The 57,671-nt window shown below is 37.2% G+C and carries 63 protein-coding genes and 1 pseudogene (2 of these 64 running past the window's edge); 41 read left to right on the top strand and 23 right to left on the bottom strand.

The genetic code is table 11. From position 1 onward, the window contains the following. On the bottom strand, window positions 1-308 hold the 5' portion of the coding sequence (yyaC, locus tag AC59HZ_RS09280; RefSeq protein WP_496545522.1) for a spore protease YyaC. It extends 277 nt beyond the left edge of the window; the window shows 308 of its 585 coding nt (coding positions 1-308); it begins with the start codon at window positions 306-308; the stop codon falls past the left edge of the window. A gap of 192 nt (window positions 309-500) precedes the next feature. Here yyaC and AC59HZ_RS09275 point away from each other — a divergent pair, with 192 nt between their 5' ends. Next, window positions 501-2,411: a YhgE/Pip family protein gene (locus AC59HZ_RS09275; protein ID WP_496546024.1), complete on the top strand. Its 1,911-nt coding sequence runs from the start codon at window positions 501-503 to the stop codon at window positions 2,409-2,411. Between the two features lie 283 nt (window positions 2,412-2,694). Here AC59HZ_RS09275 and AC59HZ_RS09270 read toward each other — a convergent pair whose 3' ends face one another. Continuing rightward, window positions 2,695-3,711, bottom strand: a complete 1,017-nt coding sequence (locus tag AC59HZ_RS09270) for a C40 family peptidase (RefSeq protein ID WP_496545521.1) — start codon at window positions 3,709-3,711, stop codon at window positions 2,695-2,697. Window positions 3,712-3,906: 195 nt separating this feature from the next. On the opposite strand from AC59HZ_RS09270, the gene AC59HZ_RS09265 reads away from it, so the two are divergent. Continuing rightward, entirely contained in the window at window positions 3,907-4,434 is a 528-nt protein-coding gene (locus tag AC59HZ_RS09265; RefSeq protein WP_496545520.1) for a hypothetical protein, read from the top strand. Window positions 4,435-4,665: 231 nt separating this feature from the next. On the opposite strand, the gene crcB (AC59HZ_RS09260) is transcribed toward AC59HZ_RS09265, so the two are convergent. Beyond that, window positions 4,666-5,019, bottom strand: a complete 354-nt coding sequence (gene crcB / locus AC59HZ_RS09260) for a fluoride efflux transporter CrcB (protein WP_496546023.1) — start codon at window positions 5,017-5,019, stop codon at window positions 4,666-4,668. Window positions 5,020-5,024: 5 nt separating this feature from the next. Next, a complete protein-coding gene (crcB, locus tag AC59HZ_RS09255) occupies window positions 5,025-5,432 on the bottom strand; it encodes a fluoride efflux transporter CrcB (protein ID WP_496545519.1) in 408 nt (135 codons plus the stop codon). A gap of 93 nt (window positions 5,433-5,525) precedes the next feature. Here crcB (AC59HZ_RS09255) and AC59HZ_RS09250 point away from each other — a divergent pair, with 93 nt between their 5' ends. The 5 genes from AC59HZ_RS09250 (at window position 5,526) to AC59HZ_RS09230 (ending at window position 7,601) form a co-directional block, all read left to right on the top strand. Further along, entirely contained in the window at window positions 5,526-5,993 is a 468-nt protein-coding gene (locus tag AC59HZ_RS09250) for an SRPBCC domain-containing protein (protein WP_496545518.1), read from the top strand. A 123-nt stretch (window positions 5,994-6,116) separates the two neighbouring features. Beyond that, window positions 6,117-6,341 carry a hypothetical protein gene (locus AC59HZ_RS09245; protein ID WP_496545517.1) on the top strand — a complete coding sequence of 75 codons (225 nt, stop codon included), beginning with the start codon at window positions 6,117-6,119 and terminating at the stop codon, window positions 6,339-6,341. A 40-nt stretch (window positions 6,342-6,381) separates the two neighbouring features. Beyond that, a complete protein-coding gene (locus tag AC59HZ_RS09240; protein WP_496545516.1) occupies window positions 6,382-6,555 on the top strand; it encodes a hypothetical protein in 174 nt (57 codons plus the stop codon). Window positions 6,556-6,577: 22 nt separating this feature from the next. Then, window positions 6,578-6,718, top strand: coding sequence for a hypothetical protein (locus AC59HZ_RS09235; RefSeq protein ID WP_496545515.1), 141 nt, complete (start codon window positions 6,578-6,580; stop codon window positions 6,716-6,718). A 139-nt stretch (window positions 6,719-6,857) separates the two neighbouring features. Further along, window positions 6,858-7,601: a rhamnogalacturonan acetylesterase gene (locus AC59HZ_RS09230; RefSeq protein ID WP_496546022.1), complete on the top strand. Its 744-nt coding sequence runs from the start codon at window positions 6,858-6,860 to the stop codon at window positions 7,599-7,601. Window positions 7,602-7,620: 19 nt separating this feature from the next. Here the strand turns inward: AC59HZ_RS09230 and AC59HZ_RS09225 are convergent, their stop codons facing one another. Then, a complete protein-coding gene (locus AC59HZ_RS09225) occupies window positions 7,621-8,532 on the bottom strand; it encodes an MBL fold metallo-hydrolase (RefSeq protein WP_496545514.1) in 912 nt (303 codons plus the stop codon). Between the two features lie 286 nt (window positions 8,533-8,818). Between AC59HZ_RS09225 and AC59HZ_RS09220 the strand changes: the two genes are divergently transcribed. From AC59HZ_RS09220 to AC59HZ_RS09205, 4 genes are all read left to right on the top strand, one after another. After that, window positions 8,819-9,025 (top strand): Fur-regulated basic protein FbpA, encoded by a 207-nt coding sequence (locus AC59HZ_RS09220; RefSeq protein ID WP_496545513.1) that lies wholly within the window; start codon window positions 8,819-8,821, stop codon window positions 9,023-9,025. A gap of 88 nt (window positions 9,026-9,113) precedes the next feature. Further along, window positions 9,114-9,446, top strand: coding sequence for a nuclear transport factor 2 family protein (locus tag AC59HZ_RS09215; protein ID WP_496545512.1), 333 nt, complete (start codon window positions 9,114-9,116; stop codon window positions 9,444-9,446). A gap of 37 nt (window positions 9,447-9,483) precedes the next feature. After that, on the top strand, window positions 9,484-10,515 hold the full coding sequence (locus AC59HZ_RS09210; RefSeq protein ID WP_496545511.1) for a threonine aldolase family protein: 1,032 nt from the start codon (window positions 9,484-9,486) through the stop codon (window positions 10,513-10,515). A gap of 466 nt (window positions 10,516-10,981) precedes the next feature. Beyond that, window positions 10,982-11,449, top strand: a complete 468-nt coding sequence (locus AC59HZ_RS09205; protein WP_496545510.1) for a PAS domain S-box protein — start codon at window positions 10,982-10,984, stop codon at window positions 11,447-11,449. 202 nt (window positions 11,450-11,651) lie between these two features. Here AC59HZ_RS09205 and AC59HZ_RS09200 read toward each other — a convergent pair whose 3' ends face one another. From AC59HZ_RS09200 to katG, 3 genes are all read right to left on the bottom strand, one after another. After that, a complete protein-coding gene (locus AC59HZ_RS09200; protein WP_496545509.1) occupies window positions 11,652-12,386 on the bottom strand; it encodes an SH3 domain-containing protein in 735 nt (244 codons plus the stop codon). Window positions 12,387-12,391: 5 nt separating this feature from the next. After that, on the bottom strand, window positions 12,392-13,312 hold the full coding sequence (locus AC59HZ_RS09195) for a hypothetical protein (protein WP_496545508.1): 921 nt from the start codon (window positions 13,310-13,312) through the stop codon (window positions 12,392-12,394). A gap of 627 nt (window positions 13,313-13,939) precedes the next feature. Next, on the bottom strand, window positions 13,940-16,156 hold the full coding sequence (gene katG, locus AC59HZ_RS09190) for a catalase/peroxidase HPI (protein WP_496545507.1): 2,217 nt from the start codon (window positions 16,154-16,156) through the stop codon (window positions 13,940-13,942). 930 nt (window positions 16,157-17,086) lie between these two features. Between katG and AC59HZ_RS09185 the strand changes: the two genes are divergently transcribed. Together AC59HZ_RS09185 and AC59HZ_RS09180 are read left to right on the top strand one after the other, a co-directional pair. Next, complete coding sequence (locus AC59HZ_RS09185) at window positions 17,087-17,293, top strand: Fur-regulated basic protein FbpA (RefSeq protein ID WP_496545506.1); 207 nt, start codon at window positions 17,087-17,089, stop codon at window positions 17,291-17,293. Window positions 17,294-17,482: 189 nt separating this feature from the next. Next, entirely contained in the window at window positions 17,483-17,857 is a 375-nt protein-coding gene (locus tag AC59HZ_RS09180; protein WP_496545505.1) for a nuclear transport factor 2 family protein, read from the top strand. Between the two features lie 114 nt (window positions 17,858-17,971). Here AC59HZ_RS09180 and AC59HZ_RS09175 read toward each other — a convergent pair whose 3' ends face one another. Together AC59HZ_RS09175 and AC59HZ_RS09170 are read right to left on the bottom strand one after the other, a co-directional pair. Next, window positions 17,972-19,798: an APC family permease gene (locus AC59HZ_RS09175; RefSeq protein ID WP_496545504.1), complete on the bottom strand. Its 1,827-nt coding sequence runs from the start codon at window positions 19,796-19,798 to the stop codon at window positions 17,972-17,974. Window positions 19,799-20,062: 264 nt separating this feature from the next. Next, complete coding sequence (locus AC59HZ_RS09170; protein WP_496545503.1) at window positions 20,063-21,007, bottom strand: EamA family transporter; 945 nt, start codon at window positions 21,005-21,007, stop codon at window positions 20,063-20,065. Between the two features lie 119 nt (window positions 21,008-21,126). Here AC59HZ_RS09170 and AC59HZ_RS09165 point away from each other — a divergent pair, with 119 nt between their 5' ends. Beyond that, window positions 21,127-22,026 carry an AraC family transcriptional regulator gene (locus AC59HZ_RS09165; RefSeq protein WP_496545502.1) on the top strand — a complete coding sequence of 300 codons (900 nt, stop codon included), beginning with the start codon at window positions 21,127-21,129 and terminating at the stop codon, window positions 22,024-22,026. Window positions 22,027-22,107: 81 nt separating this feature from the next. After that, entirely contained in the window at window positions 22,108-22,911 is an 804-nt protein-coding gene (locus AC59HZ_RS09160) for a metallophosphoesterase (protein WP_496545501.1), read from the top strand. 41 nt (window positions 22,912-22,952) lie between these two features. Here the strand turns inward: AC59HZ_RS09160 and AC59HZ_RS09155 are convergent, their stop codons facing one another. After that, entirely contained in the window at window positions 22,953-23,450 is a 498-nt protein-coding gene (locus AC59HZ_RS09155) for a hypothetical protein (RefSeq protein WP_496546021.1), read from the bottom strand. 296 nt (window positions 23,451-23,746) lie between these two features. Between AC59HZ_RS09155 and AC59HZ_RS09150 the strand changes: the two genes are divergently transcribed. From AC59HZ_RS09150 to AC59HZ_RS09130, 5 genes and pseudogenes are all read left to right on the top strand, one after another. Next, complete coding sequence (locus AC59HZ_RS09150; RefSeq protein WP_496545500.1) at window positions 23,747-24,496, top strand: diguanylate cyclase domain-containing protein; 750 nt, start codon at window positions 23,747-23,749, stop codon at window positions 24,494-24,496. A gap of 171 nt (window positions 24,497-24,667) precedes the next feature. Continuing rightward, on the top strand, window positions 24,668-24,865 hold the full coding sequence (locus AC59HZ_RS09145; RefSeq protein ID WP_496545499.1) for a hypothetical protein: 198 nt from the start codon (window positions 24,668-24,670) through the stop codon (window positions 24,863-24,865). 506 nt (window positions 24,866-25,371) lie between these two features. Beyond that, the gene (locus AC59HZ_RS09140) at window positions 25,372-26,196 is read left to right on the top strand and encodes a sugar nucleotide-binding protein (RefSeq protein WP_496545498.1); all 825 of its coding nucleotides are present in this window, start codon (window positions 25,372-25,374) and stop codon (window positions 26,194-26,196) included. A 217-nt stretch (window positions 26,197-26,413) separates the two neighbouring features. Beyond that, complete coding sequence (locus AC59HZ_RS09135) at window positions 26,414-26,611, top strand: aspartyl-phosphate phosphatase Spo0E family protein (RefSeq protein ID WP_496545497.1); 198 nt, start codon at window positions 26,414-26,416, stop codon at window positions 26,609-26,611. A 163-nt stretch (window positions 26,612-26,774) separates the two neighbouring features. Further along, a pseudogene (locus AC59HZ_RS09130) lies at window positions 26,775-27,509 on the top strand (AraC family transcriptional regulator); the annotation flags it as partial. Window positions 27,510-27,609: 100 nt separating this feature from the next. Here the strand turns inward: AC59HZ_RS09130 and AC59HZ_RS09125 are convergent. Beyond that, the gene (locus AC59HZ_RS09125) at window positions 27,610-27,894 is read right to left on the bottom strand and encodes a hypothetical protein (protein ID WP_496545496.1); all 285 of its coding nucleotides are present in this window, start codon (window positions 27,892-27,894) and stop codon (window positions 27,610-27,612) included. Between the two features lie 519 nt (window positions 27,895-28,413). Between AC59HZ_RS09125 and AC59HZ_RS09120 the strand changes: the two genes are divergently transcribed. Next, window positions 28,414-28,617, top strand: a complete 204-nt coding sequence (locus AC59HZ_RS09120; protein ID WP_496545495.1) for a hypothetical protein — start codon at window positions 28,414-28,416, stop codon at window positions 28,615-28,617. A gap of 375 nt (window positions 28,618-28,992) precedes the next feature. Here AC59HZ_RS09120 and AC59HZ_RS09115 read toward each other — a convergent pair whose 3' ends face one another. Together AC59HZ_RS09115 and AC59HZ_RS09110 are read right to left on the bottom strand one after the other, a co-directional pair. Further along, window positions 28,993-29,427, bottom strand: coding sequence for a S1 domain-containing RNA-binding protein (locus tag AC59HZ_RS09115; protein ID WP_496545494.1), 435 nt, complete (start codon window positions 29,425-29,427; stop codon window positions 28,993-28,995). Between the two features lie 223 nt (window positions 29,428-29,650). Beyond that, entirely contained in the window at window positions 29,651-30,115 is a 465-nt protein-coding gene (locus AC59HZ_RS09110; RefSeq protein WP_496545493.1) for a low molecular weight protein-tyrosine-phosphatase, read from the bottom strand. A gap of 734 nt (window positions 30,116-30,849) precedes the next feature. Between AC59HZ_RS09110 and AC59HZ_RS09105 the strand changes: the two genes are divergently transcribed. Continuing rightward, window positions 30,850-31,386 (top strand): RDD family protein, encoded by a 537-nt coding sequence (locus tag AC59HZ_RS09105; RefSeq protein WP_496545492.1) that lies wholly within the window; start codon window positions 30,850-30,852, stop codon window positions 31,384-31,386. A 68-nt stretch (window positions 31,387-31,454) separates the two neighbouring features. On the opposite strand, the gene AC59HZ_RS09100 is transcribed toward AC59HZ_RS09105, so the two are convergent. From AC59HZ_RS09100 to AC59HZ_RS09085, 4 genes are all read right to left on the bottom strand, one after another. Next, window positions 31,455-31,952, bottom strand: a complete 498-nt coding sequence (locus AC59HZ_RS09100; RefSeq protein ID WP_496545491.1) for a phosphatase PAP2 family protein — start codon at window positions 31,950-31,952, stop codon at window positions 31,455-31,457. Window positions 31,953-31,954: 2 nt separating this feature from the next. Then, the gene (locus tag AC59HZ_RS09095) at window positions 31,955-32,743 is read right to left on the bottom strand and encodes an alpha/beta fold hydrolase (protein WP_496545490.1); all 789 of its coding nucleotides are present in this window, start codon (window positions 32,741-32,743) and stop codon (window positions 31,955-31,957) included. Between the two features lie 301 nt (window positions 32,744-33,044). Next, window positions 33,045-33,938, bottom strand: a complete 894-nt coding sequence (locus AC59HZ_RS09090; protein ID WP_496545489.1) for a DMT family transporter — start codon at window positions 33,936-33,938, stop codon at window positions 33,045-33,047. Window positions 33,939-34,224: 286 nt separating this feature from the next. After that, the gene (locus AC59HZ_RS09085; RefSeq protein WP_496545488.1) at window positions 34,225-35,637 is read right to left on the bottom strand and encodes an aminotransferase-like domain-containing protein; all 1,413 of its coding nucleotides are present in this window, start codon (window positions 35,635-35,637) and stop codon (window positions 34,225-34,227) included. Window positions 35,638-35,894: 257 nt separating this feature from the next. Here AC59HZ_RS09085 and azlC point away from each other — a divergent pair, with 257 nt between their 5' ends. Genes azlC through AC59HZ_RS09070 form a run of 3 tightly spaced genes read left to right on the top strand, consistent with a single transcriptional unit; the run spans window position 35,895 to window position 37,425 of the window. After that, window positions 35,895-36,608 (top strand): azaleucine resistance protein AzlC, encoded by a 714-nt coding sequence (gene azlC, locus AC59HZ_RS09080; RefSeq protein ID WP_496545487.1) that lies wholly within the window; start codon window positions 35,895-35,897, stop codon window positions 36,606-36,608. Continuing rightward, a complete protein-coding gene (locus AC59HZ_RS09075) occupies window positions 36,605-36,937 on the top strand; it encodes a branched-chain amino acid transporter permease (protein WP_496545486.1) in 333 nt (110 codons plus the stop codon). Before azlC ends, AC59HZ_RS09075 begins: the two co-directional genes overlap by 4 nt. After that, window positions 36,862-37,425: a PaaI family thioesterase gene (locus AC59HZ_RS09070; RefSeq protein WP_496545485.1), complete on the top strand. Its 564-nt coding sequence runs from the start codon at window positions 36,862-36,864 to the stop codon at window positions 37,423-37,425. The genes AC59HZ_RS09075 and AC59HZ_RS09070 overlap by 76 nt, the downstream gene beginning before the upstream one ends. 22 nt (window positions 37,426-37,447) lie before the next feature. Here the strand turns inward: AC59HZ_RS09070 and AC59HZ_RS09065 are convergent, their stop codons facing one another. After that, on the bottom strand, window positions 37,448-37,828 hold the full coding sequence (locus AC59HZ_RS09065; protein WP_496546020.1) for a CBO0543 family protein: 381 nt from the start codon (window positions 37,826-37,828) through the stop codon (window positions 37,448-37,450). A 288-nt stretch (window positions 37,829-38,116) separates the two neighbouring features. Here AC59HZ_RS09065 and AC59HZ_RS09060 point away from each other — a divergent pair, with 288 nt between their 5' ends. The 5 genes from AC59HZ_RS09060 (at window position 38,117) to AC59HZ_RS09040 (ending at window position 40,168) form a co-directional block, all read left to right on the top strand. Next, entirely contained in the window at window positions 38,117-38,644 is a 528-nt protein-coding gene (locus tag AC59HZ_RS09060) for a dihydrofolate reductase family protein (protein WP_496545484.1), read from the top strand. Window positions 38,645-38,809: 165 nt separating this feature from the next. Continuing rightward, window positions 38,810-38,935, top strand: a complete 126-nt coding sequence (locus AC59HZ_RS09055) for a hypothetical protein (protein WP_496545483.1) — start codon at window positions 38,810-38,812, stop codon at window positions 38,933-38,935. Between the two features lie 122 nt (window positions 38,936-39,057). Continuing rightward, window positions 39,058-39,543 carry a GNAT family N-acetyltransferase gene (locus tag AC59HZ_RS09050; RefSeq protein WP_496545482.1) on the top strand — a complete coding sequence of 162 codons (486 nt, stop codon included), beginning with the start codon at window positions 39,058-39,060 and terminating at the stop codon, window positions 39,541-39,543. A gap of 15 nt (window positions 39,544-39,558) precedes the next feature. Next, complete coding sequence (locus AC59HZ_RS09045) at window positions 39,559-39,960, top strand: gamma-glutamylcyclotransferase family protein (RefSeq protein WP_496545481.1); 402 nt, start codon at window positions 39,559-39,561, stop codon at window positions 39,958-39,960. 82 nt (window positions 39,961-40,042) lie between these two features. Then, window positions 40,043-40,168, top strand: coding sequence for a hypothetical protein (locus tag AC59HZ_RS09040; protein ID WP_496545480.1), 126 nt, complete (start codon window positions 40,043-40,045; stop codon window positions 40,166-40,168). A gap of 12 nt (window positions 40,169-40,180) precedes the next feature. Here AC59HZ_RS09040 and AC59HZ_RS09035 read toward each other — a convergent pair whose 3' ends face one another. After that, window positions 40,181-40,765 (bottom strand): YhcN/YlaJ family sporulation lipoprotein, encoded by a 585-nt coding sequence (locus AC59HZ_RS09035; protein WP_496545479.1) that lies wholly within the window; start codon window positions 40,763-40,765, stop codon window positions 40,181-40,183. 78 nt (window positions 40,766-40,843) lie between these two features. Beyond that, window positions 40,844-42,271, bottom strand: a complete 1,428-nt coding sequence (locus AC59HZ_RS09030) for a Na+/H+ antiporter NhaC family protein (RefSeq protein ID WP_496545478.1) — start codon at window positions 42,269-42,271, stop codon at window positions 40,844-40,846. 278 nt (window positions 42,272-42,549) lie between these two features. Here AC59HZ_RS09030 and AC59HZ_RS09025 point away from each other — a divergent pair, with 278 nt between their 5' ends. The 9 genes from AC59HZ_RS09025 to AC59HZ_RS08985 all read left to right on the top strand — a co-directional run bounded on the left by AC59HZ_RS09025 (window position 42,550) and on the right by AC59HZ_RS08985 (window position 55,734). Next, the gene (locus AC59HZ_RS09025) at window positions 42,550-43,521 is read left to right on the top strand and encodes an ABC transporter substrate-binding protein (protein WP_496546019.1); all 972 of its coding nucleotides are present in this window, start codon (window positions 42,550-42,552) and stop codon (window positions 43,519-43,521) included. Window positions 43,522-43,688: 167 nt separating this feature from the next. Next, window positions 43,689-44,123: a MarR family winged helix-turn-helix transcriptional regulator gene (locus AC59HZ_RS09020; protein ID WP_496545477.1), complete on the top strand. Its 435-nt coding sequence runs from the start codon at window positions 43,689-43,691 to the stop codon at window positions 44,121-44,123. A 19-nt stretch (window positions 44,124-44,142) separates the two neighbouring features. After that, window positions 44,143-44,952, top strand: a complete 810-nt coding sequence (locus tag AC59HZ_RS09015) for an MBL fold metallo-hydrolase (protein ID WP_496545476.1) — start codon at window positions 44,143-44,145, stop codon at window positions 44,950-44,952. 43 nt (window positions 44,953-44,995) lie between these two features. Next, the gene (locus AC59HZ_RS09010) at window positions 44,996-46,387 is read left to right on the top strand and encodes an MFS transporter (protein WP_496545475.1); all 1,392 of its coding nucleotides are present in this window, start codon (window positions 44,996-44,998) and stop codon (window positions 46,385-46,387) included. A gap of 28 nt (window positions 46,388-46,415) precedes the next feature. Further along, window positions 46,416-46,874 (top strand): MarR family winged helix-turn-helix transcriptional regulator, encoded by a 459-nt coding sequence (locus tag AC59HZ_RS09005; RefSeq protein ID WP_496545474.1) that lies wholly within the window; start codon window positions 46,416-46,418, stop codon window positions 46,872-46,874. A gap of 212 nt (window positions 46,875-47,086) precedes the next feature. Further along, window positions 47,087-48,445, top strand: coding sequence for a DHA2 family efflux MFS transporter permease subunit (locus AC59HZ_RS09000; protein WP_496546018.1), 1,359 nt, complete (start codon window positions 47,087-47,089; stop codon window positions 48,443-48,445). A 70-nt stretch (window positions 48,446-48,515) separates the two neighbouring features. Beyond that, on the top strand, window positions 48,516-49,679 hold the full coding sequence (locus AC59HZ_RS08995; protein WP_496546017.1) for a DUF4317 domain-containing protein: 1,164 nt from the start codon (window positions 48,516-48,518) through the stop codon (window positions 49,677-49,679). A 620-nt stretch (window positions 49,680-50,299) separates the two neighbouring features. Beyond that, the gene (locus AC59HZ_RS08990) at window positions 50,300-50,725 is read left to right on the top strand and encodes a hypothetical protein (protein WP_496545473.1); all 426 of its coding nucleotides are present in this window, start codon (window positions 50,300-50,302) and stop codon (window positions 50,723-50,725) included. A gap of 92 nt (window positions 50,726-50,817) precedes the next feature. After that, window positions 50,818-55,734, top strand: coding sequence for a DUF4132 domain-containing protein (locus tag AC59HZ_RS08985; RefSeq protein WP_496545472.1), 4,917 nt, complete (start codon window positions 50,818-50,820; stop codon window positions 55,732-55,734). Window positions 55,735-55,834: 100 nt separating this feature from the next. Here the strand turns inward: AC59HZ_RS08985 and AC59HZ_RS08980 are convergent, their stop codons facing one another. After that, entirely contained in the window at window positions 55,835-56,491 is a 657-nt protein-coding gene (locus AC59HZ_RS08980) for a YczE/YyaS/YitT family protein (protein ID WP_496545471.1), read from the bottom strand. A gap of 1 nt (window position 56,492) precedes the next feature. Beyond that, complete coding sequence (locus AC59HZ_RS08975) at window positions 56,493-56,936, bottom strand: GNAT family N-acetyltransferase (RefSeq protein ID WP_496545470.1); 444 nt, start codon at window positions 56,934-56,936, stop codon at window positions 56,493-56,495. Between the two features lie 115 nt (window positions 56,937-57,051). On the opposite strand from AC59HZ_RS08975, the gene AC59HZ_RS08970 reads away from it, so the two are divergent. Beyond that, window positions 57,052-57,504, top strand: a complete 453-nt coding sequence (locus AC59HZ_RS08970) for a MarR family winged helix-turn-helix transcriptional regulator (protein WP_496545469.1) — start codon at window positions 57,052-57,054, stop codon at window positions 57,502-57,504. Between the two features lie 24 nt (window positions 57,505-57,528). Then, window positions 57,529-57,671, top strand: the beginning of a protein-coding gene (paiA, locus tag AC59HZ_RS08965; RefSeq protein ID WP_496545468.1) for a spermidine/spermine N(1)-acetyltransferase. The gene runs 373 nt beyond the window's last position; only the first 143 of its 516 coding nucleotides appear in the window; it begins with the start codon at window positions 57,529-57,531; its stop codon lies beyond the right edge, outside the window.

The raw sequence follows: 57,671 nt of genomic DNA, 5'->3' as shown, positions 1-57,671 counted from the left end.
TCAATCGCAACAACAAAACTTTTTTCCGGAAGGCTAAGCTTGGTAAATGCCGGAATTAGGGTTTTGGCATCCATAGGAGATTGAAGATTTCCTAATACAGTTAAGTGGCTAGGAAACAAGTTAGAAAGCAAGGTCCCGACAAACGGACCAAGGCTGTCACCGCTGATCCTATTTGAACCAATTCCAACGACATAAATATGCTTTGTTCCTTCTGGAATTAGGGAATGCAAGGTGTTGCGAATAAAGAGGGGAGCCAGCTTATGATTATAAGGGATAATTCTATTATTCTGTGAGTTTAGCAAATCCATCTATTACACACCACCTAGTTTTCTTCCTATTTCGCTTATCGAAAGGAATAGATATTTTAATATTCTGTTTTTATCTGAAATAATCCTTCACATTATTTTAATTGTCATAATTTTCTAATGCACATAAATCTACCAATTCAGACAAATAATGAAAAGTATGATATGACAGTAGAGGGTGTATAATCGTTGACTATGTTTTCTTGGATTAGACATGAATGGGGACAAATTATTAAAAATCCAAAGCTGATGATAGCGTTATTTGTGATTTTATTTGTTCCAATCCTATATAGTGGAACTTATTTATGGGCGAACTGGGATCCATACGCTCATTTAGAAAGACTGCCGGTAGCGGTTGTTAATGATGACGAAAAAGTCGAAAATAAAGGCAGCTCGTATGCGATCGGTGATGAACTAGTTAAAGAATTGAAGAAGGACAAAAGTTTTAAATGGGATTTTGTCAGTAAAGAAATGGCTGATAACGGGATAAAAAATAATCAATATTATTTTGAAATTTATATTCCCCGTGATTTTTCCAAAAGGGCAACGACGCTATCCGCGCAAAAACCGACCCCGCTTAATCTCTATTATAAGGTGAATGCGGGAAGCAATTTCATTGCCTCGCAAATTGGAAGAAATGCAGTCGATAAAATTAGGACAAAGTTAGCCCAGCAAATCAGCAAAAATTATGCTGAAGTCGTTTTTGCCAATATTAAATCGGTCGGGGAGGGATTGAATGAAGCAAGTCAAGGTTCAGGTCAAATTACTGCAGGCTTGAACAATTTAACGTCAGGGACCGAGGAAATTATCAGCGGCATGCAAAAGCAAGTCGATCCATTAAGTCAGCTGTCAAGCGGAGCACAAAAATTAAGCAATGCTGCCAAACAATTATCCGATGGTGCGGCACAATTACAATCGGGGATGGGGCAGATTAATAGTGGTTTTGGCACATTGGAGAGTGGATTAAAACAGTTAAATAGCAGTTCTGCGCAACTGGCTTCTGGAATGGGTCCGCTTGTGAATGGCTCAAAGCAATTAAGTCAAGCGCTGGAAGGGTATGCCACTGACCACCCTGCATCTGCCAATGACACTGCCTATCAGCAAATGGCCCAAATCAGTAATAGTCTCATTAGTGGTCTAGATAAATTCAATTCGAATTTTATCACTTTTAATCAAGGTTTGAATAAAGCTGCACAAAGTACAGGTACACTTAGTTCGGGATCAGCCACGATTACTGCTAAATTGAAGGACCTATCAAGTGGTGCCAAGCAATTAGCTGCGTCACAAGCAAAGATTTCCACTGGGGCAACAAATGTCTATAATGGGTGGAATAGTGTGATTGGTCATTTGCAATCCTTGAAAGATGGTGAATTGAAGCTTGCTTCTGGAAGCAAGGAATTAACGAATAAATTGACGGATGGGGCAAAACAAATTCAAGCTATACATTCAGGCCAGCCTATATATGAGATGATGTCTAATCCGGTCAGGCTTAAAGAGCAATTGGTGCATAGTGTTCCAAACTATGGAACGGGGTTAGCTCCCTATTTCCTTTCCTTAAGTTTGTTTGTCGGGTCCCTTTTGCTTTCCACGATCCTCCCGTTTCGGTTAACAAGCACTCAGCCGCCGTCGGCGGTGGCCTGGTTTTTATCCAAATGGGTAATACTTGCTTTTATTTCTATTTTTCATAGCGTCATTACCAATTTTTTTTTAATACACTTAATTGGCTTGGACCCTGTGAACCAGGGATATCTTTACCTATTTACCTTTCTGGCTAGCTTAATGTTTATGTCGATTATATTGCTGCTTGTAATTGCTTTGGATAATGCGGGGAGATTTTTAGCGATTGTGTTGCTGGTTTTGCAGTTAACCTCTAGTGCAGGAACTTTTCCAATCGAGCTCACGCCAAAGTTTTTACAAACGGTTCATTCGCTGCTGCCAATGTCCTATACAGTCCAAGGATTCCGAGCGATTATTTCAACTGGGGATTATCACATACTCCGTAATGATGTGACAGCGTTGGTGATTTATTTGGTCGCTGCGGTTATTTTGACGTTGTTGGTGATAAGATTGCTTTTGAAAAAACAGGCTAATTTGAAGGAAGCTTAATGAAAAAGGGGCATTGCTTGTTTTATTGTTTTTGAATGAGTGGAATACGTAACCGTTTTCTTACTAACTGGAATTTTCGGTTACGTAGGAGCCGTCTATGTGACCTAAATGATTAGAATAAAGCTTTTACGGTCACGTAGGAGCTGTCTACGTGACCTAAATGATTAAAATAAAGTCTTTACGGTCAAGTAGGAGCTGTCTACGTGACACAAATCTTTAGAATACAGCCTTTACGGTTATGTAGCCAGTCCTTTCGCGGCGAACCATTTCGCTAAAGAAGAAGTTAAATCCGAACCACTCTGCCATTAAACTTCACTTTCCAATACCCCGTTGACATATCGGCTATCGCGACTCCGGTAGAGCTTTGCGATCCGATGAATTTGCCGTTACCTATGTAAATGCCTACATGGCCATTTGTTTTATAGGTATCAAAAAATACAAGGTCTCCGGGCTGCATTTCGTTCACCGAAACTTGTACACCCGAATTTTTTATAGAATCTGTACTCGAACCTATTTCAAACCCTGCCTGGGCAAAAGCCCAATGAACAAATCCGGAACAATCAAATCTTCCGTTAGCGACATCGTAATCATTTCTTCCGCCGCCAAAAACATAGACAGAGTTTCCGATGTATTTATAGCCTGCGGAGATAATTTTCTTCAGGTATCCATCCTCCATAACTGGAGGCTCTACGTATTCCGTTTCTTTAACTGTTTCATTCTGTTTTTTTAAGCCTTCATATTTTTCTTGTTGTTCAGAAAGCATCGAACGCATTCCCTCAAGGTCTGTTTTCATGCTAAGAAGTCTAGTAAGCTTTTTTTCTAAAGCAGCCTTTTTACGGACATATTCGTTCTTTTCAGATTTCTGCTGTTCTAAAAGGTTCATGTCTGCCTCCACAATCGATGCTACTGCTCCAACTCGGTCAACAAAATCACTCAAGCTAGTCGAGCCTAACAACACTTCAAGATAGCTTAATTGTCTGTTGCTATGCTGATAGGAAAGGGCACGTTCTTTTAATACGTTATTTCGTTTTTGCATACTGTTTTTTAAAATACTAATATCCTTCTCAAGCTTTTGTACTTCAGATGTGGCTGCCTTTACATCTAAATCTGCCTGGTCAATTGCCTTTCGATTATCTTGAATAGCTGTATTGATTTTCTGCAATTTTTCATTGATACCATCATTTGATCCTGCTTGGGACAAAGAATTTTGATTCGCTAAGTTAGCTTCTGCAAATGCCTTCGGGGCCAAAAGAAATATCAAAAAAAATAATATGATTAACATGGGCATCTTTAGTTTCATTGGTTACACCTCTTTCGGAAATTTCATAAAATTCAAACCATTAACAAGTCCACATTATAACAAAGCAATTTATCAGATTTGTAATAGGGCCTTTACAATTTAATATCAACTCTAGTTTATCCGCCTAATTTTAGAGGAAAATAAGCTCTCAATTTTATAAAAATCATAGTATGTATAGTGAAAGTAGGTGAAAATATGACATCAGGAATGGGTATGAGTGGCTTCCCAGGTATGGGCATGAGCGGAATGCCAGGAATGGGCATGAGCGGAATGCCAGGAATGGGCATGAGCGGAATGCCAGGTACGGGCATGAGCGGAATGCCAGGCATGGGAATGGGCGGCTTTCCAGGTATGGGCATGAGCGGAATGCCAGGCATGGGAATGGGCGGCTTTCCAGGAATGGGCATGAGCGGAACGCCAGGAATGGGCATGAGCGGAATGCCAGGCATGGGAATGAGCGGAATGCCAGGAATGGGCATGAGCGGAATGCCAGGAATGGGCATGAGCGGAACGCCAGGCATGGGCATGAGCGGAATGCCCGGCATGGGAATGAGTGGAATGCCAGGCATGGGAATGAGTGGAATGCCAGGAATGGGCATGAGCGGCTTCCCAGGCATGGGAATGAGTGGAATGCCAGGCATGGGAATGAGCTCTTCTCCAGGCATGGGGATGAGCGGAATGCCAGGTATGGGAATGAGTGGAATGCCAGGCTTTGGAATGTAAAGTCTTGTTGTTGATTGAAGCTTAAACCTGATTTCCAAAAAAGTAGGTAATTTTAAATAACTAAACATGCATATAAAAACCTTCCTAAATCCATTTTGGGAAGGTTGTTTTAATTTGCTTATTCTAGGGTAGCTGTACCTTTCAAATCCATACAAAAATAGAGTTAATGACATCCAAGAGGAAGGGGAAAATAATTTATATCATATCATTGATGATGAACCGGACATTAAATCACCATAAAAAACTACCAACCAGATATCCAAAATAAGCCAGTGAAATGCCTGCGCCATAGGTAATAATGGTATAAAGGATAAAGTCCTTATTATTTTTTTTAAAGAATAGATTAATCATTTCTAACTTCAGCGTCGAGAAGGTTGTATAAGCCCCCATAAATCCAGTTCCAAATAACAATACAATGATGATATCAGCTTTCGCGCCAGTGATCACTCCTAAAAGAAAAGCGCCAGATAAATTGACCGTTAAAGTTCCCATTGGTAAACCAGATTTGTGATTTAAGCGTTTACTAATGGAATAACGAGCAATCGCCCCGAAAAAACCACCAATTCCTACAATTATCAAATGCATGATTGTCAAGATTTATCCACCTCGTTATTGACCTTAAATCCTAATCGGCCCATGAATAATCCGCCAATAATGCTGATAAAAACATAAAGGACACCCAGTAACATTTTTCCGGATTGAAACAATTTAACGGTTTCCACACTCAAGGTTGAAAAAGTGGTAAAAGAACCGATAAAGCCAGTTCCGATCACAGTCGACATCTGAGCTGATAAAGAGAACTTCCTGAAAATATTGGTTGTCAGCCAGGCCAATAAAAAACTTCCCAATAAATTAATCAGTAAAGTTGTGAATGGAAAAGTGCTATTTGTAAAAAAGGTCATTCCAATTAGATATCTCAATATCGCTCCCAAAGAACCAGCTAAACCTACAAAAAGATAAATCAAGGCGATTTTTACCTCCTCTATAAAAGACTGCATCAACTAATTTTAAACTCATTTTGTCTCTATTAACAACACAAACTGCATTTGAATATAAATAAATGATTAAAGACCATTGGAGGAGGAGTACGCTTGAAAATCAAATACGATCATTCCTTTGAATTACCCAGAACTATTGTATGGAAATATATTAAGGATGAAAATGTACTTAGAAACTCTCTCCCTGGATGCAGTTTTTTTGAAGAAAGATCGGCTGGTAATTACCTGGCAGAAATTGAAATTCATTGGGGACCGATTAAAGATGTGTTTAAGCTGGAAATTTACACAATAGAAGAGATTTCAGCTTCATCCTACCGGGTCCATGTAAAAGGAAAAGGTAACCTTGGAGAGATAAAGGGCAATGGAGTTTTGTATATAAAAGAAAATCTGGGAGGTACCCACCTTACCTTCTTGGCTGATGGAGAGATCACTGGAGCACTCGCCTTGGCAAGCAAGCATTTATTAGACGGTAACACCGATAAGAGTTTGGTAAACTTTTTTCAAAATATGGAAAAAGAAATCAAAAAGAAAATTTATCTTTTGAAAAAAAGAAGCAGATGAAGGACCCTAGGGCATCTGCTTCTTTTTATTTTGCTGTATATTAAAAAAACGTTTGTAATTCTAAAAACAAAGGGGATTCTAGAAATAAACGCAAGTAAACTCTGCTTCGATAGGAGGGGGACTTTGACAAATAGGGCAAGTATATTCATATATATCTTATTTATTGCCGCTGCGGCCTTTGCAATCGGGTCAAATCGTGTTCCACTCCAAAACACGCTATTCATCAAAGATGTAACCGAAAATATATCCATGGAGAAGGGGTATATTTATGCGGACCAATTATTGCTTCAATCCAAACAGGGCGGAAGAAATCAATTATCAGCAAAAAATGAGCTCATACATATATAAAAATCGAAAAACAAACACTACCATTCAGGAGGTGGTGTAAATGCCAAAAGAAAATGATCCTCAAGAATTTCAAAATAAAGGAAACATAAATGAAAAAATGAATAAAGACGTTGAAGTGAACTTAGATAATAATGATATCCAGGCAGAAAGTGCTATCATCATTGGCGGCGGAGATCCTAATCTTTTTCCTGATGGAGGAAAACCATTAGCTTAGTTTTTTAAAAGGAGAATCAATCATGGACAAAGAAAATCAATATATTACAGCTTCCCTTTCACCTCAATTAATTAATGAAATTCAATCCCTTGAAGAAAAATTAAGTGAGCAGGCCCATAAAAAAGTAGTCGTAATTGCTTATGAAAATGAGGCTACGACGTGAGATAATTTTTGATTAGATAGTAAATTGGTAAAACCTTCATCTATTTGAAGGTTTTTATCATGGACTTAGGCATCAGGAGGAGAAGCATAAAAAAATGAAAGGGTTTTTCTATTGTATATTGATATTAACTGTTAGCTTGATGTTATTTAGCGGGTTAAATATCTACAGAACGACAGCCAACCAAACCAATGAGAACATAACAGTGTATCTCGCTGGAGATTCCACTGTAGCAAATTATGCCAGTAATCGGGCACCGAGGGCTGGGTGGGGGCAAATGCTTCCTCAAATGTTTGATGAACAAATAATCGTGAAAAATGAAGCCGTCCCGGGGAGAAGCACGAAAAGTTTTATCAACGAAGGGCGGTTAAGAAGGATTTTAAATCAAATTCAAAAGGGAGATTACTTGTTCATTCAATTCGGCCATAATGATGAAAAAAGCTACGACCCATCCCGTTACACAGAACCTGCTACTACCTATCAACGTTATTTAAAGGAATATATTGACGGTGCCCGAAAGAAAGGGGCCATCCCAATTCTTGTTACACCAGTTGAAAGAATGAATTTCTCCGCTTACGAAAAGGCCTTGGCCACCCACGGACAGTATCCTGATGCTATGAAGGAGCTTGGCATGAAGGAGAATGTCCCTGTCATTGATCTCACGGCAAAAAGTAGGGCACTTTATCAACAACTGGGCCCAGAAAAAACAAAGAAGCTTTTTTTGTTTCTGGATGCTGGTGAACATCCAAATTACCCTGGTGGTGTACAGGATCCTATTCATTTTCAAGAAAAGGGTGCAAGAGAGATCGCCAAACTGATTAAGGACGGAATTGTTAAGCTAAACCTGCCCCTTCAAAAACATTTACTAAAAAACGGAGGCGAATAGCGGCCTCCGTTGCAGTAAATTAGGTAACAGTTTCTCCAATTAATAATACCTTTAATTGCTCTTTTGGTAATTGCCTTTTTTCCCATTCACGATATAACCGCTCTAACGCTTCAGGGCCGGTATCGTCGGCTAAGCGGTAGGCCCCATAATGCATCGGTACAAACCATTTTGCCTTTAATTCCAAAAAAGCTTTAACACTATCTTCAGGAGAGATATGGGATGACGCCATAAACCACTCTGGCTCATAGGCCCCAATCGGCATAAACACCGTATCGATGGATAGTCGGTTTCCAATTTCCGTAAAGCCCGTAAAATAGCCAGTATCTCCGACAAAATATAACGTTTCTACTTGATTCTGGATGACCCAGCCCCCCCAATGGGACGTGTTCATATCTGTTGCCGTTCTTCGCGTCCAATGCTGTGCAGGCACAAAGTGTAGAGTAAGTCCTCCATGTTCAACCGTTTCCCACCAATTCAATTCAATGACCCGTCGATAACCTTTTTTGAGAAATAGCGATTTTAATCCGGTTGGTACAAAAAATTGAGGACTCCCTTTTAACTGCTTGATCGTCGGAAAGTCCAAGTGGTCGTAATGGCCATGAGATATGAGCACAATATCTATTTCTGGCATGTCCGCTAAAGGGATTCCAGGCGGGGTTAATCTTTTCTGAAACCCCATCCTCTCGGCCCATACAGGATCCGTTAAAATATTAATTCCATTTAGTTGAATCAGAAAAGTCGAATGTCCGATCCATGTATAAGTAGTTTTATTTCGATTTTCCTGGAGTTCTTTAACCATTTTACTTTCACACTGCTCGATATTTACCGATAAATCCTTTACCTTGCTTTTTCGTTCTATTTGCCATTTCACCATGTCTTTAAACGTCTTGTTCGTACTGACATTATCTAAATTAGCATATTTTTTTCTCATTTAATCACCTATTTTATGTTCGCAAAATGAATCTGGCTTGATTATAACAAGAAATGAGGGGGCCATCAAAAATATTTCTTATATTAAGAGTAGATAACATTTCGTTTAAGAATCGATAAATATGTGTCAAATCGACAAATTTTTCTAATTTCAGGAATTACAATGGCATTTGTGGGAAGGAGTTGAAACAATACTTTTTGAAAAATTAATGCATTTTAGTTCTTCGTCGTTCTATTCTTAGCAATTTTCACGGTAAATCCCAAAGCAAACTAGGAGGTTTTTCGTTATGAAAAATAATCTTCGAAATGCTGTCCAGCAAAAAAGGCAACATCTAATCGATGAGCTCCTTAAATTAGGAGTTTTTAAGAAAAACAATAAGCATCTATATGAATGGACATTGCAAGACCTTGAAGAAGAATATGTTCAATTGAAACAGGTGATTTGGATTCATGCAAATCCAAGTGCCTCAAAAACATCGCAATTTTTTAAATGAAGCAAAAAAGCCGGTTTAAAAACCGGCTTTTGTTTTGTTCTATGTTATGATGTTACTATCATTCACGAAATAGGATGGGGTGAAATCTATGTCAATTGTAAAAGTGGTACAAGAACAAATTGAATTTTATAATAACCAGGATTTAGAAGGGTTTGCGAGCACCTATTCAGAGGATATTACAGTGTTGACCTTCCCGGATAATACAGTTACATTAAGCGGTAAGCAGGCACTAATTGAAAGATATACAGAAACCTTCAAAAAGAAAATGTTCGCTGAAATCAAAAACCGTTCAATTGTTGGAAACAAGGTAATCGACTGGGAAATCGCAACGAACGGATTAACGGGTGAAAGCACAAGCTTAATGGCTATTTATGAAGTGAAGGATGACTTAATTTCAAAAGTTTGGTTTATTAGGGAATAAATACGGGAAAATACATTTCTTAATGGGAGGGCATTAAATGTACAGTTTTAAGAACGATTACAGTGAAGGGGCACATCCTAGAATATTGAATGCTTTAATCGAATCCAATTTTGAGCAGGAGGATGGCTACGGGGGAGATCGCTACACTCAACAAGCAGTCGAACTTTTAAAGGATAGAATCGGACGAGCAGATATTGACATCCACCTTATCGCTGGCGGGACACAAACAAATCTAATCGCGATCTCATCCTTTCTAAGACCACACGAGGCTGCCATTGCGGCACACACCGGTCATATTTTTACACATGAGACAGGGGCGATTGAAGCAACTGGGCATAAAATTCTATCAGTGGAAGTCGATGATGGGAAACTAACCCCTTTACATATAAAGCAAGTACTTGAATATCATACAGACGAACATATGGTGAAACCGAAGCTTGTATACATATCCAATTCCACAGAAATTGGCACCATATATAAGAAAAATGAACTGGAGCAACTAAGTGAATTTTGCCGTAATAATAATTTGATTTTGTATATGGATGGCGCCAGAATAGGATCTGCACTTTGTTCTACAGAAAATGACCTTACGTTGAATGATATTGCAGCACTCGTGGATGCCTTCTATATTGGCGGAACGAAGAATGGAGCCCTTATCGGAGAAGCATTAGTCATTTGCCGCGAATCATTGAAAGAGGATTTTCGCTTCCATATGAAGCAAAAAGGGGCGCTCCTTGCTAAAGGTAGACTTTTAGGGATCCAATTTCATGAACTTTTCAAAGACAATCTATTTTTCGACCTAGCCGTGAATGCGAACAAGATGGCTGATTTGATCAAACAGGAACTAGTTAATGCAAATTTCAAGTTTTTAACACATTCACCATCAAATCAAATTTTTCCGATCTTGCCTAATTCCTTAATTACTGAACTTCAAAGTAAGTATTCTTTCCACATTTGGGAAAAGGTCGATGCTGATCACTCTGCGATTCGGTTAGTTACTTCCTGGGCAACAAAGGAGGAAGTGGTTTTCTCTTTTATTAATGACATGAGGACAATTCAAAAAGAATAAACACAATATTGGCGCAATAGTTATTATTACACTCTGATACTCCAACATTAACCAGTTGGTAAACGTTTTCATTGGTGTTATAATTGGTGATGGCTGCAAAAGCCACCTGAAAAATTACTACCCGGCTTAGATGATTGGCGCCATCGTTTACGCTGTGTGACTTTTTGGAATCTATATTTTGCACTTTAACTATAGGGTGCAAGTGTGAGAAAAGCAACGTAATGAAACTACGTTGCTTTTTTATATCTATAATTACTTCCTATGCAGTCCCTGTATTTTTTAGTTCCAGTGTTTACCTATAAATCAGCAGCAAGGGAGCTTATTAAATAAATTGCACTTATGTTTAATATATTACAATTGAATTAAAATTCAATAAAAATTAATGGCATTGTCCAATCGGTATTTATAATAATAGAAAAAAGCTTTTGAAATAACAAGTGCAACTAATTTTTATTTTTCGTAAATAATGATAGAATACTTGTTTTTTCAATCTACTTATTTACAAAGCATAAAAGGACTGACTATAGTAATGGACTTAAACAAAGAGCAGACAAGAAAAATGAAGAGAAAATTGCTAGAGAGTTTTATTAAGGATATTAAGAAAAATAATAATGTACATAACCCGCATTCCTTTTTTGCTATAGATTTTAACGGATATCTTATTTTCTTAAATGATGCTTGTACAAGCCTGACGGGATATAATGCAGAGGAAGCCAAATCATTAAGTTTCCTTAAGTTAATTTCAATAAATGACATAGATAAAGTCTATAATCATTATTTCATAACAGTTGAAGGTATTACTCAAGGATTTGACTGTGAAATAATACATAAAAATGGGGAAAGTGTCGATATCCACATAGAGATTTTCCCAATTATTGTTGATGAGGAATTTGTAGGTGTTTATGGAATTGCTAACCATCTACCGAACTTATAGGTCTTCTTTTGTGCTTACGCTGTTAAATTTAGGACGAATATTAAAATAGCAGTACTTTTTTTGCTTTTTCGTTTATATGTATTTACCTATCTATCATGTTATTAATTTAGTGTTTCACAGATGGTATGTTGATGGCGGTCAATTAGTTTCTAGCAGGAGAAATGATCATGTGCCCATTTCTCCTGCGAAACCTGTCAATTTATTATTTTTCCCTGACAATCAAGGCTGATATCCAGCCTTCGATGCCGTTTGCTGTTTGAACTTTTAGCCACTTAATGCCTTTGGAATCTACTTGTTCTTCATTCAAATAATGCATGATTTCGCCATTTGTAATCGTGTATAGACGTTGCGCGGTTAGTGTGGGAGATTCACGAATATTTCCGCCTTCTTCATATTTCTTATTTAAAATAAGTTCTTTTTGATCAGGGGAAGCCCCGGATGCTTGTATGTGAACATGTTCTTGGTTTAACCATACCTCAGCTTTCTTCCATTTTTGCGTATACCACTTATTTGGATTGTTCATGATGGCTGCAGTGAGCAAAATTACTAAAGTTGTAGCAGAATAGAAGGTCCATCTTTTAATCCTTGTTTTATTCCTTCTCCGTTTCTTGAAAAGCTGAATCATTTTGTTGAAAAATCGTTCGAACAAGGCAAACATTTCTTCAATGAAATCAATCCAAACAGGTATATCGGCTTTTCCTGCTTCTCTCCGGCTTCTTTGCATCGTGCAAAGAAGTGCCATGATGGGGTAAGAAATGAGATAATGCATTTTTTTCAACAAACTGCACAACAAGTTGAAGAAGGGAGGAACAATGTACAACAAAATCAGTCTTGCGAGCTGCAGGAGGACAAAGAGAGCCAAAGAAAGACGCAACCATTCCGGCAGGACAGATATAAGTGACCAGATCCAAAACAGCTGATTTAAAATGGATTCCACAATCGCTAATCTCCTTTATTGAAATAGGATAGGAGTTCTCTCTTTTGACCATTAATCTGTTTCTTTTCATTGGTGTTTTCCTGATTGACGGGGAGATAGGGGAATAGTTTTTTTAGTTTGGCCAATCTTTGTTCCGCCTCATGCTGGTCAATAGAGTGATCATTGATCAAATTGAAAAGTTGTTTGTTTACCTCATTTTTGAAGGCTTGATTTTGGATAAACTCTGATTCCACTAACCGCTTTGCCATATCATTTTTTTCCCCAAGCTTCCCTGCAGTGATAAAATCACCTGATTGAAGGGCTTCTTTAATCGAGGCCGAAATCCGGCGCGCTTCTTCCAAATCCAGAGCCTCTTGATAGGCAGATAGTTCAGCGTTCCGGTCTAAATCGGCGATTGCCTCATCATGGCATTGGTCCCGAATACTTTGCCTGATCAAAACACGAATATTTCGAACAACAACTCCGGCCTCTCTTAACACCTTAACTAGTGGCGAGGTTTGAAAAAATTCTTCAATATGCCGGGCAAAACTAAAGTCCTCTTCAATAGGATAAAATCTTGCTTCCGACTCCACCCAGAAAGGCAGATTATTGTTAATAATGTGGCCAAATTCTCCTGCATTTTGTTGAACTAACTTATCGGGGTGCTCTACGGCAATATCGATAAACAGATTGACAGAAAACCTTCTTCCTCTAGTTGCAGAAGGGACTTCCTCCTTGTAGGAGATGGTATGCTGCTGCATATTGACTGTATATACCCTTTTATATTTTCCAATCCGCAATTCACTACGTGACAAACGCTCTCCATTTTTAACGGCATAGTATTCGTTGTGATTATTAACATAAACAAAGGCATAAGTCATAGACGACGCAGGCGGTTTTTCCAAAAAGCTAAATTTCACGTCTTTAACTTCTTCAATAAATTGCATAAAGTCATTCCCTCCAGTTTAACTTTTTTCATTGAGAGACCACTTACCCTTGTCCACATTCTATGCGGACAATCGGAAGAAAAGCCCCATAGCTTTGCAAAAATTGCGGATTGAGGGAGTTGAAGTTTGTAATTTGAGGATATTCCGCGCTTCGTTTGTCGCTAAGAAACAAAGTCATTATTTACAAAGCATCATCACCATGGGATGGCCTTGTTATATGGGTGCAATTTATGTAATTTAAATAACATGTGTTTGTTCTTTTTTTCAGAATATTTCGTGTTATATTTAAATGGTTAGGGTTGATGTTAAAAAAAACGTGAAAAGGGAGGAGTGCTAATGGAAATTTGCATTTCATGCGGAGAGGAATTAGCTTATATGGAGAGGAATCGAGCGGAATGCTGGGAGTGCAGAGACTCTTCAACTGTAGCTCATTCAGAAGCGGAATAATCTACTCGCCTTTGAAACGTTCTTTAACAAACAACAAAAAGGAAGGTGCTACCGATTAGGTAACACCTTCCTTTACTTTATTTTGAACTTAAAGTTCTAGATCGCTTTGTAGGAGGGGGGGGCAGTGTCTCTTCCACAAGAAAAACCACCGTCGGGTTTGACGGCTGTTATTTCTTATATTTACTTACCTGTTAGTTGAGCTTTCTTAAAATCAACCGACTTAAGATCGAAGCGATCTGCATTCATTACCTTGACCCAGGCAGCAATAAAATCATTCACAAACTTCTCTTTATTATCATCTTGAGCATAAACTTCTGCAAGGGAACGGAGAACGGAGTTTGAACCAAACACAAGATCTACTCTAGTTGCTGTACGCACTACTTCACCTGTTTTGCGATCACGTCCTACATAGATGTTTCCATCTAGAGGCTTCCATTCCACTCCCATGTCAAGCAAGTTAACAAAGAAGTCATTCGTGAGTTTGCCTACATCATCAGTGAATACGCCGTGCCCAGTGCCACCATAGTTTGTACCTAAAACACGCATACCGCCAATAAGAACAGTCATTTCTGGTGCAGTAAGGTTTAAGAGCTGGGCCTTATCTACTAGGAGTTCTTCGGGACTTACACTATACTGCTTCGTTTGATAGTTTCGGAAACCATCAGCGATAGGTTCTAGCACTTCCAAGTTTTCTATATCCGTTTGCTCTTGTGTTGCATCGCCACGTCCTGGAGCAAAAGGAACCGTTACATCAAAGCCTGCATCTCGTGCAGCTTTTTCTATTGCGGCACAACCACCTAGTACAATCAAATCGGACATGCTTACTTTCTTATCTAGTTCTTTTTGAATGCCTTCTAGTACTTGAAGCACTTGTGCGAGTTGTTCCGGCTGATTCACTTCCCAAGCCTTCTGTGGAGCAAGACGGATTCTGGCACCATTAGCACCGCCACGATGATCTGAGCCACGGTAGGTACCAGCAGAAGCCCAAGCTGTTGTTACTAGCTTGCTTACCGTTAGTCCTGAATCTAAGATTTTTGCTTTAATCTCAGCAACTTCAGCATCTGTTAATTCATAATTACCAGCTGGTACAGGATCTTGCCAGATGAAATCTTCTTCTGGAACTTCTGGACCTAGATATCTAGTTTTAGGCCCCATGTCTCGGTGTAATAGTTTGAACCATGCTCGAGCAAAGACATCTGCAAACTCATCTGGATTTTCATGGAAACGCCGAGAAATCTTCCCGTATACTGGATCATGACGAAGTGCCATATCAGCGGTGGTCATCATCGTTGGAACTTTTATGGTTGGATCTTCTGCATCTGGTGCAAGATCCTTCTCATCAGGATTTACAGCAAGCCACTGATAGGCCCCTGCAGGACTCTTTGTAAGCCACCATTCATATCCAAACAATAGATCAAAATAACCATTATCCCACTGTGTCGGATTAGCAGTCCATGCACCTTCAATACCACTGGTGATGGTGTCACGACCTTTACCGGAGCCGAATGTGCTTTGCCAGCCTAAGCCTTGCGCTTCAATAGGAGCGGCCTCTGGCTCTGGGCCAACAAGAGAAGCATCTCCTGCCCCATGTGCCTTACCGAAAGTATGGCCGCCGGCTATAAGTGCAACTGTTTCTTCATCGTTCATTCCCATACGTGCAAAGGTTTCACGAATGTCCTTTGCACTTGCAAGGGGATCAGGTTTACCGTTTGGACCCTCTGGGTTAACATAGATAAGTCCCATCTGAACAGCAGCAAGTGGATTTTCAAGCTCACGATCGCCTGTGTAACGATTATCACCTAGCCAATCTGTTTCAGTACCCCAATAGATGTCTTCTTCTGGATGCCAAATGTCTGGGCGTCCTGCTCCAAAACCTATTGTCTTACCGCCCATGGATTCAATCGCAACATTACCTGTTAGAACTAGTAAGTCGGCCCAAGAAATCTTGTTACCATACTTTTGCTTAATCGGCCATAGGAGTCTTCGGGCTTTATCAAGGCTAGTGTTGTCAGGCCAGCTGTTAAGTGGGGCAAAACGCTGGTTACCCGTTCCACCACCACCTCGGCCATCACCTGTACGGTATGTACCTGCTGCATGCCAAGACATTCTGATAAAGAATGGACCATAATGTCCATAGTCAGCAGGCCACCAATCTTGACTTACTGTCATTAATTCCTGAAGATCTTGCTTAAGTGCACCGTAGTCTAACTTTTTAAATTCTTCTACATAATCAAAGTCTTCTCCCATAGGGTTAGATTTTCTGTCATGTTGATGGAGAATATTCAAGTTTAACGCGTTTGGCCACCAGTCCCGATTTGATGTACCACTTGATTTGTTACTGGTAGCACCCCCGTGAAACGGGCATCCACCGATGTTACCATTGTCTTTAGGATCCATATTCTTAATCTCTCCTTCTGTTTAAATATATAATTATGCATCTAGTTTTAAGAATCTTAGAAACTAGAATTATAATAATTATTATTATGAAATTGCTATTATAAATTATGAATTAAATTGAAAGAAATATAGACCAGAGAAAGAGAATAAATATATTAAAGCAACAAGAAGACCAATCATGATCTTGAAAAGGAGTACTAAATTATGAAGTTTCTTAGGGAAAGTAGTTAATATCTTTTATTTTGCGATATTCTGCTACTCATCGCAAATCGCAAGATTGTATGACATGTAATACATTTTGCTTCTTTTGGAATTCATGACTAAGAGGAAAATTACAGAAACATCTTTTGAGAAATTCTAAAATCATTAACCAAGGCACCTGGATGATTAGCTGATTATGATATACACTTTTATTAAAATAAAAGAAGTATAAACGTATGGGAGAGGAAAAATAATTATTGATATTGTGAGAATGTAATGTAACTTTTTGAAGAATTATTTCTGTGATAATTGTTTTAAATATCAGGTTTTTAAGAAAATTGCAACATTATCTTATATTACCATTATAATGAAAAGGAGTGATATTAGGCAAGTCATAAGGATTTCCCTTCTTGTTTGCAGGGTCTTAACAGGTATGTCCGTTTTTCCTGCGTCTCTCCGGCTACTTTGCATCATTTATATTTGCTCATCCGCAATTAAGTCATTCCCTCGAGTTTAACTATTTTCATTGAGAGATCACTTACCCTTGTCCACATTCTATGCGGACAATCGGAAGAAAAGCCCCATATCTTTGCGGAAAGTGGGGATGGAGGAAAGTGAATTTTTAATTCATACTTTACAGATAGGAATTGTAAGTTTATAATAAAATTAATCAAATTAGAAATTTATTCAGAGCGAATTTAAAGTTGTTATATTCAAGGGAAGGTTTTAGTGAAAACTGAAGGAGTGTTTATGATGAGAAATAACGATGAAAAAAAACGGCAAAAACTTATCAATAAACTAATATTTCTAAACGTATATAACAAAGAAGATCAAAAGCTTTATACTCTGCCACTATCAAAATTAGAATATGAGTATAGGAGATTTAAATTACAAAACCATCCGCATGGTGAGTTTGGCTCTATTCAATGGGTATAGGGGTTTGGGCCGTAGGCCCTTTTTTCTTTTGTCATTTATGTACTGAACAAGTTGGTGTAATTTCAACAAATTGAATATATAATGTAACTAACAATTAGGTTTACTTAAAAAAGAGAGTTTAAAACTTAAAATGCTCATTAGATTAATTACATAACTAGGAAAACTATAATTAAGAAAGGATGATTTGCAATGAAGAATTCTTTAAGAGAGAAGGCTGTGTCGTTTTTACAACTGGTTGCAGCGGGGGATGTGCGTGAAGCATACAGTAAGTATATTGGTCCGGATTTCCGCCATCATAATGCCTTTTTCCGTGGAGATGCTGATTCTCTCATGCTCGCAATGGAAGAAAACGCCGTCAAGAATCCTCACAAAAGCCTTGAGGTAAAACGTGTTATCGAAGAGGGTGATACTGTTGCGGCTCACTCCCATGTTAAGCAAACGCAAGAGGACCTTGGGGCAGCTGTGGTTCATATCTTTCGCTTCCATAACGACCTTATCGTCGAGTTATGGGATGTAGGTCAGGCCATACCTGTGAACTCTCCCAATGAGAATGGTGTGTTCTGATGCATGAGATATTGTTGATACTGGTTAAATATTTTTAATTAACCTGAAAAAGGGATGCCAAAAATAACTTTTGGAATCCCTTGTTTTTTTTAACCAATTACAAAAAAATGCAGTTTATTTTTTGAATCGAAATGGTACGGTTGAAACAATCACATTTTTTTGATAAATGAGGTAGAGTCGTAATAATAAGCTTGATTGGTTATGCAATATATCGTGCCATCTTTTCTTTGTAATAAATTGAGGAATCAATACGGTAAGTGTGTACTTTTGTTCATTCGCCTTTTCCTCAACTATTTCGATAAAGCGGGCAATCGGTCGTAATAAACTTCTGTAGGATGTATACAAAGTCACAAGACGAATATCTGGCTGCCATTCCTTCCATTTATCCTCCATTTGTTTTTCACTTTCACGGTCAAAAGCTACATAAACGGCAATAACGGAGTCACCAATTAACTTCGCATAATTTAACGAGTTTTCTACCACCTTCGTAACCCCAGCAACCGGGACAATAACAATGTTGCCCTCTAACGGAAGAGCCTCATCACCTGTTGAAATCCTAAGTTGTTCACCAACTGCATCATAATGCTTTTTAATCCGATGGCACACAAAGACTATAATAGGTAAGAAGATGAGAACATACCAGACTTGAGAAAATTTTGTGATAAAGAAAATGATCACAACCGTTAAAGTAATCAGCGCGCCAATTAGATTAATGGTCATTTTCAATAGCCAACCAGAAGGTTTCTCTTTTATCCATTTCACAATCATACCTGTTTGCGACAGTGTGAAAGGGATGAATACACCTACCGCGTAAAGGGGAATAAGTTGTTCGGTTTCTCCTCTAAAGATGACAATCAATATAATGGATGCCACACTAAGAGTAAGGATTCCATTTGAATAGCCAAGTCGATCTCCGCGATTTAGGAACATTCTCGGTATATACTTATCAGTGGCGAAGTTAACCGCTAACAGAGGGAATGCAGAGAATCCTGTGTTCGCAGCTAGTACCAGAATAAGAGCCGTAGTTCCCTGGATAAAATAATAAAGGAAGTTTCTCCCAAAAACCTTAGATGCCATTTGGGAAACTACCGTTTCCTCTGCTTTAGGAGAGATCCCCAGCCAATAGGCTAAAAACATCGTTCCCGTGAAAAGAACCGCTAGAATGAAACCCATCAACATTAGAGTATGGACTGCATTTTTAGCTTCAGGATCCTTGAAATTCGGAACAGCATTTGAAACAGCTTCCACTCCTGTAAGAGCCGAGCAGCCTGATGAAAAGGCGCGCAGTAGTAAAAATAGACTTATACCAGGAACAGCTGTCCCAATTGGTGTATGTAAATGGGAAGGAATCTGTCCACTTACAATTTGCCACATTCCCACTACGATCAGAAGTACTAATGCAACGACAAAAATATAGACGGGATAGGCGAGGACAGAAGCTGATTCCGTAATACCTCTTAGATTCAAAATCGTGATCAAAATCACTAAGACAGTAGCGATAGGCACATTAAAGGGATGTAATAGAGGAAATGCCGATGTAATCGCATCCGTTCCAGCTGAAACACTGACGGCCACTGTTAAGATATAATCGACCAATAACGAACCGCCTGCTACTAATCCAGCATTTTTCCCCAAGTTACTTTTCGAGACAACATAGGCACCCCCGCCATGAGGATAAGCGTAGATAATTTGACGATAGGACAAAATTAGTGCAGCTAAAAGGATAAGAACACCTACGCCAATCGGAATCGAATACCAGAGAGCAATAATACCCAATGTAGATAACACAATGATAATTTGTTCCGGGCCGTATGCCACAGAAGAAAGGGCATCGGATGACAGAATGGCAAGTGCTTTTAATTTACCTAATCTTTGTTCGCCTAATTTACTTGTTTTCAGCGGTTTCCCAATTAAGGCTCGTTTAAACATGGAATAACGCATAAAGTACCTCCGTAGGATTTAAGCAATTGAACTGCTAGCTACTAACCATAGGATTATATTACCCGCTAAAATCTTTTATATATCATCATACGCAAACGCAAAAAAGAACACTAAGATTTTACTTACTGTTCCTTAAATTACAACAAAGAGAAAATAAAGCTCTTCCTAACATATGTAATTTATTTACCAATATAACTGAGAAAGCACGATTTAAAGAAAAAGACTTTTGTTAGCCAACGTGGGAGTTTTATAAAGCCCCTCTAATCAACTAACTCTGAGAGGCTCTTCATTTTTAGGAGGCTTGCTAGCTTTTGAAGAGGACTCCTTATTCAAAGCCAACAAAAATATCATACCAATAATACAAGCTGTACCAACCCATTGGAAAGAACCAAAGGGTTCTTTTAACCAAAAGACCGTTGTTAAAACGGCAGCTAGTGGCTCTATACTGCCTAGAAGACTTGATTCTTTCGGCGGCAGACTTTGTAAGCTTTCTATAAAGAACCAAAATGCAATCATAGTACCAAATACAATAATAAAGGTTAAATACCAATAAGCTTTTAGCGTTAAACTTGAAAAGTCCATTTGCCAAGGGGGATGGATAAAACTTAATGCTAAACCACCGATAATCATAGCCCATCCGACAATGACAAGTGAATCGTATTGCTTCAATAATGGAACAGCATATAGAGTATAGAATGCTAAAGCTATTCCAGATAAAACACCCCAAACGATGGCAAGTGTTGGCACAGATAACTGAGAGATGGAGCCGTTTGTTAATAAGAAAAAACAACCAATTAAAGCCAGCGATACAGTCAGCAAATCTCTTCGTGTTAGAACCGCTTGTTTCCGGAAAATTAAGTATACAATAATCATAACAGGTGCTAAATACTGTAATAGCGTTGCAACTGCAGCATTCCCATTTTTAATGGAAGCCATATATGTGTATTGAACCGCAAGCATACCCAGTAACCCGAATATAATCAATTGAATAGCTATCCTTCGAGTTTTCCAAACATCAAGTATCTGGGAACGGTCTTTTCCGAAATATTGAACCGTTAAGAGTAAAAAACCAGCTATGAGCAATCGGATCGTAACCAGCCAATCCACATCGATTTGATACTGTTGAAAAAGCTTTTTGGCAACTGTGCCACCGATTCCCCAAAATACTGCTCCCGTTATGACAAGAAATATTCCCTTACGTCTATTCATGATTGATTCTCCACCTTTAAATATAAAAATAGTGTTATAATATTTTCAATAATAAGTGGAAAACCTCTGAAATAATACTCAAATCGAATGAAAAAATATAAGTATATTGAGGCGGTAAAATGCAAATTAAAGATTTTATGGTTGACCAAAGTTTAAAAGAATTAACTGAACATCGTACAGTTGTGCTGCCGATTGCCTGTTATGAAACAACGATTAACCAAAATGTAAATGGATATATACCGCTTCATTGGCATGATGAATTTCAGTTTGTTCTCGTTGTAAAAGGAGAAGCCATTTTTCAAATCAATGAAGAAAAAATTACAGTTCGGGAAGGAAAGGGTCTTTTTATTAATAGCGGCTGCCTGCACATGGCAAAAGATAAGAATGATTCGGGCTGTGTCTATATTTGTTTAAATGTTTCTCCAAATTTCGTTTTATCACAAGACCTTTTTACAACCTATGTAAACCCTTATATCCAGGCGACTAATATACCTTATATACTCTTAGCTCCAAAGGAGCTTTGGGCGACTAATATTTTGGATTCTATTTTGAAAATCAATCAGTTGATAAAACAAATTCCACCGTACTATGAAATCGATATCAGTTTACAATTGACATTAATTTGGAAGAACCTAATAATTAATGGAATTCAATTACAGTACGAACAGACGGAAGTGGTAAAGAGTCATCGAATGAAGCAAATGTTAAATTGGATACACCTGAATTTCGCTGAGAAAATCCTTTTAGACGATATTGCACGAGCTGGACAATTAAGCCGGTCAGAGTCCTGTCGATACTTCAAACGAATTTTAAAGACAACACCTCTGAATTACGTAACCGATTATCGAATTCAAAAAAGCTTAATTTTATTGCAACAACCAGAATCCAATGTCACTGATGTTGCCTATCAAGTAGGATTTAACAGCACTAGCTATTTCATTGATAAATTCCGAAAGTCGATGAACATGACACCATTAGCATATAAAAAACATAAAAATTCCAGTTCACTTGTGAAGTAGTGCAAAGGTAACAATAGTGGTAAAAAATTGGGTGTCATGAGTCTTGAGAGGGGAAAAAAGATTTGAGTAGGAGGGGATTGAATGAGAATTGCGATTTTGTCCGATATTCATGAAGGTTTAAATCGTAGAAATACAAAGTCTGATATTATTGCAACGTTAAAAAAATGGATCGCAGTCCATTCACCGGAAGTGTTTATTATTAGCGGCGATATGACTGCTGGACCTGAAAAAAGTCTTGCCATACTAAATCAACTACAAAGTGAATACCCACAAACAAAGATTTTATTTGTGCATGGAAACCACGATATATATCATAAAGATTCTGAATTAGTATACCAAACACTACTTGAGTTTCAAGGTAACCTTGGAAATGGTCCAGTCGAATTAGATGAAAAATGGGTTATTATAGGTGATGGTGGCTGGTATGATTATACCTTTGGAATAGAAGGATATACCAATGAACAATTCCAAACTGGTACTTTTAATGACTTTACGTGGCCAGATAAAACAAATGCTCATTGGACTGGGAATGATTATGAAGTGACTGAACGATATATTACAAGAATAGATAACTGGTTAAGTGAATATCGCGGAAGAAATATCATTATGGTCACACATTTCGTTCCCTGCTCAAAGTTTATATTATGTAAGAACGATTCGAGTTGGGACTTTTTCAATGCGATGATGGGCAGTTCACGGATGGGTGAATTGGCTATGAAATATGGAGTTAAAAAATATATTTTTGGTCATATTCATACCAGATACCATGATAAATATAAAGGAATTGAAATGATATGCAACCCATTAGGCTACTATCCACAGGAATGGACCTTCAAATCTGTGGAGGAGGAAATATTCTCGTGCATCAAAGTAATTACAATTTGAAAGGTTCTTTTATACAAATTATGATCCCAAACATGAATTTTCTATAATAACCTCAAACACAAAACTATAATTCTATATGGTGTGGTTTGGGCGGGGATACTTTTTGTGGATGGTCCATAGATAACAATGAGATCTCGATTCGCAGGGTTACTTGTAAAGGATTGCCCATTTGTTAAAACCATTTGAGTGTATGGAGATATATTTAATCGTAATCGCCCATCACTACTCTCCAACTGACTATTAAAAAAATCTACTTTTACATTCTGATATGGACTATCTTTTACCATGACAAGTGTTTGATACTGTGGAGGGTAAATAAGAGGAGCAGGTGCATTTCCGTCATAATAGCCAGTCACACGATCTCCTGCTTTCACCATTACATGGTCTACAAAGTAAGTGCTCGGTGACACCACGAAATTTACTATTGCTCCCATTCCGTTTGTGACAGATATTAATTTATTGCAGCCTCCTTCACCATTTTGCCCCATAAGATCAGTAATCATGGTGACGGTCCCTTGAAAAGAATAAAATTTTGTCATCATTAAACCTCCTATGCTTATTCATAAATTTGAATGTTCCAAATGTCCCCCTCCAAAGCACATGAACATACTTTGTGTAACATATGTAGGTTAATACCTAGTTGACTGTGTGTATGCCTATAAAAGATAAGAAAATGTTCTGTTGATAGTTTTAGATCAGAAGCTTTAAGTAAGGCGGCTTTTTTTATCTCACTTAAGAGAGCCAATATGTGAGCTATTACCAGTAAACTATAATTGAAGTAGTAAGTGAGATTTAGTAATCTGTTAAAAGGATTATAAAATTGGGGATGTCTTATTTGGAAACAGGAAGAAATAAATATATAAAATGGTCATATAAAATAATTTTTATCTTGATTGGCTTATTGTTAATAAAGATTGCTGAATATAACATATTATATCTAGTTATTCATTGGTTATGGAAAATACCCATGGGTGGAATGGAAGCGCTCATCGGCACCATTATTACTACCATTCTTTTTATGCCATTTCTCTTTATTGTTATGAAACAAAGAATCAGATTAGAGAAAGCGGAAGAAAAGTATAAAGCTTTATCCTATTTTGACCCATTGACTGGATTGTCAAATCGGAGATATTTTGAAGAAATATTAAGAGATTCATTGATTGATCTAAAAAGGGAAAGACAAACTGGCGTAGTCATTTTTCTTGATTTTGATGGATTTAAACATGTAAATGACAATTATGGGCATGAGATTGGTGATCTTTTATTAATGGAAATGGGGAAACGACAATTAAATTGCTTACGTAAAGAGGATACAGTTTCACGCTTTGCGGGAGATGAATTCCTGGTTTTTTTACCAAAAATTGATAAACCTTCAGCTATAAAGATTGTTAACAGGATCATTGAAGAGGTTAACAAACCTGCTAACATTAATAATATTCAGATTTACACTACAACAAGTATTGGTTTGGCTTTTTTCCCGGAACATGGAACAGATGCGATAACTTTAATTAGAAATGCAGATAAAGCCATGTATAAAGCTAAATTGCAAGGAAAAAACACTTATGAAATGTTTGAGTGGGAATGAGTAGGGAAACCATTTTCACTTGAAACTAACGTAATGTCAGCTGTTCACTACCGCCTTCGGGCGGTTTTTTCCATTCTTTGAATAAAGGTTTACAATTTCCACAGCTATTATTAATGGTATAATTCCATTTATAAAAAATAACACAAACAAAATTCATATTCGAGGTTATCAATGAAGGTATATACACTTAAAAGACAATTCAATGGATATAAAAAAGGAACACAATTTTACCTGATTACTGAATCAGAATTTATTGGGGTAAAAGAGTTTGTATTGAGAACGAAAGATTTATCAAATAGTATCTCGATCAATGAAAGTGAACTTCTTAAGAATTTTATTTTCATAAAGGAGATCTTCTATATCGAATGATTGGCACCAAATACAAAGTAAGTAGGAGGAATATAATGAATGGGTGTTCCTTTAAAATTTAACCAATATTTTGCAATTTAGTGTAATGCCTCTGACGGGATTCGAACCCGCACTCCTTTCGTAAGCATAGGCTCAGGGCAACACGCTTCCCTACGGAATTTCACCAGCAGGAATTTCACCTGCTTCAGCTTATTTGCTTTTCGGTGCTTCTGAAACCTGTGCCTTGCGACCCGGTGGCTACAATTGTTTTCCGGCGCTCTTCCCTTCTAGAGCTACAGAGGCATTTTATAAAATTATATGCTGTAGGATTATGATGAATCAATATTTTTTAGCTTGCATTATGGCGGCCTTTTCTTTTTCGACTAAACGAATGCAGGTTAGCATAAGAAGGAGATTATCAAACCATTGTGGAATAATACTTCTGAATATTATTAAAATTCATCTTAATGAAACGGGTGCCAGAGTTAAATATGCCGATTAAAAAGTTTGTTGAAGGGAGAATTAGGATGCAAAAGATACTTATTCTTGGTGCAAGCGGGCTTGTAGGAAGAGCTTTAATTGATGAATTGAAAGATGATTTTGACCTGTTTGGAACATATTCTTCTAAGTTAACAAGTCTTCCTAATGATAAGCAGTTCCAATTAGATGTTCAGCAGCGCGATAAACTAAAAGAAATTACATATTCAATTAAACCCGATATAGTGATTTCTTGCCTTAGAGGTGAGTTTGATCGGCAACTTGAGTTTCATAGAGAATTGGCTCAGGATTTGCAAAATACAAGTATCCGTGTTTATTACCTTTCTACCACAAATGTATTTGATGGTGACTTTTCAAGGTCCCATACAGAAATAGATAAACCTATTGCTGAGTCAGATTATGGGAACTTCAAAATTAAATGTGAAAATATACTAAAAGAAACATTGGATGAGCGAGTTAAAATCATTCGAATTCCAGCGATATGGGGTAAGGATTCACCAAGATGGAACTTAATTAAAGAAAGCCTTAAAAATGATAAAGAGATAGATGTGTATAGCAATCTGGTTTGTAACAATCTTTTGGATGTTTTGTTAGCCAAACAACTACGATTTATTATTGAAAAAAATTTAAAAGGGATTTTTCACTTAGGATCAACAGATTTGATGACTCATGGGGAATTTTTTGAACAGATTATTAGTAAACTCACAAATAATAAAAACATATTACGATATAGCTTATATCAGGATACAGTAGAAACTCGTTATTTTAGCTTAACATCAGATCGTAATGATATCCCAAGCTCTCTACAATGTACGAATCAAGATATTATTTCTTACCTGCTGGGAAATGGGTAGTAAGATATTAATCTAATTGTTACAAGGATTGAAGATCCAGCTGCCATTTTGAAAACAAGATTTATTTATTTGTGGATAAGAGGGAACTTTTTCTGGTGAAACTTACTACATTATTTTTTAAAAATCCTTCCAAAAATACTATTTATTTGAATATTAATACTTTATAATAAATTTTGTCGGTTTAATTCAAATACTGTGTAGGAGACTTATAAGTAGTATGAATTTAGATGAACCTGATTTTTTACTATTAAATTGTATAGATAGAATGAAGAGAAAAATGATTGAATCAGCAAAATATAATGGTTTAAAAAGTGAAGAGACAATAAAATGTAGTCAGGATCTTGATATATTAATAAATCAACATATGAAGTATTCATCGCATAAAGACATAAATTCCCTTATTAATGCTTCATGACAATTTTAAATATTAGTCAGGGGTTCCTTGACTTTCAAGTATTTGAGTTGAAGATTGAGCTGCGGCAGCAGCTCTTTTTCTTTTTGATTCAATAACGGGAGGTTATTTGAAGAGTGATGTTTAATATTTATTCAATAGATGAATTGGAGCAGTATAATAATTTATTAATAAAGACGAGGAATGGTGTAGAATGAATATTTCTAGAAAAATTGAGGTTGAAAAGTTACAAAGCGAAAAGAGTGAGTTGTTTGACAAATACGTACTCAACATATTGAATGGTCAGGCTATGTATGAAGAGTTTAAAGATAAAAAACTAATGGGAGATTCTGATTACGTTCCATTTAATGAAGCAATGTGTGTAAATGTAACAACTAAACATGTTTTTGATATAGAATTTATAAAAACACGAGCATCGGGACATCATGAGTCAGTAGAAAATTATATCAAAAAGGTTATTGATCCATTAGAAAATCTTTTTAATAAAGAGTATAAATGTATCGTTTTATGGTTTGGTGAAGACATGTTTTGTCAAATGAACCTACTTACGATACTTTCCTATCTTGAACAGTCCGGGTATGATGGCAAAGTGATCTTAAATAGCTTCAGAGAGGATGAATTTAAAGTAAGTCAAACTGAACTTAAATTAGGTAACTATTATTCTGTTTACAAGGAAGTATTGGTAAACCATCGAAAACCATCAAATGAACTACTTCCAGTAATGTATCAGGCAATAGATATATATTTAGAAATGCTGAAAGAAAATAATGCCGTAGTAAAGTATATTTCCAAAAATAAAGATTTGCCAACATCAGAATTAATTAAAAGGTTATTTGATCTTTTCCCAACAATAGGATATGGAGATTCACAATATATAGAGCTTATTAATAAAACTAGATGAAAAGCCAGTCTGCCCCGACTGGTTTTTCATTTAGAATATAGTGCATTTAGGGGGGAAGTAGGAACAAGAATGAGAACAGAATAGAAGCTTACCATACTATTTATGTATCGCTTCTTCCGCTCCTAAATGATAATAAACCTGTTTTTAATGACGCGTAAGAACCTATAGCAGCATATCCATAGAACCACCCCATAAAAATACCTGCTACTAGATGATGTCTATGACTTATAAAAATTGAAATAATTAATCCTAAAATAAGAGCAATAGTTGGTACAAACTTTTTTGGAACCTTCAGAATCACTTTTAGTATTTCAGTAAAAATCATTATTAACGGGACTGCAATTACAGCATCCCAAAAATTAGTATGTATCGTGGGGAAATCCATTTGGAACACACCCTTTTTACATACATTATGTCCTTATTATAAAAAAATAATAATGAGCACAATACTGTTGCTAAAGAAAAGCAAGTAACTTTTATGCAACTTGCCATCGCATGGATTCTTTCTTGCCAGCTACTTTTCTTTACAATGAAAAACTCCTCTAAAAAATATTCGCAATACAAAAGTCATTTTTATTAATATTTTTGTGGTTTAATCAAAAGGTTGTAATTTTTTTATTTACCGAGTAAGAATCTTAATAGAATTAGTTTAAATGTTACCTATTCTTTTAATGAAATCTCAAATCTATATGTTAAGCTAATGCAAAGTCAATTTTCCAGGAGATATTTTTTATTGAAAAGTCAATCATGAAAATATGGTATTTCCTTCCACGGCATCTTTAGCTTTTCTTGCAAACACAAGGAGCTATAAATGCGATAGCTTCCTTGAAATGATAAAAGAAGATACTTTATGGGAGCTTGGTCCACATAATAGGAGCACTATATGTAAAAAGGAGGTCTTTTTTTGAAACTAAAATTACAGGCAATGTTTCTTGTCATAACGATGCTTTTCTCTGTTCCTTCTATCTGTTTTGCAGACGCTTCAGAAGGAGATGTCATTGTTACTTTAGGAGAAAATCTAACAGCACAACAAAAAAATGAAATGTTATCAGAGTTAGAAGTACCGGAAAACGTACCAGTAATTACCGATGATCTTGCTTTTATTTGATGTTCACTATGGAAAAACACTCTCATTTACTAAAAAAGCCTCTAACGTGGTATTTGTATTTTTTACATACAAATTTACTAAAGTTTATAAAAATAAAGAGACCCCAAAAAGTAACAAGAAAATAGCTTGGGCTCTTTATGGTGTCTCTGTAATTGGAATAATAATATTGAATGTAGTATTATCTTGAAATTCTCTTAAGTAGTAACCCCTCTTAGAAGAATTTTCGTTTTTAAGAAAAGTTCTGTTAAACTTTGATGTTGTTTTTTTAATCTTTTAATGACCTAAGGCGATAAAAGATACATTAAAGAAGGCAAGCCAGTTTATTAAAAAGGCTTACCTTTATTTATATTATGAAGTTATAAAAATCGCAGTACGTTATCCACGTCTCCCGCCTCTACCGCCTTGCTTTGCTCCAGTGTTACGTTTGAGAGTAGACAAATTCTCTTCACTAGTCTTTAAAAAACGAGCCATTTTATCTTCAAAATTTTCCTTGGGTTTGAAATTGCCTTTTGAACGACTATCAAATCCTCCCTGGCGTGGAGGGCGTTTTGAAAAAGAAGAGGTTTGTCCTTCGGGTCTATCAATAGCTTTTTTGATGGACAAGGCAATTTTTCCATCTTTCTCACTAATCACTTTTACTTCAATCAGGTCGCCTACTTTGAGATGGTCATTAACGTCTTTTACATAGCTATCTGCAACCTCACTGATATGCACAAGACCTGTTGAGCCTCCCGGTAATTCTACGAAAGCTCCGAAATTAGTGATACCTGTGACTTTACCTTGTACCTTACTTCCTACTTCGACTGACATAAATATTATTTTCCTCCTCAATATTGTTAATAACACTTTATTATAACAAATTATTGAGTGAATTAATATCAACTGGAGTTATTTTCCTACCACAACAATATTCGGCTCGAAGCCAGTGTTGTGTTGGAATTTTTGTTAAGTAACCGGATTTTACAATTTCAAAAATTTAGTTCAGTGAAATAGAAATTTTTTTGTTCGTCGGATAAATTTGGATGCCTTGTTGCTATAAGTTTTTTTCGCTGCGTATTTTATTGAGTAATACTCTGCAGCCAGCTGATATAAGACGATAGGTTTCAGCAAAATCACCTGTAAAAAATGGATCGGGGATATCTTTCCTGTATTTGGTCAGGTCGAGCAGCCTAATGATCTTTGGATGATTAGGCTTTCCGGTTATCCTGTAAATATTTTTTATGTTGCTTTCGTCCATACCGATAATATAGTCGAATCTCCGAAAGTCTTCTTTCTTTAGTCGGCGTCCAACAAGACCGTTAGAAGAGATATTGTATTTCTTCAGAATATCAAGAGTTCCTTCGTGCGGAGGGAAGCCGATTTGCCATGAACTGGTTGCAGCGGAATCAACTGCGATTTTGTTAGTCAAATTTTCTTTTTTGACTAAGTGGCGAAACAGAGCTTCAGCCATCGGTGAACGGCAAATATTCCCAAAGCATACAAATAAAACGTTGATCATGTACTTAACCCCTTTTAATTTATCTTTTTTTCCATTTTAATAGTCTTTTTTGAAATGAATTATGTATTTTCAAAATAGTGGATTGGACAGGTGTGTTGTTTTGCACACCTCCATCCGTTACTGGGGGCTTATAAGATTAAGCTACTCCAGTGATGATAAGAAATAAACATACAATGATTAGAGCAAAATCAGCTCAGTAAGCACCATCTGCCATGTACAGTGTCTTCTTTTCATTCGTATTCACAAAGTATGAACAAAACAGAAATATGGAACGGCGCTAGTGATAATTTTAGAGACTGTTTCCCAAAAAATCCTTGTGATTTGTCTTTATTTATTTAGTGGTAAAATAACTATTTTTTGTGAAACAGATAAATTGTGAAGAAGTTCACTTAAGCTAAAAGGTGCAAGAATTAAAAGAGTTGAAAATCAGGGCTTCATTATGGCAGCCTTTTTTTCTTGTTTTGCTAACGGGGCAGTTGAGTTCAAAAAGGAATTATCAATTTCAACATTGAATATTAAGGGAGGGGGAATGTGTATGGAGAAAGATTTCCCTTAAGGAGTACTTTCACTAACACTAAAATAAGAATTTAGAAATGATCTTTAACAATCAGCCGCCATTCTTTCAAAAAGAAGGGGTTTTTTTATTAGGTCAAATTATTGCATATAATCCTTCATATCCAAATAGTCTTAAATGAAACTACTGCCCAGGAATATGAAGATAGGGGGTGTATTCAATGGAGGAACGACATGAAAAATTAAAAAGCGTATCACTCGGCACGCGAATCATCGCTTTTTTATGGGACTACGTTATAATTTTGGGTTACCTCTTGCTACTTTTTATACTATCTTTTTTTGCAAGACCGTTGCTGATTCCGTTGTTTACAGCAAATTCTTTGTCAGCGGAAATTACCGGATTTCTATTAATTACACTACCTGTTTATCTTTATTTTTCCATAAGTGAAGGCGGGAAATTTCATGCGACATGGGGAAAACGAAAAATGGGGATTTTGGTAATGGACGTCCATGGTCGATCAATCGGTCTGAAGCGCTCGCTTTTCCGTTCTGCACTTAAATTTGCCCCATGGGAGCTGGCGCATTTTACGATTTGGCACATTGTCTTACCTTCTAATTACCCTGATTACTTGATTAATTTATTATTGATAACGGTGTACGGACTTGTATTCATTAATTTGTTAAGCCCCATGTTGAACAAAAATAAACAGACTGTTTATGACACTATCGCAGGAACGGTTGTTAAGTACAAAAACTAATGGATCATAATTTATTGAACCACTGAATTTTGAATAGCATACGATACCCATATAAATTTGATGTCGCTCTATTTTCTTTTTGAAATTTGTAATAATTTATGAATAATCGTACTTGTAAAAGAACCTAAAACTGCACTTCCTGCAATATCAGAGGGATAATGGTGTCCTACCCAAATTCGTGACAATCCCGTTAAAACCGAGAAACCCAACAAAATGGTTCCAACGGTGCGTTGATAAAAGAGGACTACTGTTGAAACGGCAAAAGTTAGTAAAGTATGTTTACTAGGAAAGGAAGAATCGACTCTAGAGGGAGTAAGTATTCGGACTCTCCTGTCTGTAATTGGACGTGGCTTATAATAAAATAACTTAGTTATAAAATGCAAGAATAATGTAATGACGATAGTCACTACTGCTTCATTAAATACATTCCTTTTTCTAAAAAGCAGAGTCACTAAAATAAAAAAGAAAACAAATTTGATCTTGTAGGAAATAAGTATCATTAATTTATCGATAACCAAATAACGTCCGGAAAGTAAATTTATTACACGAAATAGTTTGACATCCAAGCTTATTCACCCCATTTCCTAGAATGTTTCTCAATAAATTGATAAATAACTTTATTCAATTCACCTGCTGCTTTTGTTGGGAGCTGATGTTTAATGCCTTCAACAAATGTTATTTCGTTTTGAGGAAGTTTACTATGTAATTGTTGTGCATAACGAAAAAATGGTTTATCCTTTTCGCCATATATGAGTGAAATAGGATTATTGATTTTTTCAAGTTGATTCGAACTGTTATAGTCTAAACTGTAATCATAGTATTGCAAGATATTCCGTGCATCTCCTTTTTTAGCTTCAAGTAAAATCTTCTCAAATAACTCTTCTGTATCTGAATTGCTTTTTGATATTGACCAAGCCAAAGCAGGCAATGCCCCAATCCTTATAAGTTTTTTTGCAAGAATTATTCTGTTTTTTAGACGCCAGTCACTAACTTCAGACATTCCACTAATAATGATTCCACCTAAAATATGTCCTGTTAATGTTGATAACAAAAATTCCAATAGGATAGATGCCCCTGCTGAATAGCCACATAAAAATGCTTGTTTAATTTCCAGATGGTTCATTAGTTTTTTTATATCCTCTACGATGAGTGGAAAAGTAACGGGTTTGATTGAAAAAGGGCTCCTTCCATGGCCACGTATATCAAAGGTAATAACCTGGAAATAACTAGATAGTTCTTCTATCTGATATATGAAGTTTGTGGAAGTTAGAACAGGAGGATGAATAAAAATGATAGGAATTCCTTTGCCTTTAACAGAGTAATATAGGCTACTCTCATCAACTTCGAGGATTGGCATAATATCACCTCAATTAATAAAAACATGCACTCATTTATTATTTGACATTTTTGTTGAATCATACAAAAATAAACAATTGTATCGGATTGGTAATCGAGAAATAGATGTTTAGGTGGAGGTAACAGCAATTTGTGGCTGTTACCTTTTTTATATAAAGGATTTGATAAGTGTACAATTGACATCTTAAAAAATAAGACTACAGGAGTACGGGGGATTCGATTATAAAATAAAGAAGAAAAAAAATGACAGGAATGAATTTAACGAAATAAATTACACCCTGTCATTTTTTATTACAATTACGTTATTTAGCTGTTTTTTTCATTAATGGTTTTGAAAATTTCATTGATTGATTTTCGCTGACAAATGTGGAACCTAAAAGCAATGCCCCGCCAAACATTTGAATGATAGTCATTTGTTCTTGTAAGATTACCCCTGAAATCAGTATTGCTACAAATGGATCTACATAGCTTAGCATAGCAATACTTTGGCCCTTTAACTTTTGCATACCCGAGAAAAATAACCAAAATCCAAGACCAGTGTTTATAATCCCTAACAGTATGATAAAGGGAATGGATGATCTTGATACTTCTAAGATACCGAATCCCTCCGTAAAAAGCACATATGGCAAGAGAAGTAAAGCCGTTGTTCCAAGTTGGATGATAGTAATCTCTAACTTGGCTATGTTTTGAATAAATTTATTCAATAACATTAATGCAGCGTAAAATGCAGCTGCAACTAACCCAAAAAAGATCCCGAGTAGATCACTTTTTCCAGATGCACTTATGCCATTTCCAACAATCAATAACATACCTAATATCGATACACCAATACAAACAATCTTTTTGATAGGTAATCGTTCATTAAGGATAATTGGTGAGAGAATCATGACAAACACTGGCGCAAAGTAATAGGCTAATGTTGCGTTAGTGACTGTTGTATAATCGTAGGATTGATACAGGAAAATCCAATTCCCTCCTAATGCAATACCAGAAAGAAATAAGACGGAAGCATTAGCTTTCACTAATTTCCACGGAATGGATTTTTTCATCACAAAAAATACGAACATTAAAAATAGGCATCCGATTGAACTACTTAGTAAAGCTGTTTCACTCGAAGATAAATCAATGTATCTTACAACTAAACCAATTGTACCGAAAATAATCATTGATAATATAAACTGAATGTTAGATTTCATCGTCTACTCCTTCGAATCTACGAAACAGCTTATATTTCGCAGATTCTTAATCTGTTTTTAATATAAGCTTATTCAATGCTGATTCAACAGCTGGAGTATACGGTGGTGGCGGTGAAGTTGAAAATGGCTTCCAATTGTATGAATTTGTATTTGCTAATGGCATAATAATCCCCCTATTTCTATTAGCATATTGATATAATCAATTATACTAAATAATTGTTTAGTGAACTAACTTAATGCAAGAGTTTTAGTTCCAGCTGCTATCTTTTGTTCTAAATATATCGGTTCAGCTAGAAACTGAGGATTCATTTTTTGTGAGATACTGTTTTAATATTTTTAATCCCATTTTTAACTCATCTAAAGAGTTTGTAGAAGAAAGGGCAATACGCAAATACTTATCAACGGTGGTCTGTCCGCTCAAAAAACGATCAGAATGAAAAACTCGAATACCATAACTCTTCAATTCCGTTTCCAAATGTAACGTATCGTTATACCCCTGAATTGGAAGCCAACGATAAAAACTAAGTGGATGTCCAACATTCTTTTCTAAAGGAAAATATTCCGAATAAATATCATTCACAGACTGTGCCAGCTGTTTCTTTTCAGCAACAATTTCATGAGCTTTCCCTGTCAAAATGAGTTCTGTGATCACCTCTGCATCTAAAGAAGAAGTTTTCACATTGATGTTAAAGATCGCACGCAAAATTTTCTCACGTAAGGCATCCCCATATACCATATAGGCGACTCTTAATCCTGAACAAATGGACTTAGAGGTACCACAAATATATACCGTCTGTTCTGGAAGTATATTGAACATTGGTTGCTGGTAATCGGAAATAATACCTGCTGTCAGAAACGCATGTATATCATCCTCTATCAAAATTAATCGATGCTTACGGATGACCTCAGCTAGTTCATGCTTTCGAAACTCTGGAATCCTAACGGTGGTAGGATTACTGCAAGAGGGCATTAGGAAAATCCCATGAATATTTATTTGGCAACACTGCTTTTCTAGTTCGCCTGGTAACATCCCAAACTGGTCTCCAAGAATGGGGACTAATTGAATATGATACATTTTTGCCAAATCGATAAAATTCGAAAAAGTGTAAATATCGGTTGCAATTCTATTACCAGGCTCAAACATAGCAGTCAAGGCAATAGCCAATGCATTTTGGGTACCAGAGACAATGGCTGTGTGCTCTTGGTCAGTGTGGATACCAAAAGATTCCATCCAGTTTAGAGCTGCAGTTTTTTGATGTGGAATGCCAGTTGGATCGTTGTAATTCAGAAGCTGTTCCAAATATTTTTTCTCCACAACATTTGGGATAATGTCTTTTACAATAGAATTGGTTTGCTCAAAGGATGCCACGAATCCAAGCTCAATGAGGTTGGCTGTTTTATCCTTGGAAATGGTTATGGGACGGGCGGCATTAGGAGCTACGAAGGTTCCACTTCCCGTAATGGCATAAATTAATCCCTTTACCTCACATATTTTGTAGGCACGGGTAATAGTAGTGAAATTTATGTCAAGAAAATCTGCTAACTCTCGTTGAGGAGGTAACTTTGTCCCGGGTGCTAAATAGCCATTTAATATATCCTGTTCAAGTAATGATGCAATAGATTTATAATAAGGACGTTTTAAGGCTTTCTTATCAGGTTTCCAAGACATTGGATAATTTTCAAATGAATTAACTGGCATACTACACCTCTAATATCATATTCCATACAATCATATCATTTTTTGTATGGAATTCTAATGTTGAAATGATAGGATGGTGTTTTTAAAATGACTTTGCGTTAATTGAAAAGAAAACATCTATCTGTGCCCCCATTTTTATAAAATGAGGGGATTTTTTCTTTATTAAGATAATTGTAATACATACAATTATCTTGTTTTTTGTATGGAATTTGTATGTTAAATTAAAGAAAATTTAGACATCTAGGATGTGAATTAGGATGAAAAAAAGAAATCAATTATGGAGTGCATTCCGTGTAGCTTTTCCGTACACAGTCCCCATTTTAGCAGGATTTGTTTTCTTAGGAATTGCATATGGAATTTATATGAATTCATTAGGTTTCAGTGCAATTTATCCAATTTTAATGAGTTTCACAATATTTGCAGGTTCAATGGAGTTTGTTGCAGCAAATTTTTTAATTGGAGCATTCAATCCGATTAACGCTCTTTTTCTAACTTTGATGGTAAATGCACGACATTTGTTTTATGGCATTTCAATGCTTAACAAGTATGGTGGAGTGGGGAAGAAAAAGTGGTATATGATTTTTGGACTTTGCGACGAATCTTTTGCGATCAATAATACGATTAATGTACCGAAGAATGTCGATAAAGGCTGGGTTATGTTTTTTGTTACCCTGCTTAATCATTTCTATTGGGTATTAGGTGCAACGCTAGGCGGCATTTTTGGTTCTTTTATCAAGTTCAATACAAAAGGGCTCGATTTTGTCATGACTTCTCTTTTTGTGGTTATCTTTATTGAACAATGGACGAAGGAAGAAAAACATATAAGCTCACTTGTAGGTCTGGGAGCTTCAATTGTCTGTCTAATTATTTTTGGAGGAAATTCTTTTCTTATCCCTGCTATGATAGCAATTTTAGGGCTCCTAACCCTGTCTAGAAAGTCATTGGAGAAAGTTGAGGCTAAAGCGGTATGACGATGAATGTAATTCAGCAGATTATTATGGTTGCCATGGTCGTTCTAGGCACAATGCTTACAAGGTTTCTTCCATTCATCGTTTTCCCATCAGGTAAACCCACACCGAATTATATACAGTATCTCGGAAAAGTGCTGCCATCGGCGGTCATCGGGCTTTTGGTCATTTATTGTTCTAAGGATGTAAGTTTACTATCTAGAAGTCATGGTATTCCTGAATTTATAGGAGTAGCGGTAGTTGCACTGCTTCATTTATGGAAGAAACAGATGCTTCTTTCAATAGCAGGGGGAACAATTGTCTACATGATTTTGGTTCAAATGATTTTTTAATCAAATGGAAAACATTCAAGGAGTGGGTAATTGTGAAGAATAAAATTGATGAGTATCAAATTTATGAAAAACACTACGAACAAATTTATAAGCAAGTTAAAAACGATCCGTATGCTGAGTCTTTAGGCATCCAGTTAACAAAATTTGAAGCAGGTTTTTCAGAAGCAATGCTAGATGTTCAAAGCCATATGGTAAATGCATATGGAACGGTTCACGGAGCAGTTATTTATGCTTTAGCCGACCATGCATTTTCGGTAGCCTGTAATGCGTATGGAAAAACCTCGGTAGGACTCTCGACCACCATCCAGTTTATCGAAGCAGCTAAACCTGGAGACAAGATAGTAGCCCGCGCAACGGAAATTAAACGAAACTATCGTACCGGATTCTATCGAATCGATATTTATCATGAAAAAAATCTAATAGCAACCATGGAAGCAGTGTCATATCGTAAGGACCATTATTTTATCAATCTTGATGAGCAAGTTTGAGTATAAATAAAGGGAGCCATTCTTAAAATTTGGATGCACGACGGTGCAGCCATTCAGTCAATTTATAATTTCCAAGCAGCATTAGAAGTAATACCGGATAGCTCAAAGCCGAGTGCCACAGTTTCCATTTTGTATAGTAAAAAAATCCAGATTTTAGTGCAGCAACTTCATATACAAGACAAAATGCCGTCCAGCCAATTATGTACCCACACTTGTAAAATTTTGTTTTTTTGAAAGGATAGTAATTTAAAAAGATAGTATTTACAGGCGGGTATAGGAAAATGGGAAGGAAACCAGTCCATTGATTACCTGGTCCGATATAGCCGAACAGGTTTAATTTCAAATCTAATATCATATTTGAAAAATTCTCAAGCACAAGTGAAAATAACGTAGTGGTCCAGATTTGCAGCCATGGTATACGTTTAGGTATCAGGATTGCAATTGTGTAAAATATTATGAGCGATGAAATTAGGAGAAGTATATTTAATCCTCCTTTCTCATGGTTAGTTGTTCAATACCATTTTCAACAATCTGTACAATTGTGCGTCAGTAACATAACTTATTAATTTACATTCTGATACTTAAAAGTCTTTACAATTTTGCATGTATTCATCCTTTTTATATAATGACAAGTTTTGTCGAATTAAAGGATACTAATTTTATTATTTGAAACAAAGGAATGGAGATTTACATGAAAAAACAGCGTAACATTATTTTGTACATTGGTACTTCAATTGATGGCTATATTGCAAATGAGGATGGAACATTAGAATGGTTAGAAACAACTGAAGTAGAAGGAGATTCTGGCTACAATTCACTCCTTGAAAGAATTGACACTGTTGTTATGGGAAAAGGAACATATGATGTCATTCGTGGATTTGATATGGATTATCCTTATAGCGATTATAAAAATTATGTATTTTCTAAATCTGTTAGTGGATCAGATAAATATACAACCTTTATTGACGAAGATGTAAAAACTTTCATTAATAATATAAAACAAAAGCCTGGTAAAGATATATGGTTAATTGGTGGAGGAAATTTAGCTCGTGAATTTTTTAAAGAGAATTTAATTGATGAAATCCAACTAGCCATTGCACCAATTGTTTTAGGTAAAGGAATATCCCTTTATAACGGAGATGATATTACTCAAAAATACACGTTAACCAAAGTAGAAAAATTAGGTCAGCTTGCTATGCTTCATTATTTAAAAAAATAATTTTCATTAGCTTTCTCTATTTTAATAGGGGGAGATATTTTAATCTTTTCATTTAGATCATGTTTATTTGTATTTAGCATAGCAGTTCAAAAAGAAAGCAAACTAAATTCGTGGATCCCAATATCGGGCATCCAAGGGTAAAACAAAATTAAAGGGGGGTAAAAAATGGCGAAAAATAAGAATAAGCAATTTAAAAATAATAATGCTATGCCAAAAGCGGATGTAGAGTTTGCTGGAGAAAGTGGACTTGCAAAGAAAGCATTAACAGCACAAAAAAGCCAAAATAAGTAACCTATAAAATGGACGCTAATGGGGACAGTCAATCTGTCCCTATTATCCGGATCCATTGTTTTTCCTTGAACGCATTTACAGAATGGAAGAGTTAAAGATTACTAGGGGGGAAATCGTTAATTATGGGTATTGAAATTAGAATAGGAAATGAAGATGAAATTGTTATTGCCCATCAACTGATGAAGGAAGCCTTTGAGGAGTATCGCTATCTTGATGTTCCTTCTAGTGCAGTTAATGAACCGATTGATATTCTTAGAAAGTCATTTCAAAATGGTTCTGAGAGTTTCATTTTATGTTTTTTAGACGAGGTCCCTGTGGGCTCTTTAAGATATATTTTACAAGACGATTCAATATATTTTTCAAGGGTCTCGGTTCAGCCATTTGCGAGAAGGAAGGGCATTGCGAAATTGATGTTAAAGTGGCTTGAAAACTATGCAAAAAAACAAGGAAAAAATAAGGCAGAATGCAAGGTAAGGGCGGGCTTATCCCATAATGTTCGTTTTTATGAATGTATTGGTTATGTTATTACTAAAGAGGAACTAGTTAAAAATCCAAATGGCTTTGAAGTTAAAACAGTTATAATGGAGAAATCAAATCTTTTTTGTTAGAAGAGAGGGCTGAGGTTGGAGAAGCATTTGGTATTTGTTTATGGCACGTTAAGAAGGTATGAATGGAATCACCATCTCCTTAAAAATGCTGAATGTCTGGCAGATAATTGTTGGACACAAGGTACCCTATTTGATTCTGGGACTGGATATCCCTATTTAGTTCAGTCCGGCCACGACAGGGTAAATGGTGAACTTTATCAGGTGAATGACGATGAACTCCAGACCCTCGATCTGCTCGAAGAATACTACGGTCCGGGGAAAGACAATTATTATGAAAGAATTGTTCAATCAGTACATACCGAAATGGGAGACTATCAGGCTTTTGTATACGTTTTTCCTAAAGGTCGACTGCGGCCAAACACTGTGCAAATAGTAGAACGTGACTGGTGCGTTTATCGCCTGAAGAATTTGCGGTGAATTTCCTCTGAAAGGCAGATCTTTTCTAGCAATGGTCTGTGATTCATTGCCCAAGAGGCCAGAAAAAGAGGTTCCATGGTAAATGAAAAGATATTTCATTTCCCGAGAAGCCAGAAAAAGAGATTCAACGGTAAATGAAAAGGTGTTTCATTGCCCGCAAAGCCAAAATGAGAACTTCCATGATAAATCAAGTAAAACTGCCGAATAAAATTCGGCAGCTTTATCGAAAAACTCCATTAATCGTATTCGTAAAATCGTTCCAAACACCGTCTCTGTTTGTTCCGTTTCGTAAATCGTTTGTATAATTTGTCATTTGGCCGAAGAATGCAGTATCGTACGAAATATACACATTGTCTATGGAACGGTCAGCTGCATGTACTTGTCTTTCTATTTTTTTATCAAGTGGAGAAGCCGCTTTTTTATAATTCGTATTATCGCCAGATCCAACCTTCCGACCTCCCAGCTTGGTACGATCGATATTATTTGTTCTGGTATCTCTCGTACCCGCTGTACCATCATTGGTACCGATTGCATCAGTTCCTGTATTACCAGTATTATTTTTTAAACTGACCGCAACATAGGCATCATTATTTCGAAGGATGACATGAGCCTGGTCGACTTCTCTTAGGCCTTCCACATTATTACTAGCGCGTGCTGATACGCGCAAGTTTTGGTTGGAAACATTGTTTGCATTGTTTGTTCCTAGATTGTTTCTGTTGTTATTTAATGTTTTATCATTATTACAGCCGGTTACGCCTAAAAGGGCAGCCGCTAATACGATTGAAACTAAACTAATTTTCTTCAAGTAGCTCACTCCTTAAATTATCCTTTAATAATTAGTGTGAGCTATTCAGGGGGAACAATTCATGCATGGAGTTCATTTTCAAGAAATAAAGAAACCACAAACAAGATACAGGACAATTGCAATAATCCCACCCAAAGCAGATACCTTCAATTTATAACGCGCATAATCGACAAGCGGTAAATCGAGAATTGACGCTGTCGTTATCGTCGTATCGCCTAATGGGGATGCTAAAGCGCCAAATGCTCCACTGGCAAACACTGCACCGACGGTTAACGGAATGGAAGCATCGGTAGCCGAAGCCAAGGATATTCCTAATGGCATAAACAAGCCCCACGTTCCCCATGAGGAACCAATAAAATAACCTGTAATGGAACCAAGCAAAAAAATGGTTGCCGGAGTCAAAAAAGGTGGTAAAAAGGATCCTAATGTTGAACTTATAAAAGTTGAAAAACCAAGCTCATTGGCCGCGAGAGTCAGGGACCAGATCAAAACAAGCAAACTGATGGCCTCCATCATTTGATTGCCGCCATCATAAAAATGGTACAAAAGTTCATTTAAAGGAAGACGTCTTAAGATATAGAAAGCAAAGGATAACACTAGAGTAATAAATACGGCTAGAAGCATGACAAAGGTGGCATCAGCCTTTGAAAAGGCGTCGAAAACGGTTTTTGCCCCTTTGGCAGTGCCGTCTTTCCATAATAGAAACAAGGAAAGTCCTAAAAGTAAAAAGACTGGAAAAATCAAATTCCATGGCTGTGATTGGACTAGAGATAATTCTCTTTTAATGCCCATCCTATGAAATTCATGCTCTTCTTCCAACAGTTCCCGCTCATTATTTAAGCCTGAATCCTGTGATTTTCTAGAAGGTGACCAAAAAGTTTGAATGAGTCCAATGACAAGCAACGTAATCGCAAAAAAATCAAACAAAATACTCAGTAAAAAAATCTGATAAGCTGATTGACTGATGTGAAGTCCTCTTATGCTGCCCTCAACTAACGAAACCATAAATCCTACAAAGGCCGTCGCAACTGGTAAAAGCACGATAACGGATTCTGTGGAAATATCCATGGTCAGCCCTACTTTTTGCTTCGGGATGTTTATTTTTTTAGCAAGAGATTTGACGACTGGACCAATCATCATGATTCGAAACATTGGCATCATAAAGGTAAAAGGGAGGGTAAGCCAGATGAATCCGAGCAGGCCCCGTTCCGTTCTAATCTTTGTTCCCATCCATTCGGAAAAACCTTTAATCCCGCCGGAAATATTCATCATCCCTACGAGGCCGCCAAATAAATAAAGAAACCCGATAATTTTCATGTTCGTCTCATTAGACAAGGTTGTCACGATATAGGTGACGGCCTGATGGGCACCGCCTAAAAAATGGGCAGACACAAGGAAGGAACTAACAAGAAGGCCGACTACCAGACCAGGCAGGATGTTTTTTATCCAAATAGACATGCCAATGACAATCAGAAACGGTATCAAGGAAAACCAAGTATGTTCCAAATCTACTTCCTCCAGCAGTGGATCTTGTTTTACTCTTCTTTTATTATTTTCCGAAATTTAGTATTAAAACCAGAAATTTATGGAATGGAATATAGGTAAAAAGCACTAGAGTAAATCCTCATATAATAGAAAGGCACTATTGCCCGGAAATATTACGCGTGATAAAATCTGAATATTATAAATTTTTAGAATGAGGAGGTTAACCTTTTTTATTAGTAGAATACATAATTTAGGGGGATTTATAGGTGAAAAAGAATCTAGTACTTTTGGTGTGTGGAATGTTAATGTTACTAACCGCATGTGGAGCGGGAAGTAAGGAAACTAGCGGAGAAACAAAGGAGAAAAACGAGAAAGTTGTAAAAATAGGGATTTCACAAATTGTCGAGCATCCGTCCCTTGATGCGGCTCGAGAAGGTTTTATTGCGGCACTGAAGGATGCCGGCTATGTAGAAGGAAAGAACTTGAAACTTGATTACCAAAATGCCCAAGGAGACATGAACAATAATATGTCCATTGCCAAAAATTTGGTTGCCGACAAGGATGATCTAATTTTGGCAATTGCAACACCAAGTGCTCAGGCAGTGGTCAACGCTACGAAAGATATTCCAATATTATTCACTGCCATAACGGATCCTGTCGGAGCCCAGCTTGTGCAAAGCTTGGACAAGCCAGGCGCGAATGTGACCGGCACATCTGACACTCATCCAGAGGCGATAAAGAATACAATTGAGGCCATTAAAAAATTTATTCCTAATGCCAAGAAGGTAGGCATCATTTATAACAACGGTGAACCAAACTCCGTTGTCAATGTTAAAAACGCTAAGATAGCTATTGAGGCAGCTGGGCTAGAGTCCGTTGAAACAACTATTACAGCAAGTTCAGAAGTGAAACAGGCAGCCGAGTCAATGGTAGGCCGAGCGGATGTATTATATATTCCAAAGGACAACACTGTCGTTGCTGCACTGGAATCTGTGATTAAAGTAGCCAATGAAAATAATATCCCGACCTTTGTTGGTGAAGGTGATTCTGTAAAACGTGGAACCTTCGCATCCTATGGATTCGACTACCACGATCTAGGATATACAACCGGAAAAATGGCTGTGGAAATTCTAAAAGGTAAAAAACCAAGCAAAATTCCTGTCGGCTTCCCAGAAAACCTTCAGTTGTATATCAATAAAAAAGCTGCTCAAGAGGAAGGAATCACATTAACAGAAGAGATGCTAAAGAACGCCAAAGTAGTGGGAGAATAATATCAGCAAAAAACCTGCCTTAAACAAGCAGGTTTTTTGCTGTTTTCAATCATAGTGAATTTCGTATACGCAAATCACTTGCATACGAATTACTTGTATACAAATCATTTTGAACATGATATATTCTTATTAATCAGAAAATTTTAATAAATGGTGGTGAGATAATTATGGGAAAATTCGATATCTGTGTTCATTTTTTACTAGCGAAAGCTTTACAAAGAGTAAATCAAGTGAGTAAATCTAAGCTAGCCTCTTATGGTGTAACACCTGTACAATTTGCATTGCTTCGTCGGCTTTGGGAAAAGGATGGTCAATTTGGTTATGCTTTAGCTGAAAAACTTCTTATGGACAGTGCAACCATTACAGGAATAATCGATCGCTTGGAACAAAACGGGTTTATTGAACGGCGAGTGGATCCTAATGACCGCCGAAACAAGCTGGTTTTTCTGACAGAGAAAGGGAGATCTATGGAGGTTTCATTATGTGAAAAAATGGATGAAATGAATAAAGAAGTGATGTCCGATTTTGATGTGGAGGAAATTCAACAATTTAAGAAAATCCTTTTTGAAATTGGAATTAGTAACACGAATAAGGGAGTCTAAGGAAAGGGGGAGTGAAGGGATGATAAATGTGTACGATAGAGAAGACGTTACTTGTATTGAGGGGAGTTTTGAAAGGGCAGGACAAAAAGGAAGATCGGTATATGCATTTTTAGTAGACGGAATGTTAATTGATACCGGGTGCAAACACCTTGAATCTGATCTAATTCCATTTTATGAAAGCCATTCGATTGACCTGGTTACTTTAACTCATAGTCATGAGGATCATACAGGCACAGCTTCATGGTTCCAAGAAAACCGAAATGTTCCCATCTTTATTCATGAAAAAGGAATTAGCACTTGTGCGCAGCTCTGCCCGTATCCCAAATATCGTCAGATGGCTTGGGGGATACGAAAAGAGTTTACGGCCTTGCCGCTAGGAGAAACGATTCAAACTAAGAGTCAAGAGTGGAAAGTGATTTATACACCAGGTCATGCAGATGACCATATCTCGCTTTATCATGAAGACACAGGCAGGTTATTTACAGGTGACTTATATGTTGCACCGAAAACAAAGGTTATTATGAAAAGTGAATCAATCCGTTTAATAATGAATTCCATACGAATGCTGTTATCGTTTAATTTCGAAACGGTATTTTGCTCCCATTCAGGGTACATAAAAGACGGAAAAGAGATGCTGAGGCAAAAATTAAATTATCTTGAAAACCTTTGCGGTGAAGTAAAAGATTTACATGAAAAAGGATACACAATTAATGATATTGATAAAACACTTTTCCCGAAAAAGTATCCCATTGTGGCAGTTTCAGGGGGTGAATGGGACTCGGTGCATATCATTTCTTCCATTGTTTCAGATGCACCATTAGAATACTAGATTGATTATAAATAAAAAAATTATAAAGTAATGGGGGAAACAAATGTCTTCAATTATAATTGATTCTACCCAATCTGAAATGAAGGTGTCCTTTCAAGAGAATAAACTCATTTTCATTTGGAGTTTTACAACCTTGCTAGTTGTAATGAATACGACTATGTTTAATGTTGCATTGCCAGTTGTCATTCAGGAATTTTCCTTAAACTCATCCACTGCATCTTGGCTTGTTTCCGGTTATTCAATCATGTTTGCTATATCAACGTTGACATTTGGCAGGCTATCGGATTTTATTCCTCTCTCAAGACTTCTACTCCTCGGAATTAGCATTTTAGGAATAGCTTCGATCATCGGTTTCTTTTCCAATCATTTTATTTTATTATTAGGAGCTCGCATTCTTCAAGCTGCAGGGGCAGGAGCCGTGATGGGATTAAGCATGATCATGGCGGGGCGCTATATACCAATATCAAGGCGTGGAAAAGCAATGGCTTTTATTGCTTCTGCTGCTTCATTGGCATTTGGTTTAGGACCTGTAATAGGAGGACTAATAACTCAATACTTGGGATGGAATTATCTTTTCGCTATCACTGGATTTTCTATTCTATCTATTCCTTTCTTCCAAAGGTTACTACCTAAGGAAATTATTAAAAAAGGACATTTCGATCTATATGGTGCAATTCTAACGGGACTTAGTGTTACTGGCCTGTTACTTTCTCTCTCCACACTTTCATATGGTTTTTTATTAGCTACGGTTGTCCTATTGGCTGTAAGTTGGAGATATATGAATAAGAATAAAGAGCCGTTTATTCCACCAATACTCCTCAGAAATAAGCAATATACAAAACTTCTATTTATTAGTTGTTCAGCTTTTTTCATAAACTTTTCAAATCTGTTTTTAATGCCCATTATTCTGACGACTGTATTTAAAAAAACACCAGCAGAGGTAGGAATAATCATTTTTCCAGGAGCCATTTTGGCGGTGATTGCTGGACAAATCATTGGAAGAAAAATTGACCGCTTTGGCAATGCACTGGTAATCATTTTTGGGCAATTATTTTTATTAAGTGCCACTATCCTATTTGCGTTGTTAACAACCTTAGATCCCTATTTCATACTTTTAACCTATATGTTCGCAAGTGTGGGCTTTACAGCTATTTCATCGAGCATTTCAAACGAGATCACAAGAATCTTGCCCTTAGCTCAAATTGGGTCGGGGATAGGAATCGTCCAATTATTGCAATTTTTCGGAGCGGGGCTAGGAGTGACAGTTTCTGGCTTATTATTAACCCTTCAGGAAGGTTTATCCTCGGAAAATATTTATCGGAATATTTATATTGGCTATTCCTTTGTTATCATGATGTCTGTTTTCATGTACGGATTATATTACCGAAAAGCACGTTCGAGGAAAATGGAAGTCAACCAAATTGACATCCAATAACGGATTTTGTATAGTAGGTGCGAAGAATATGATTGGAGTGAATGGGTTGATTCCTAACTCTGAATTACAGCACTTAGACCTTATAGATTTGTTGAGCGAGCGACATAGTTTGGTCCGAAAGATTTCAGAAAAAGCATGGAATGATAACAGTGAGATTTATATTTCCAATTCTGAATGGTATATCATGGCCAGAATTTATAAGAAGAGACCGACCATTTCCTATGTTACCAAAAATGTAGAAATATCCCGCCAAGCCATTCATAAGTTTATTACAAATCTTTCTGAAAAAGGATTAGTGGAAATTGCAAACGTAGAAAACAACAAGAAAGATAAGTGTATCCAGCTAACAGCTTTAGGTGAGGAATGCTACGAAAAAAATGCAGAACTTAAAGCCCGGCTTGAGGATAAAATTGCAGAAAAAATAGGTTTGGAGCAAGTAAATATGCTTAAAAACCTATTAAAGTTAGAGTGGGGAATAGAACAATAAGGCCGGTTAAAAAGAAAACCACCACTTTGTCAACATGGTTGACAAAGTGGTGGTTTTTCTTTAAACTAAGTTAGTCAACTTGGTTGACAATAATGATATACTATAAAATTATTGAAGGGGTTTAATACGTGAATACACAAACAGGATCAATAGCAAAAAAACAAAGCAATTCAGTTTCGAGAACGACAACAGAAATCAAAACAGGCCCGATTATGGCTGCACTATTAGTGGCAGGCTTTGTCGGACTTTTTAGTGAAACGGCTTTAAATATCGCTTTAGGAGATTTAAGTCAAATCTTTCATGTTAGTGCTACTACGATTCAATGGCTTGCGACAGCCTATTTTCTTACTCTAGGCATTTTAGTCCCAGTTACAGGGATCTTGATGCAGAAATTTACAACTCGTCAAATGTTTATAGCAGCTGTAACGTTATTCATTTCCGGTACAATCCTAGCAGCCGCAGCACCTGTTTTTGGTGTATTACTTACGGGACGAATCGTTCAGGCGGCGGGTTTAGCAATTACTTTGCCATTAACGCAGAATGTTATATTTACAATCTTCCCTCCAAATAAACGTGGTGCGGCAATGGGGGTTATGGGCTTAGTTATGTTAGCTGGTCCTGCGCTTGGACCAACATTAGCCGGTCTAATCCTAGATACATTATCATGGCACTGGATTTTTTGGGTTACAATCCCTTTCTTACTATTCTCACTTATTTTCGGGCTCCTTTATTTACCGAATGTAAACGAGGTCCGTAAGGTTTCAATTGATGCAGCATCTATTATTCTTTCGACGATTGGATTCGGTGGTTTTGTTTATGGAGTGAGTGTTGGCGGTGAGCGCGGTTGGACGAATTCAACTGTTATGGTCTCTATCATTGCTGGGGTTTGTGCATTGATTCTTTTTTCAATTCGTCAAACGAAAATGAAGAATCCGATGCTGAATCTTAAAGCATTTCAATATCCTCAATTCGTGCTTGGTATTGTTATGAGTTTTATAACGTTTTTTAATATGTTGTCCATGCTTGTCATTTTGCCAATGTATATGCAAATGGCTTTAGTAATAGCTGCTTTTACAACTGGTTTAATCCTGCTGCCAGGAAGCCTGCTTAACTGTATATTAGCGCCAACCATTGGCCGTTTATTCGATGTATATGGTTCTAAAGCGATTATTACACCTGGAACTCTACTAGTAGCCCTTGGATATTTATTTTATTCCCAGTTTGGCATAGATACGGCTTTATGGATGATCGTGGGAACTCATATTATCATGATGTTAGGTATTGGAGCGGTACTTGCAAATGTACAAACAAACACGCTAAATTCCCTTCCGAGACAATACTATCCGGACGGGATTGCGTTAACACAAACAATCCAACAAGTAGCAGGTGCCGTTGGTATTGCAGTCATGGTATCGATCATGGCAGCCAAACAGAATAGTTCCTTAGCAGACATGGCGAATGTACCGACACAAGCAGCGGCGGCGGGATCTTCATTGGTATTTACAATCAGTTTAGGATTAGCGGTGATGAATGTAGTCCTGTCATTTTTTATCAAAAAGCCCAATCATTAGATATTAGGAGGTATTGAGTATTCCTATTTATCCGCCTGAACAGTATAATCAGGAATGGGAGTTGAATGAAATGAATAAAAAAGATATCGCTAATATTCGGAAACAATTTAAATTAGACAATTACAACCTGCAAATTCGAGAAATCTTTAATGTCTATGTACAGAAAGAATCAGGCGAGATTTACCATCATGTCAGCCAGCCGTTCCAAATGTTAGAACAAGAAGCGCAAGAATTATTTTTAACAAACTTTAAGAAGGTATTAACAGGGCAGCTTGATGCTAAACTGTTTGAGCTGAAATTCATTCGGGACGTGGAAGACAGCACCCAAATGTTCCTTTTCGAAGGATTACAGCAAGAGACAACCGATGATTGGAAAGAATACATGCTGGAAATCGTCTTGAAAATGTTTGCTAACACGAAATATGAATTTGATACAGTGGTGAGCTTTATCCGGGGAGAATACCGAAAAGCGACCCGGAAACGGAATACAGAAACCGAAGAAGGCGGGGATGATGAAGTCTATTCGAGCCCATTTATCCTTTGCAGTCTGAATAAAACGATTCAGCCGAAACGAGCTTTGACGTTTGATTATATTGAAAAAGAATTCAAATCGCATAACTTCTTTGATCCGATTATTAATTTAGATTCTCCATTATCCGGCTTTCTGTTCCCGGCTTTTAATGACAATGCGGCAGATGTGAACCATCTTCTCTATTGTGCAGGGAAAGCGAATCAACCGGATGGCAGATTTATTGAAGAAGTGCTAAATTGTGAAGAAATCATTACTGCCCAAGAAGATAAGGACTGCTTCGATTTTATCTTAAAAGAAGTGATGGGAGACGAAGTGGAATCCCGGGTCATTTCCAATGTGTATGAAGAAATCGATAAGCTGGTTCAAGAGAGTCAAGAAAATGAAGAAAGTGAAATTCCTACATTGGATTCTAAGGATATCGAACGCATTTTAACCGTAAGCGGCGTTGAAAATGTAGAGACCGCAAAAGTGGAACATGCCATTAAAAAAATCATAGATGATGAAAAATATGAATTCAAAGCAAGCAGCTTAGTTCCCAAAACTATAAAAATTGAGACGAAATTGGCCAATGTAACCATCAACCCGAAAGACCTGAAATATGTAAAATATATTACTTATGAAGGAAAACGATGCTTATTGCTGGAGGTCGACGAAGAGGTGGTCGTAGAAGGGTTCCGACTGGAATCGGAGACACTTGGATAATAGCAGTGAGTCCTTAAGGACAAAACTGACTTCGGGAGGAAGCAAAATGTCCTTAATAAGGCCTCTTAGGGACAAAACTGGCTTCAAGAGCAAGCGAAATGTCCCCAATAAGGCCTCTTGAGGACAAAACTGGCTTCGGAATAAAGCAAAATGTCCTTCATTATTCACAAAATCAAAAACGACGACTTTCTTGCAAATCTATTGAATGCTTGGAGTCGTCTTTTTTTAGTCTTTCATTGCCCGCGAGCTGACCCCCGCTTTTAAATTCTTTAACATCCGAAACAGCCCGACACTTTACTGATTTGAATTAAATATTGACTAAGTTGCTGCGGTGACCCTATTTTTTATTCAACTAAATTATTAGAAAAAGCACCAATAACATATATTGAAATGATAATATTTAATAAAAATGAGGTTGTAGCATGAATTAGAAAAGTGAGGTAATTATTTTGTTTTTTATCTTTCTTGGAACGGGGTGGTGTAAATCATGATGCCGATTTTTTCCATTTAGCTAGAGTTATAAAGGTTAACAAAAGTGCCGTTAGAAATAAATCATCTCTAATACACCCAAACCATATTATAATATGTGAAAACGATCAAAAATACTGAGGTAATTGCATATGAACATTTACATATCACTAAAATCCCTAGCAAAACGCAAAAACTTCATCACAAAACAACCCTACGAGATGCAAAAAAAGCCAAACACACTAAGAGAACTTATTACCCAAGTCGTAATACAAAACGTCGAACAGTTCAACAACAAAGCTAGCAATCCAGAAACACCACTAATAAACTTTCTTTCCAACTCAGACATCGAGCAGCAAGCCCAAGCCGGAAAAGTAGGCTTCCAAATTCTATATAATGACAAGCAAGCAGATCTAACGAAAGCAATCGAAACCGCCATCCAAGCCTTTGAAGACGGATTATACAGGGTGTTCATAAATGACGAAGAAACTGAGCAGCTAGATACCCTACTAGAGATAACAGAAGATGACGAAGTCGTGTTCATACGCCTGACCATGCTCACGGGCCGGATGTGGTAGGCTGACTACTGCACTAATCCAGAGGGACGTTCCTGTGATTCAAAAAGAACGAGGAAATCCGTCCCCCAAGTCCACCCAAAGGAGGATACGAAATGACGATAGAATCAAGCGGAAATTATTTAATAGATTATGAAGCAAAGATCGCAACACTCGATGAACAGGATCAAAAGCTAGCTAAACACATCCTAAAGTTCATGCAAACGGATTACTATAACCAGGACCGACATATTCGTCGCTTCACCAATACGCTCAACGAGCAAGCAGAAACTGACCAAGACAAGTTCAAACGGCTGGTGGACTTTACGCGGAATTTACTCGGCGATTACCACGCCACTGTCATGCAATACATCATCAATCACGCAATTGAGTATTCCTATTCAACGGGCTATAACCGGAGACCATTCCGCACGAAAAATATAACAGCCCACTTAAACAGAATCATCGAAAAGTGCGCATCACTCCATGATCTAGAAAAGCACCACGTAACCATCATGGACATTCTTACAAACCGAAACCTTGACCTTAACAACCAGGTGATCAGCGACATTATCGCCTTTGAGCTAGACCAGCAAAACGACGACGTGCTAAGCGCACTTAAAGAAATCATCTACGGTGACAACAACACTGCCCTCCTCACAAGAGAGATGATAAAGGGCATGCTGCTCAGCCATCGTGAGGAAGCCTATAGTATCATCGGCGAGCTCCTTGTGGCAGCGAGACTTCAAGAGGGTCTCCGCCAAAGTATCGTCGAAACAATGGATGAAGGTACACTTGCGGCTACAACATACCTGCTTAACGTTATCCTTGACAACAACCTAATACGATACAGCTCTGTTGTTAGAGCAATTGACGTGTGGACAGGCTTAACCCTTGAGGCAGAGCAAGCCCGCATCACCAAGCAAATGATTCAATACATCCATGAATGCCTAACAAATCCTGACCTCCGCAAGCGGTGGCTGCAGAGTGAGGATATGAACAAGCTGTACACAAGTCTATGGGCGAGTGCAGTATTCGAGGAGGAGGACCTCAAGCACCAGGTAAACGCGCTTATGGATAACGGAGAAACCTATCAGAAGATTGTCGCCCAATATATGCTCGCCCAGAGTCAGAACGACCTGCTTAAGTACACGATTGCCTCCAAGCATCTAGACGAAACCGACCATGAGCTCCAGGTCTTTCTCCTCACTAACTATACGTACGAGTGCTATTTTTCGTGGAACTGGAACCGTAAGACCAATCAGCATATTCATAAAATCGAGTTCGAACGCATTCCGGCACTTGAAGAAAGGTCCGAGCGATTACGCCAGTTCACTCTTTTAAAAACAATGTTAGACACTGCTCCGAAAAAAGAAATAACAATCAAATCCAGGGTTTTCAGTGGCTTAGAGGTAGCGTACTCTGCGGACTCCATCGCAAAAAAGATGCTTTACCTGATTGCCTATGATATGGACCAGGGACTCATCACGCAAATCATCGAGAAAAAAGACATGTACAACTCAGACACGAGAGGGTATTTACTCGATTGCTTTACTCAAGATCAATCCAACCCTCCTCAACGGGAGTATATTTTTGCATGCTTATCTGATAAAAGCATGACCAATCGTGAAAAAGCGATGACACGAATCCTAGATATAACCCTTACACCTGACGAAATAGACAAAGTTGAAGCAATCCTAAAATTAAAAACAGGAAACCTCCGTCAAAGTGCTATTAAGCTTTTACTAAAGCTAGTAGACGAAAAACTAGAAGAATCACTAGACCGACTTTTAATAAGCAAAAGTGAACTGCAACGGGTTGGCGGCCTTGAAATGATCTCAGAGTTAAAAGAAGCATCACTGGAAAAATTCAAAAAGGTAAAAGACAAATGGAAGGTTATCAAGGCTCCGACTGAAAAAGAAAAGCTATTAATCGACAAGTTTACAACAAAAGAGGAATATAACTTAAAGAACGGTTTCGGTCTATACGATCCAGAAAAACAATGCGAGTTGCCAACTGACCATATCCCAAAAGTCGAAACCAGTAACGTGTTCTCGACCGATTTTACAAGAATCCAAGAGATCTTAACTGGCCTTTCCGAGTTAATTCACGAGCATCGCGAGCACGAATATGAAGTCGATTGGTATGGTTATAAGGAAACGCACTTAGTGGGTACTACTCTAACACGGGGCCGAAACGTCAACATGCATGACAAGCGGGAGGGAATCGATGACCTGCCACTAGCTGAGGTTTGGAAGGACTATTATAAAACAACAAAAATCACTACACCTGAACTTATCGAGCTAAATGTCATGTTCAGTTTAGACCTAGTGTATCGCTATTATTATAAAAAGATTAACAACTGGGAAATGGATGACTATAAGAAGCCAAATGATTGGCGCAAGGAGTTTCTCGATAGCGTTTATCCATTAGAGAAGGTAAAGGCATTCTATACCTTTGCACCTGAGCTTCTTTATTATAGTCAGATGAACGAAATTGTATCGACTTATTTCCAGGACCTTAACAAAGAAGACATTTTCGAAACAGCAAGTAGGATGCTTCATACGATGATTGAGGCTATCCCTGAGGATAAGCGGAAGTCAGAGCGTCAGATGTATCAGCTGATTGCATACCCATGGCTAGATTGGGCAAAGGCAAATGTGTATGATGAGGCATCCAACAAAACCTACTTGCTTCTATTATATAGGTTATACACGATAAATAACTTCAAAAGATTTGGTCCAGACCTTGAGGAGTTAGTCCGAGCCTATGAACTACTGCTTATCGACGAGAATGAACTGACAAAAGAGCTATTAGGAAGAGAGAATAGTAGAGATCACATTTTAGAGCTAACAAATGCGAAGAAGGGCATCACGAAAGAGTATCCTTCCATTGCGTCGATAAAAGAAAAGGTCATCGCTCGTATCCTTGATATTGAACTAAAGCGTGGTGATCTCCAAACAGAGGTAACTCCACATGCAACAGGTATCATGTATTACGAGGGAATGGAGTATTTGATCACATTATTATCAGGGCTCGATAAAGAATCGTTCGTCCGTGGCTATTTCTATTACTATGACAATATGAATGTGACAAAGAAGGAAGCGTTGAGCCACTTACTACAAGTCTGTCACCCGAAGGAGGGCGAGAACGAGGAGCTGCTGGCACAACTTGTAAAAGAAAAGAAGATCGCTGACAAACGTTTACTTGAGGCTGCGATGTATGCACCACAATGGCTGGATATTGTAGCAGCATATTTAAAATGGGATGGGCTAAAGAGTACATCCTGGTATTTCCATGCGCATACGAACGAATCCTTCTCTGCTGAAAAAGAAACGATAGTTGCGCACTACTCACCGATCACTCCAGAGGAATTCCATGATGGTGCCTTTGATATTGATTGGTTCAAAGAGGCTTACGCGCAATTAGGTGAGGAGCGCTTCAATATATTATATGATTGTGCAAAATATATTTCAGCCGGTGCCAACCATCGCCGTGCCCAGCTTTTTGCTGATGCAACACTTGGTAAGCTAACCTTAGAGGATATGAAAACCTCTGTTGAAACGAAGCGAAACAAGGATCATTTGCTATGCTATAGCTTGATCCCAATCGAATCAGCAAACACAAATGATGTGCTAGAGCGCTATGAGTTCATACAGAAATTTTTCAAAGAAAGCAAGCAATTTGGAGCACAGCGACGTGCAAGTGAAGCAAAGATTGTTGCGATTGCACTAGATAACCTCGCTCGAAATGCAGGGTATAAGGATGTAACAAGACTACGCTGGAATATGGAAGCGCGGAAAATGGAAGAGGTCATGCACGTCCTAGAGCCAGTGGAGATTGACGATATGAGGGTTCAGCTAGTAATTGATGAAAATGGGAAGGGTGCCATCAAGATCATTAAAAACAACAAAGAGCTGAAATCTGTCCCACCAAAATATAAAAAGCATGAATACATCTTAGAGCTAAAAGAAGTAAACACAGGGCTGAAGGAGCAATATAGCCGAGCAAAAGAGGAGCTTGAACGCTCTATGGAGCTAGAAACACCATTCACATTACAGGAACTAGTCAACATGTTGAAAAATCCAGTTGTTGCTCCACTTGTGAAAAAGCTTGTGTTCAAGGCTGGGGACAAATTAGGCTTCTTTACTGGAGAAGAGCTTCAAACTCCAACAGGGGAAAGCTATCAGCTTCAAACAGACGATAAAGTGACCGTGGCTCACCCGGTTCACCTATATGAAAGCGGCAGCTGGAGTGACTACCAGCGTTATCTATTTGATCAGCAAATCAAGCAGCCATTCAAACAGGTATTCCGTGAACTATACCGACTAAATGCAGACGAAGAAGCAGCGGGAACAGAATCCAGACGCTATGCAGGACACCAAATTCAGCCAAAGAAAGCTGTTGCCCTGTTAAAAAATCGTATGTGGACCGTTAACTATGAAGAAGGACTGCAAAAGGTCTATCACAAAGAAAACATCATTGCAAAAATCTATGCAATTGCAGACTGGTTCTCACCTTCTGACGTCGAAAGCCCAACCCTTGAAACGGTTGAATTCTTTGATCGAAACACCAATAAAAGCTTAGAGTTAATCAAAATTCCAAAAATCATCTTATCTGAAACAATGAGAGATGTAGACCTAGTCGTAAGTGTCGCCCATGTTGGCGGCGTTGACCCAGAATCAAGCCTAACAACAATTGAAATGAGAGCAGCCATCCTACAGGAATCTTTAAGATTAATGAAAATTAACAATGTAAGAATCGAAGGAAACTTCGCACTTATAAAAGGAAATCTCGGAGAATACGGTGTCCACTTAGGAAGTGGCATGGCCTACAAGCAAGCAAGTGGAAACCTGAACATCCTACCAGTTCACTCGCAGCATAGAGGAAAGCTCTTCCTACCATTCCTAGATGAAGATCCAAAAACTGCGGAGATCCTATCAAAGGTCATGATGCTAGCGGAGGATAAGAATATCAAGGATCCAAGTGTATTGGAGCAGTTAAGACATACGAAGGGGGGGAATATTCAATAAGGTAATGGAGTAGTTGAGGAGTTAAAGAAGGAATCGCAGCTGCGATTCCTTTTGTTGTGGTACTAACCACGATAGTTTAAGAAGAAAATTAAATCCTATTCTAGACAGAATGAGTTTTGTTTTCTTCACTAGTAGTCGCTGTATTAGTATCAATAAGTGTGCTCAATCTTTTTGCAACCAATGGCATAAAGTTTTTAAGAATCGGACCTCCCACACAAACGGTAAAGATAGTCCCAATACCAATTGGACCATTGAATATGAAAGCCATTGTCAGGAATAGAAGATAAATTAATGTTTTAGAGATCATCATACTCATTCCAGCTAATTCTCTAATTATTAGCATGAAATGGTCAACAGGCATTGGTGCAAAATTTGTGTTTAAATATATTGCTGTTCCTAAGCCTATAATAACTATGCCTATTCCAAAACAAACAAGTTTACTTAACAATAATTTGGGGGTTATAAGATTTTGTAATAAAAACAGCCACATATCAATACCAATACCCGTTATAAAAGCTGTCAACAATCCCAAAATTTCTGGTCTTTGTCTTTTTAAAAATGAATTACAACAAATTAGTATTAAAGCGATGATGATTTCCCAACTTCCCACAGTAAGCCCCACATTTATTGATAGACCGACCAAAAGTGCATCAAAAGGTGAAGTCCCAAGGTCTGATTGTATCGTTAAAGAAATACCAAGGGTTAATACTAAAATTCCTAATACATAGACAACATATTTAACTTTATTCGACCTCATTTCATTTTTTAGTAGGTAATTTTTTTAGCATGAGAATATGTGGAATTCCATCTTCTATAAAGATTGTAGATGAAGTTCTAAACCCTAGTTTTTTATAAAATCCTTCCGCCTGCTTTTGGCCATGTAATTTAATCTGCGATGCTCCCCATTCTTCCGCTATTTCTTCTAACTCTTTTATAATGATTTTTCCGAGCCCAAATTTACGGAAAGGTTCAAGGATGCAGATTCTCTCCAATTTACCTACTCCATCCATAAACCGTATTCTTCCCGTTCCGACTGGTTGTTCATTGTAATGGACTAGGATATGTTCGCATAGTCCATTAAGTGCATCAAATTGATCAAATTCATCTTCTAGTGGTACGCCTTGTTCCTTCACAAATACTTGTTTTCGAATTGCAAATGCTGCCCTTAAATCTTCATCAATCGTTATTCTTTTTACAAACATTTTTTTCAGTCCTTTTACATAATTATTTTGTTGCAAATGCAATAAAAATAGGTTAAATTTAATTTATATCAATTTTATAGTAAATGCAACAAAAAAATAGGTTAAGGAGATAATTATGCAAGAAATTTTACGAGAAATTGGAATGATTGCAAGGGCATTAGATTCTATAAGTAATATTGAATTCAAAGAATATGACCTTACAAAAGGGCAGTATCTATACTTGGTGCGTATATGTGAAAACCCAGGAGTCATTCAAGAAAAATTAGCTGAGATGATAAAAGTAGATCGAACAACTACAGCACGTGCTATAAAAAAGCTTGAAATGAATGGTTTTATTGAAAAGAGAGATGATCAACATAACCAAAAAATAAAAAAACTATTTCCAACAGAGAAAGGGAAAAATGTTTTTCCTTTTATAAAAAGAGAAAACGATTATTCCAATATCGTTGCATTAGAGGGGTTTTCCGAAGGAGAAGTAGAAACCATTTTCAATCTTCTTCAAAGAGTAAGAAAAAATGTAGAAAAAGATTGGGAATTTGTAAAAAAGGGAAACAAGAGGAATTATTGATATATTAAGGAGCGGCATATTAAAATGACTATTAATATAAATCAGTGTAACCTTGAGGATTTACACAAACTTCAAGAAGTTAGTTATGAAACATTCAATGAAACATTTATGCATCAGAACTCACCCGAAAATATGACTGCCTATTTGGAGAGGGCGTTTAACTTAAA

It is taken from the genome of Neobacillus sp. DZ-9 (assembly GCF_059587065.1).
This window is presented reverse-complemented; position numbering and strand designations above follow the sequence as displayed.

Bases quoted from the DNA above. Each gene is read 5' to 3' on its own strand.
- AC59HZ_RS09220 (WP_496545513.1), top strand. From the start codon at position 8,819: ATGAAAAATAATCTTCGAAATGCTGTCCAGCAAAAAAGGCAACATCTA.
- AC59HZ_RS09275 (WP_496546024.1), top strand. From the start codon at position 501: ATGTTTTCTTGGATTAGACATGAATGGGGACAAATTATTAAAAATCCA.
- AC59HZ_RS09020 (WP_496545477.1), top strand. From the start codon at position 43,689: ATGGGAAAATTCGATATCTGTGTTCATTTTTTACTAGCGAAAGCTTTA.
- AC59HZ_RS09025 (WP_496546019.1), top strand. From the start codon at position 42,550: ATGTTAATGTTACTAACCGCATGTGGAGCGGGAAGTAAGGAAACTAGC.
- azlC (WP_496545487.1), top strand. From the start codon at position 35,895: ATGAAAAAAAGAAATCAATTATGGAGTGCATTCCGTGTAGCTTTTCCG.
- AC59HZ_RS09165 (WP_496545502.1), top strand. From the start codon at position 21,127: ATGCAAATTAAAGATTTTATGGTTGACCAAAGTTTAAAAGAATTAACT.
- AC59HZ_RS09225 (WP_496545514.1), bottom strand. From the start codon at position 8,532: ATGAGAAAAAAATATGCTAATTTAGATAATGTCAGTACGAACAAGACG.
- AC59HZ_RS09070 (WP_496545485.1), top strand. From the start codon at position 36,862: ATGGAAGAAACAGATGCTTCTTTCAATAGCAGGGGGAACAATTGTCTA.
- AC59HZ_RS09050 (WP_496545482.1), top strand. From the start codon at position 39,058: ATGGGTATTGAAATTAGAATAGGAAATGAAGATGAAATTGTTATTGCC.
- AC59HZ_RS08975 (WP_496545470.1), bottom strand. From the start codon at position 56,936: ATGTTTGTAAAAAGAATAACGATTGATGAAGATTTAAGGGCAGCATTT.
- AC59HZ_RS08970 (WP_496545469.1), top strand. From the start codon at position 57,052: ATGCAAGAAATTTTACGAGAAATTGGAATGATTGCAAGGGCATTAGAT.
- AC59HZ_RS08990 (WP_496545473.1), top strand. From the start codon at position 50,300: ATGAACATTTACATATCACTAAAATCCCTAGCAAAACGCAAAAACTTC.
- AC59HZ_RS09180 (WP_496545505.1), top strand. From the start codon at position 17,483: ATGAAGAATTCTTTAAGAGAGAAGGCTGTGTCGTTTTTACAACTGGTT.
- AC59HZ_RS09055 (WP_496545483.1), top strand. From the start codon at position 38,810: ATGGCGAAAAATAAGAATAAGCAATTTAAAAATAATAATGCTATGCCA.
- AC59HZ_RS09075 (WP_496545486.1), top strand. From the start codon at position 36,605: ATGACGATGAATGTAATTCAGCAGATTATTATGGTTGCCATGGTCGTT.
- AC59HZ_RS09060 (WP_496545484.1), top strand. From the start codon at position 38,117: ATGAAAAAACAGCGTAACATTATTTTGTACATTGGTACTTCAATTGAT.
- AC59HZ_RS09235 (WP_496545515.1), top strand. From the start codon at position 6,578: ATGGACAAAGAAAATCAATATATTACAGCTTCCCTTTCACCTCAATTA.
- crcB (WP_496545519.1), bottom strand. From the start codon at position 5,432: ATGCAGTCTTTTATAGAGGAGGTAAAAATCGCCTTGATTTATCTTTTT.
- AC59HZ_RS09170 (WP_496545503.1), bottom strand. From the start codon at position 21,007: ATGAATAGACGTAAGGGAATATTTCTTGTCATAACGGGAGCAGTATTT.
- AC59HZ_RS09010 (WP_496545475.1), top strand. From the start codon at position 44,996: ATGTCTTCAATTATAATTGATTCTACCCAATCTGAAATGAAGGTGTCC.
- AC59HZ_RS09115 (WP_496545494.1), bottom strand. From the start codon at position 29,427: ATGTCAGTCGAAGTAGGAAGTAAGGTACAAGGTAAAGTCACAGGTATC.
- AC59HZ_RS09095 (WP_496545490.1), bottom strand. From the start codon at position 32,743: ATGCCAATCCTCGAAGTTGATGAGAGTAGCCTATATTACTCTGTTAAA.
- AC59HZ_RS09015 (WP_496545476.1), top strand. From the start codon at position 44,143: ATGATAAATGTGTACGATAGAGAAGACGTTACTTGTATTGAGGGGAGT.
- AC59HZ_RS09215 (WP_496545512.1), top strand. From the start codon at position 9,114: ATGTCAATTGTAAAAGTGGTACAAGAACAAATTGAATTTTATAATAAC.
- katG (WP_496545507.1), bottom strand. From the start codon at position 16,156: ATGGATCCTAAAGACAATGGTAACATCGGTGGATGCCCGTTTCACGGG.
- AC59HZ_RS09230 (WP_496546022.1), top strand. From the start codon at position 6,858: ATGTTATTTAGCGGGTTAAATATCTACAGAACGACAGCCAACCAAACC.
- AC59HZ_RS09140 (WP_496545498.1), top strand. From the start codon at position 25,372: ATGCAAAAGATACTTATTCTTGGTGCAAGCGGGCTTGTAGGAAGAGCT.
- AC59HZ_RS09155 (WP_496546021.1), bottom strand. From the start codon at position 23,450: ATGACAAAATTTTATTCTTTTCAAGGGACCGTCACCATGATTACTGAT.
- AC59HZ_RS09005 (WP_496545474.1), top strand. From the start codon at position 46,416: ATGATTGGAGTGAATGGGTTGATTCCTAACTCTGAATTACAGCACTTA.
- AC59HZ_RS09270 (WP_496545521.1), bottom strand. From the start codon at position 3,711: ATGAAACTAAAGATGCCCATGTTAATCATATTATTTTTTTTGATATTT.
- AC59HZ_RS09135 (WP_496545497.1), top strand. From the start codon at position 26,414: ATGAATTTAGATGAACCTGATTTTTTACTATTAAATTGTATAGATAGA.
- AC59HZ_RS09205 (WP_496545510.1), top strand. From the start codon at position 10,982: ATGATAGAATACTTGTTTTTTCAATCTACTTATTTACAAAGCATAAAA.
- AC59HZ_RS09195 (WP_496545508.1), bottom strand. From the start codon at position 13,312: ATGCAATTTATTGAAGAAGTTAAAGACGTGAAATTTAGCTTTTTGGAA.
- AC59HZ_RS08995 (WP_496546017.1), top strand. From the start codon at position 48,516: ATGAATAAAAAAGATATCGCTAATATTCGGAAACAATTTAAATTAGAC.
- AC59HZ_RS09265 (WP_496545520.1), top strand. From the start codon at position 3,907: ATGACATCAGGAATGGGTATGAGTGGCTTCCCAGGTATGGGCATGAGC.
- AC59HZ_RS09160 (WP_496545501.1), top strand. From the start codon at position 22,108: ATGAGAATTGCGATTTTGTCCGATATTCATGAAGGTTTAAATCGTAGA.
- AC59HZ_RS09040 (WP_496545480.1), top strand. From the start codon at position 40,043: ATGAAAAGATATTTCATTTCCCGAGAAGCCAGAAAAAGAGATTCAACG.
- AC59HZ_RS09105 (WP_496545492.1), top strand. From the start codon at position 30,850: ATGGAGGAACGACATGAAAAATTAAAAAGCGTATCACTCGGCACGCGA.
- AC59HZ_RS08980 (WP_496545471.1), bottom strand. From the start codon at position 56,491: ATGAGGTCGAATAAAGTTAAATATGTTGTCTATGTATTAGGAATTTTA.
- AC59HZ_RS09210 (WP_496545511.1), top strand. From the start codon at position 9,484: ATGTACAGTTTTAAGAACGATTACAGTGAAGGGGCACATCCTAGAATA.
- AC59HZ_RS09175 (WP_496545504.1), bottom strand. From the start codon at position 19,798: ATGCGTTATTCCATGTTTAAACGAGCCTTAATTGGGAAACCGCTGAAA.
- AC59HZ_RS09090 (WP_496545489.1), bottom strand. From the start codon at position 33,938: ATGAAATCTAACATTCAGTTTATATTATCAATGATTATTTTCGGTACA.
- AC59HZ_RS08985 (WP_496545472.1), top strand. From the start codon at position 50,818: ATGACGATAGAATCAAGCGGAAATTATTTAATAGATTATGAAGCAAAG.
- AC59HZ_RS09110 (WP_496545493.1), bottom strand. From the start codon at position 30,115: ATGATCAACGTTTTATTTGTATGCTTTGGGAATATTTGCCGTTCACCG.
- AC59HZ_RS09000 (WP_496546018.1), top strand. From the start codon at position 47,087: ATGGCTGCACTATTAGTGGCAGGCTTTGTCGGACTTTTTAGTGAAACG.
- AC59HZ_RS09145 (WP_496545499.1), top strand. From the start codon at position 24,668: ATGAAGGTATATACACTTAAAAGACAATTCAATGGATATAAAAAAGGA.
- AC59HZ_RS09125 (WP_496545496.1), bottom strand. From the start codon at position 27,894: ATGGATTTCCCCACGATACATACTAATTTTTGGGATGCTGTAATTGCA.
- crcB (WP_496546023.1), bottom strand. From the start codon at position 5,019: ATGCATTTGATAATTGTAGGAATTGGTGGTTTTTTCGGGGCGATTGCT.
- AC59HZ_RS09240 (WP_496545516.1), top strand. From the start codon at position 6,382: ATGCCAAAAGAAAATGATCCTCAAGAATTTCAAAATAAAGGAAACATA.
- AC59HZ_RS09085 (WP_496545488.1), bottom strand. From the start codon at position 35,637: ATGCCAGTTAATTCATTTGAAAATTATCCAATGTCTTGGAAACCTGAT.